Source organism: Acinetobacter sp. YH12208 (assembly GCF_013418055.1).
Classification (GTDB): domain Bacteria; phylum Pseudomonadota; class Gammaproteobacteria; order Pseudomonadales; family Moraxellaceae; genus Acinetobacter; species Acinetobacter pseudolwoffii.
The window spans coordinates 57,672-115,342 of the sequence record NZ_VPCT01000009.1; the positions used below are offsets into that span (position 1 = coordinate 57,672).

Below are 57,671 nucleotides of genomic sequence, written 5' to 3' on the forward strand. Positions count from 1 at the left end.
AAGTGTCCAGAATCACTTTAGGCAAATGCCAGAGTTCTGTGCTGATCTTCGTCATCTGTTCTGTAGAAATGCTATTTTTGACCGAACCAATTTTCAATACCAACAGCATTAAAGCAGCAAGCTGGGTGGTAAAGGCTTTGGTAGATGCCACACCAATTTCAGGGCCTGCCAGTGTCAACAGACTATGCTGGGTCTCACGCACCATCGATGATGTAGCGACATTACAGATGGTCATCGTAGTGATGTCCAGCCCTTTGGCCGCCGCACGTTTCTGTGTATCACGTAATGCAGCCAAGGTATCGGCAGTCTCACCGGATTGGGAAATACACACATAGAGTGTGTGATTCACAATGACTGGCGTACGATAACGGAATTCGCTGGCAATCTCGACCTGACACGGCAGATCAATCAGCTGTTCAAACCAGTATTTCGCAATCATGCCGGCATGATAACTGGTACCACAGGCAATAATCTGGATTTGCTGGATTTTTGCGAAGTCCTGTTCTGCACTGGCAAGGAAGTCTTCGCGCAAGTCATTGCCATTTAAGGCTTGAGAAATGGTCTGTTTGATCGCTTCAGGCTGCTCATAAATTTCTTTGAGCATATAGTGCTTGTATTCACCTTTAGACGCATTGCTGACCGCAGCATCCAGTTCCTTGACCGGACGATCTACCAGCTGACCATCGACAAAGACTTCAATGGTGGTGCGGGTCAAACGGGCAATATCACCTTCTTCCAGGTAGATAAAACGGTTAGTAATTGGAAGTAAGGCTAATTGATCTGAACTAATGAAGTTTTCACCAATCCCGACACCAATCACCAGTGGAGAACCTTCACGCACGGTAATCAGTTCATCCGGGTGGTCAGTATGTACGATGCCCAGTGCATAGGCACCTTTCAATTGCGGAACCACTTGGCGTACAGCTTCTAACAGGCTCGGGGTAGATTTCAGTGCATCATTGATCAGATGGGCAACCACTTCAGTATCAGTCTGTGAAGTAAAGACATAACCCAAAGCTTCAAGATCATCTTTGAGTTCCTGATAGTTTTCGATAATTCCGTTATGCACCACTGCCACATTTTCAGAAATATGCGGATGGGCATTTTCTTCAGTCGGTTTGCCATGGGTCGCCCAGCGTGTATGCGCAATGCCGAGTGAACCGCTAATCTGGGATTCATTCACCGCCTGTTCAAGGTTTGCGACCTTACCGACACGGCGTTCACGCAGGACCTGGCTATTATTAATCAGTGCCAAACCTGCTGAATCATAACCCCGGTATTCCAGGCGTTTTAAGCCTTCGATCAAAATATTGGTAATGCTACGTTCTGCAATGCCACCAACGATACCACACATATTTGTTCCCCTTATTTCTTGATTTTTTGCGGACGTGGATAGTTTTCTTTGGCAAATTGCTTAGAGCGCTCTACTGCCAAACAGTTGTCTTCCACATTACGGGTAATCGTTGAGCCTGCACCTACAGTGGCGCCATTGCCAATTTTCACAGGTGCCACCAATGAACTGTTCGAGCCAATAAAGGCCTGATCACCAATAATCGTTTTAAATTTATTTGCACCATCATAATTACAGGTAATGGTTCCTGCACCGATGTTTGCACCACTGCCAACTTCTGCATCACCCAGGTAGGTAAAGTGGTTGGCTTTAGAGCCTTGACCAATCGTGGTATTTTTAACTTCAACGAAGTTACCGATATGTACCTCAGCTGCGAGTTTTGCACCCGGACGGAGTCGTGCAAAAGGGCCAATCTGGGTATCTTCACCGACGATAGCATTGTCAAAAATGCTATAAGGTTGCACTTTAGTCCCAGCTGCAATTTTGGTATTTTTGATGATACAGCCAGCACCAATTTCAACATGGTCGCCCAGCTCGCAATCACCTTCGATGATGACATTGATATCAATCTGTACATCTTGACCGACAGTTAAATTACCACGCAAATCAAAACGGCTCGGATCAATCAGATGCACACCTTGCTGCATCAGCTGTTTGGCCTGACATGCCTGAAACTGACGTTCTAATGCTGCCAGTTGCACACGGTCATTTACGCCTTCAACCTCAAAGGCCATTTCCGGTTCTACCGAAGCAACCTGCATACCATCGGCCAGAGCCATCGCCACAATATCGGTCAGGTAGTATTCACCCTGAACATTCTCATTGCTTAAATTTGGCAGCCATTGATGCAACTTGGCATTGCTGACCGCATAAATGCCAGTATTAATTTCTTGGATCTGACGTTGCTCGTTCGTTGCATCTTTATGTTCAACAATGGCCTGAATCTGACCATTTTTACGCACGATGCGACCATAACCATTGGCATCTGGCAAGGTGAGCGTGACCAGACCAATGCCAGTTTCTGCAGTGGCATCGAGTAATTTTTGCAAGGTGAACGGGTTAATACAGGGTACATCACCAGAAAGAATCAACGATACGCCGTCTTGGGGCAGGACAGGTAAAGTCATTTGTACGGCATGACCGGTCCCCAGCTGTTCGCTCTGTTCAACCCATTTAATTTTTTGCGCTGTAAAAGCAGCTTGAACCTGCTCGCCACCGTGCCCGTAAATGGTAATAATATTATCTGCGTTTAATTTTTTTGCTGTGTCAATGACATGACCCAGTAAAGGATGTCCTGCAAGCGGTTGTAATACTTTCGGTAAGCTTGAACGCATGCGCGTGCCTTTACCTGCAGCAAGAATAATAACAGTCGTTGACATGTTCTAATCCTAAATATGGCTTATGCCACGGTGAAGTAAAAATAAATCAAAATACAAAGAGCCGCCCACAGGCCAGCAATGATGTCATCCAGCATGATGCCAAAACCACCATCGACCTGACGGTCAATGACCCGAATCGGCCACGGTTTCCAGATATCAAATAATCTGAATAGCGCAAAACCGACCAGCAGCCAGAGAAAGTTCATCTGGCCGATATAGATCAGGGGTAAAAATGTGATGGATTGTCCTGCGAATTCATCCCAGACAATGCGGCCATCATCATGAACGCCCATGACCTTGGCAGTATGCCCGCAGATATATATGCCAATCAGGGACATGATGGCAATGGCAAAAAGACTGTTTAGAAAATCAAGATGCAGCCAAATCGGGATAAATAAAAGTGCAAAGGCCGAACCAAAGGTCCCCGGTGCTTTAGGCATCAGTCCTGAGCCGAAGCCAACGCCAATAAACACAATCAGTCGGTCGGTCCATGACATGGCTTTAAAATTGATCGCAGGTTTATGCAAAATGTTGATACCCATTAAATTGAAGCAAATGATCTACGCCATCTTTTTCAAAAGTTAAGCCGTGCTGCTGCTGAATTGTGCCGACTATACTAATCGAAACATCAAGTTGTTTTTGCAATAATTTTTCGTAATTTTGCGGGCTTATTGTAAAACATAATTCATAATCGTCGCCACCGGCCAGTGCATATTGCCATTTTTGTGCTTCACTTAAGGCCTGCAGGGCAGGATTGATCGGTAAGTGTTCCAGTTGTAGCTTGGCACCGACTTGCGAGGCTTTGAGAATATGTCCAAGATCTTGGGCTAAACCATCCGAGACATCAATCATGCTATGCGCCAGACCTTTTAAGGCGGCACCGAGCTGACAGCGTGGCGTCGGATAGTCCAGACGTTTCTGTAGCGGATGACCTAAATGATTTAAGGCAAAAGCAGCATCGCCGACAGTTCCACTGACGCAGATCAGATCACCTGGTTTTGCACCTGAGCGTGGCACCGCTTGGCCGATATCGACCCAGCCTAAGGCTGTCACAGATAAAGTGAGATGCGGACTTTGGGTGGTATCACCCCCGATTAAACTCACGCCAAATTGATCGCAGCAATCATACAAACCCTGACTAAAGGCTTTGAGCCAGTCATGATCAATTTGGGGTAGGCTCAATGCCAGAAGAATACTATGCGGTTTTGCACCCATCGCGGCAATATCGGAAAGATTAACAGCAACCGATTTCCAGCCAATGGCATGCGGATTTGTATCGAGAGGAAAGTGTCGTCCAGCAACCAGTGTATCGGCACAGATGACCAGTTGTTGCTGAGGCGGAGGGGTGAGCAAGGCTGAATCGTCACCGACGCCTAAATCGACAGAATGGGTATTCTTGCGATTGAAATAGGTGTCGATAATCGAAAATTCAGCCATACAACAATTCGACTTTAATTAGTTGGCTTGTTGCTTTTCTGCTGCACGTAAAGTTGTCGCTAAACGATCCAATACACCGTTGATGTATTTGTGGCTGTCGGCACCGCCAAAATGTTTAGCCAACTCGATCGCTTCGTCTAGAACCACACGATATGGAATCTCAAGATGTTCTTTGAGTTCATATGCACCAAGACGAAGGGTCGCAAGTTCAACACCATCCAGTGCTGAAAGTTCACGATCGAGTACCGGAATTAAGAGCGCATCCAATGCTTCATGATTGGCAACCACTTGAGTCAACAATTCATGATAATAGCTCAGATCCACTTTATGCATGGCATTTTCCACACGCGTACGTGCTTCAATCTCATGCACCGGATTGTGGCTCATTTGCCATTCATAAATTCCTTGTACAGCAAAGCGACGTGCTTTACGTTTTGCTGCATAAGTTGCTTGAAGTGTTTGCGACATAGCGTTAAATAGCCTTTAACAAGTTAACCATTTCAATCGCAGTCAGGGCAGCTTCGCTACCTTTATTGCCTGCTTTTGTTCCAGAGCGTTCAATCGCTTGTTCAATACTGTCCGTAGTGAGTACACCGTTAATGACAGGTAAGCCAGTGTCCAGGCCAACCACGCCTAAACCTTTGGCACATTCGCCTGCAACGAAATCGAAGTGAGGCGTGCTACCACGAATCACGGCGCCAAGCGCGATGATGGCATCGAAACGATCTGAAGCTGCCAGTTTTTTCGCAACTACAGGAAGTTCCCAGGCACCAGGGGCATGAACAACAGTGATATTATCCTCTGATACACCATGACGTTTCAATGTATCAATGGCACCTTCTAACAGATGTTCAACCACAAAGCTGTTAAAACGACCAACTAAAATCGCATAACGGTCTTCGTTCGCGAGATGTAACATACCTTCAATACGGCGAACTGCCATAGCAACCTCGATGATTTCTTAAGATGTTTGTTGTGCGGTGATGTATTCCACCACTTCTAAGTTAAAGCCTGATAGTGCATTGAAGCGCAATGGAGAGCTGAGCAGCTTCATTTTTTCAACGCCTAGATCACGCAAAATTTGTGCACCGACACCAATGGTCTGATACTGCTGAGACAGTGCAGAATTTGATTTTACATTTTTTGGTGCGTTTAAGGTATCTAAAGCCGGACCCAAATCCTGTAAATGACGTTGCCCAATCCAGACCAGTACACCACGATCACTATTGGAAATTTCTTTTAGCGCACGGTCTAAATTCCAGGCCGGTTCGCCGTCCTGTTTTTTCAGTTTGAGCAAGTCACGGGTCGGATTAAAACCATGTACACGAACGGTGGTCACGCCTTGTTTAGGCTCGCCTTTGACCAGGGCCAAATGAATATCCGGGTTGCCCAGTTCACGATAACGATATAAATCAAATGTGCCGTATTCGGTGTCGAGTTTTTGATGATCGAGACGCTCAACAGTTTGCTCATTGGTCATGCGGTAATGAATCAGGTCGGCAATGGTGCCAATTTTCAAACCATGCTTTTCAGCAAAAACTTCAAGATCCGGACGGCGCGCCATCGTGCCATCTTCATTGATGATTTCACAAATCACCGAAGCCGGTTCCAGTCCTGCTAAACGAGAAAGATCACAACCTGCCTCGGTATGCCCGGCACGGTGCAATACGCCACCCGGCTGCGCCATCAGCGGGAAGATGTGCCCTGGCTGTACAATATCTGCCGGTTTGGCATGGGCAGCCACCGCAGTTTGAATCGTGTGCGCACGTTCAGCCGGTGAGATCCCGGTAGAAATACCTTTGGCTGCTTCAATTGACAGGGTAAAATTGGTTCCATGCTGGGCACCGTTTGCATCGACCATCAAAGGCAGATTCAACTGCTGGCAACGCTCTTTGCTTAAAGTCAGGCAGACCAGACCACGTGCATGGGTGATCATGAAGTTGATGTCTTCAGGACGTACGTGCGTGGCAGCAATCACTAAGTCGCCTTCATTTTCACGATCTTCATCATCCATCAGGATGACCATTTTTCCTGCACGGATATCTGCTACAAGCTCTTCAACAGTATTGAGCGGCATCAACCTTCACCTTCTTTTTTGATCTTGATCAGACCGAATCATGACATTATTGGGTACATAGTCTAACGCTTTTTAAGCAATTTTGCCTATGCTTATTAGTTTCCCTATAGTGGTTCAATGTTATACACAGTCTTGGGAATCATGAAAAGCCGACTTTAAATGAAAGCCAGGGCTTTATGCAGGTTTTTTGAACAATTAAAATGCATAAAAAATGAAAACCTTAGGCGAAGTCCTTCTAAGTTAAAGTATTCATTTGTTTTTTATACAGTTTTATTCCTGTTTTTGTGATTTTCAGACTTTTATTTTGCTGGTCAACGATCAAGAGCAGAAAAATTTACCAGATATTAAAAAACTTGAATAAAACAAAAAAGCGAACCGCAGTTCGCTTTTGAGAAAATTCATACTTAGAAGAAACCAGCCGGTTTGGTTGAATAACTTACCAGCAGGTTTTTGGTCTGTTGATAATGATCCAGCATCATTCTGTGATTCTCACGGCCAATCCCTGATTTTTTATAGCCACCGAAAGCCGCATGTGCAGGATAAATATGATAACAGTTGGTCCAGACCCGACCCGCTTGAATCGCGCGTCCTGCACGGTAAGAGGTGTGTGCTGAACGTGACCACACACCTGCTCCTAAACCATAAATGGTGTCATTGGCGATTTTAATGGCATCATCAAAGTCCTTAAATGTCGCCACCGCCAGCACCGGCCCGAAGATTTCATCCTGAAAGGTTTTCATGTCATTGGTGCCTTTGAAAATGGTCGGTTCAATATAAAAACCTTGTCCCACTTCCTGACGTGCTTCACCGCCGGTCAGAATCTGCGCACCTTCTTCACGGCCAGTGGCAATACAGCCCAGAATCTTGTCCTGCTGTTCCTGTGAGGCTTGCGCACCAATCATGGTGTCGGTGTCGAGCGGATGACCGGTTTTAATGCGTTGCACCCGTTCTACCGCACGCGCCAGAAACTCATCGGCAATACTTTCCTGCACCAAGGCACGAGAAGGACAGGTACAGATTTCACCCTGATTCAGGGCAAACATGGCAAAGCCTTCCAGTGCCTTGTCCAGATAATCGTCTTCCTGATCCATAATGTCGGCAAAGAACAGATTCGGTGACTTTCCGCCAAGTTCCAGTGTTACCGGAATAATATTCTCGGTGGCGTATTGCATGATTTGCTGACCGACTGCAGTTGAACCGGTAAAGGCAATCTTGGCAATGCGCGGATTGGTCGCGAGTGGACGACCGACTTCGATACCATAACCATTGACAATATTCAGTACACCCGGCGGCAAAATATCCTGAATCAGTTCAGCTAAAACTAAAATGCTGACCGGGGTCTGTTCCGCAGGTTTCAGCACGATACAGTTGCCTGCTGCCAAGGCAGGTGCGAGTTTCCAGGCCGCCATCAGGATCGGGAAGTTCCACGGAATGATTTGACCCACCACACCCAACGGTTCATGGAAATGGTAGGCAATGGTATCTTCATCAATCTCGGAAATGCCGCCTTCCTGAGCGCGGATACAGCCGGCAAAATAACGGAAATGATCAATACATAGCGGAATATCGGCCGCTAAGGTTTCACGGATCGGCTTGCCGTTGTCCCAGGTTTCTGCCACCGCCAGCAGTTCCAGATTTTGTTCCAGACGATCTGCAATTTTTAGCAGGATATTGGAACGGGTGGTGGGCGAGGACTTATTCCACTGTGCTTTGGCCTTGTGCGCTGCATCCAGGGCCAATTCGATGTCTTCTACAGAAGAGCGCGGCACTTTGGTAAAGACTTTGCCATCTACCGGAGAGATATTGTCAAAGTATTCGCCTTTGACTGGAGCGACCCATTCGCCGCCAATGAAGTTGTCGTATTGGGCTTTAAATTGAATTTTTGCACCGTCAGTATTGGGGTCTGCATAACGCATAATCTATTCCTTTATATGATTGTTATTGGTACATGCTGACCCTATTTTCTCAATTGAAAATGCTACAGTTTCAGCAGTCAGCTCTACTATAAAGAGGGAAAAAGACAGGTGGTGCTTTGATTACACGCTTGCTACAAAAGACAACATTTGGAATATGAAGTATAGGAATTAAATTTTATATTTAATCGAAGCTTATCCTAAGAAATAAGCATTTAACTGGCGCTTAAAAAATCGAAGGATTCATGTATTTCTGATGGTTGCGGATTACATTCAAGAGGGCCATTTTATTCAATCAAAACACTTAACAGAAAACAGGAGCCTAAAATCATCTTTCCTGTTTGCCGGCATTATAGTCCTTTGCTGTTGAGCCATTGAAACAGCTGCTGATAAACCTGTTCACGTACAGATTTGTCTGAAAGCACCAGATCGTGTAAACCATTCTGAATGCTTTGAACCGTGACATCAGCTTTAATTTTTTTGGCATATTTCTGAATGTCTTTAACTCCCAAAATCACATCACTAGTTTGCGCTGCCTTGCCCCATTTTTTTGGATATAAAGTCTGATGCGAATGCATGACCAGAACCGGAATATCGAGTTCGATGCCGCGATGAATTTCTTTTTGTGCTTCATAGATGGCACGAATAAAACTGATCCGTACCCTTGGGTAGCGGGTCTTTTTCCAGTCCAGACTGAAGTCCCATTCCCCTTTTAAATCCTTGTGCAGACTGGTGGCATACCATTTATTTAACTCACTCGGAAATCTAAGGTCGGGAAAAATTTTCGCCAGTTTGCTTAACTGCGGGATGCCGAGCGCACGTTTTATCGGATTCATATTAAAGTTATAAAATGGACTGTTGACCCAGAGTGCTTTGATTAACCGATGATTAGGGTGATGTGCCGCGAACAATGTGGTGATGAGGCCGCCGGTAGAATGACCACAGAGCAGGGCAGCATCATGGCCCTCGCTTGCGATAATATCCAGTGCCTGGCTAATTTCTGCATCATATTCAGACAGCTCATGCACATTATAATAGTTCTGATGCGGCAGAATCGAACGGCCATATTTTCTTAAATCCAGCGCATAAAAATCAAAACCTTGCTGATTAAAGCGTTCCGCCATTTCAGTCTGGAAGAAATAATCAATAAATCCGTGAATATACAAAACTGCTTTAGGAGTAGGCTGCGCTGCTTTTTTACGTATCAGGGTTGCTACAACTTTGCCCTCATAGTCATCTGGAAAGCTCAAGGTGGCTTGCTCATAGCCGATGCCTAAAATATCAGCTTGATAAAGGGGCTGGAATTCACTCATTTTTATACTCATTTATATTATTGAATTTATCCTTTATCCTTGATGAGCTTTGACTTTTTGTCAAATCAATCTTCTGCCTTAGCAGTATGAAAAAGATCAACACTATTTAAATAGGCCATAACCCATTTTAAATCAGTGAGATTTTAAAATAGAACAAGCATTTTTGATGGATAAAAGAAATTTATTACAAAATTAACCAAAATCTCTCCTATCACGCTACGTTATCAGATTATAAAATCCTGCTAAAAGTATTATCAATTTACTAAATACCCCAAAAGGCTAAAATCAGGATAGGCTATATAAAATAACGATAGTGATGTCATTGTTTTCGGCGAAGTGCCGAGGATTGATTAGAAGAGTTAAATAATGCCCAGAGAAAATTTGAACAGTAAACGCCCTTTATATATTCCTTATGCCGGAAATACCTTATTAGAACTCCCGTTACTCAATAAAGGTTCTGCATTTACTGAAGAAGAGCGTAGAAGCTTTAATTTGCATGGTTTAATTCCTCATGTGACCGAGACCATCGAGGAACAGAGTCAGCGCTCTTATCAGCAATATTGTGCTTTTAATAGTGATATCAACAAGCATATTTATTTGCGTAATATCCAGGATACCAATGAAACCCTGTTTTATCACCTGATTGAAAATCACCTTAGCGAGATGATGCCGATTATTTATACCCCCACTGTGGGGGAGGCATGTCAGCGCTTTTCTGATATTTATCGCCGTCATCGCGGGATCTTTATTTCCTATCCTGATCGCGATCAGATCGATCAGATTATTCACAATATTAATAAAAAGAACGTGAAAGTGATTGTGATTACCGATGGCGAACGCATTTTGGGTTTAGGCGATCAGGGGATTGGCGGAATGGGGATTCCGATTGGTAAATTGGCGCTCTATACTGCCTGTGGGGGAATCAGCCCGGCGTATACCTTGCCGATCACTCTCGATGTCGGCACCAATAATCAGCAATTGCTGAATGATCCGATTTATATGGGTTGGCGTGAACCGCGGATCAGCGGCGATGAATACTATGCTTTTGTCGAAATGGTAATTCAGGCCATTCAGCAGCGCTGGCCGGATGCATTGATTCAGTTTGAAGACTTTGCGCAGAAAAATGCCATGCCTTTGCTGGAAAAATACCGTGATCGCATTTGCTGTTTTAATGATGATATTCAGGGAACCGCTGCGGTTTCGGTCGGAAGTTTAATTGCCGCTTCACGTGCAGCAGGTAAGCAGTTGAAAGATCAGGTGGTGGCATTTCTGGGGGCTGGTTCAGCTGGTTGCGGGATTGCGGAACAGATCATTAAACAAATGATTGCGGAAGGCTTGAGCGATAGCGAAGCACGTGCACGAATCTTTATGGTCGACCGCTTTGGTCTGATCACTGAAAATCAGCCGAATTTACTAAATTTTCAGCGTAAATTGGCACAGCCTGCTGAACATGTAGAAAGCTGGGCAGATGCTGAAGCCATGATTTCATTAACAGATGTCGTGAAGCATGCTAAGCCAACAGTACTGATTGGGGTTTCGGGGCAACCGGGATTATTCACACAGGAAGTGGTTGAAGCTATGGCTGAGAATAGCGTGCAGCCAATTATTTTCCCTTTATCCAATCCGACTTCACAGGTAGAAGCAGTACCGGCAGATATTTTGCAATGGACCAAGGGTAGAGCGCTGATTGCCACAGGTAGCCCCTTTGCACCGGTGAATTATCAGGAAAAAATTCATCATATTTCACAGTGCAATAATTCTTATATTTTCCCCGGAATTGGGTTGGGGGTGATTGCTTCGGGTGCGAAGCGTGTTACAGATAATATGCTGATGGCTTCTAGTAATGCTTTGGCGGATTGTTCGCCTAAGTTGCAAGACCCACAAGCGGATTTATTGCCAAGTCTCGATCATTTGCAGTCTATTTCAAAGCAGATTGCGTTGAAAGTCGCCCTTGCAGCCATTGAGGATGGGGTGGCGCCTAAAGTAAGTATTGAGGACTTGCAGTTAGCGATTGAGCATAATTTCTGGACACCGCAATATCGTGATTATCAGCGGGTCACTTTCTAATTTTAAATGAAGACAAACTCTGACTAAGCACTCGTTTTGGGCTGGTCAGCGTTTATTGGTTAAAATAGACAATGCATAAAAAAAGCCCCGATCTTTCGATCAGGGCTTTTTTGAATCTGGAGCGGGAAAGGAGACTCGAGCTCTCTGATTCCAATCTCGATAAAGTCGCTGAGATTTATTTTATTAAATGATATTAATTTTAAATATATGATTTAATGTAAAATATTTTACTGACTGGTATAATTTGATGATGAGAGAGGGGCCTGGGTCTACGGTTTCTGTTTTGCCTTTTGGCGTAAGACGTACAAATATAAGCTTTCTACTTTTTCACGTGCCCATGGTGTGGTACGCAAGAATCGTAATGATGATTTAACACTTGGGTCTATGCAAAAACATCTAATTTCAATTTTACGACTTAAACCTTCAAAGCCACCGTAGTAATCCAATAATTCATCCAAAATGTCAGCAAGTTTTTTGCCGTGTAAAGGGTCATTGGGGGTGTTCATAATAGATCAATCGTATTTTGGGTGGCCATTATTATAACCTGAGCTAATTGGAAAACTAGAGCGTTTGAATGTAGGTAATGATGGACTGAATAGCCACCAAAATTCTGGAGCACGCCTAGCAATCGGATGAGGCATCATATATATGACTTGGTAATCCCATGTGCTATGTAGGAAAGTTTTTTCTTAATGGGTCACCTTTTAATGGGGGTAGGTACGAGGAGAGTTCTAAACCTTTACGGATCGCTTCAGCACTGTATTCAAAGGCAATTAATGGTCGACCTGTGATTGCTGTTGAGGAGACCAGTGTACCCCAAAGCCAATATTCACCCCATCAATTATAGTAAGCATTAAGTTTTTTGAGCGTGGATTTATTTCCAGATAAAGTCGTTCTTTACGAAGCCTCTCACATAAAACGCAACAACTTCTTCAGGTTTTTCTGAATCTTAAATCCATAATATTGGGTCTTATGTTCAGATATGGCTATTAAGCCACAAAATAATGGAGTTATAAAATGTGTCGGTTGATCGGTGAAAAGGTGCTTTATTGGGTGATTAGATCCTATTAGATTAAAGAAGTCTAATTAGACATTTACAATCTAATGAAATCTAATACAATCTATAGCAATAAAGAATCATTGTTGAGTAATTAAAATGAGTAGCATCTCCAATGACCCTTGGCATTTTCCACGTACAGAACTAGCTAAACAAATTTTAGGCATGTTTGAGACTGGACTAGCTAGTTCTCTGACTTTTTTTGCCCCACGCCGGATGGGAAAAACTGAATTTTTACGAAAAGATATTACGCCCTTAGCAGAACAGCTTGGATGGCGCGTTTTTTATTTCAGTTTTTTAGATGCAGGCCTGCATAGTGAAGGACAGTTTGTAAAAGCTCTTGATGAGTTTTCACAGCAAAATGGCTTGATTGGTAAAGCCAATCATTGGATTAAAAATATTGGCTCTTTAAGTACAGAGGTGGCAGGTGTAAAAGCCGAAGTGACTCTTGCACAAGGGCAAGTGAATTCCAGTATTTTATCTAGTATTACAAAACTGGCTCAGCAGGGTAAACCTATTTTATTGCTACTTGATGAGATTCAGGCTTTAGCTAGTTCAAAATATAAAACAACTATTGCCAGTTTGCGTACTGCTTTAGATATGCATAAAGAAACGATAAAGGTAATTTTTACTGGTTCAAGTCGAGAGGGCTTGAGACAAATGTTTTCTGTGAGTAGTGCTCCATTTTTTCATTATGGGCAGAATTTACCTTTTCCAAATCTAACAAAAGCATTTACAGATCATCTGACAGATGTATTTAATCAAACAACAGGACGTAGTTTGGATAAAGAAATTTTATGGTGTGCTTTTTTAGATATGAAGCAAAGTCCTCAACTGGTGAGGTCATTGGTTGAGCGTTTAGCATTAAACCCAATGCTGGCTATAGATTTTGCAAAGGAACAGCTTATAGCCGATACAATGGGGCACCGTGACTTTTCAGGATTATGGGGAGAGTTTAAGTTATTAGAACAGCTGCTCTTAAAAGCCATAGCTGAATCACAAGTTGAACTTTACAGTATTCAATTTAGACAGCATCTTGCTGACTCCATCGGTGTAGACAGCATTGCAGTATCAAGTATTCAATCTGCCCTACGTTCTTTATCAAAAAAACAAATTATTTTTAAACCAGAAAATGGTACTTATGAAATCGAGGATGCTCTTTTTAAAGAATGGATTATGGATGAAGCATAAATTTTTTAATAATGGTCAGTACCCGGTAAAATACCTCGTTAAGAGGATTCATGATTCCTCATCTCCGAGAAGACCCTTCCATGGGTTGGTCATTAAGTCATCCTGATCTTCGATCGTGATTTTAATTTCATCATTCAATAATTGTCTGATTAAATGAACTTTATCATCTGGAATGAGCATCAGTTGAGCATTTAATCCTGCCGCGATAATTTCTAAGGTCTCTAATCGTGGATTACCCTGACTTTCCAGTTTTTGGTACTGCTGTCTTGAAATGCCTGTACGGGATTGCATATTAACTTGCTTTAAGCCCAATAGGGTTCGTCTTTTTTTGATTTGCTGAAGTAAAGATTCATTTATTGTAGACACATTTATTTCTTTTAGGTTCTATAAGAAATATATTAGTTTCTTTTTTAAAGCAATTTATCATTTCGATCTGTAAAACAGCCCTAGCTACGTAGTGATCTGAAATCACTCTGAAAATACGCGGTTCAATTTAACTTATCTCCTTACGGAATTGGCAGAAAGATTGTCGATGCCGGATCTGAACTGTCGACAACTCTCTGGCAAAAATTCCTGGCAGCCCTGCATTTAACTGCCTAGCACAATCCGATAATAAATAATAACAAACCCGCCGCGCAGTTGGCATACAGTAAGTAAAGAAGTGGTGGACTGTGATCATAAAAATAACATCTCAAGCCGGAGGTAAACTAGATGGCCAAGTATAGTGATATCAATAGTTTTAATACCTTAGAAACATTGACCGTCGGTTCAGAACACTATCAGATTTTCAACCTGTCCAAATTGCAAGCGCAATTGGGCGACCTGTCCCGGCTGCCAAAATCTTTAAAAGTCTTGCTGGAAAATTTACTACGTTTTGAAGATCAGCTCACGGTGAAAACCGAGCATATTCATGCGCTGGCAGGGTGGTTAAACAACCAAACCTCAGAACAGGAAATCCAGTATCGTCCGGCACGGGTGCTGATGCAGGATTTTACCGGTGTTCCCGCAGTGGTTGATCTTGCCGCGATGCGTGCAGCAGTGGCCAAAGCCGGTGGTGACCCGGAAAAAATTAATCCGTTGTCACCGGTGGATTTGGTCATCGATCACTCGGTGATGGTCGATTACTTTGCCAGCCCGCAAGCTTTTGAGCAGAATGTCGCCATTGAGATGCAACGCAATGGCGAGCGCTACCAGTTTCTACGTTGGGGCAGGCTGCGCTCAATCAGTTTCGCGTGGTGCCGCCAGGAACCGGGATTTGCCATCAGGTTAATCTGGAACATCTGGCACAAGTAGTTTGGAGCAATGAGGTCGATGGGCAGCGCTTTGCCTTTCCTGATACCTTAGTCGGTACCGATTCACATACCACCATGATCAATGGCTTAGGCGTGTTAGGTTGGGGAGTGGGCGGCATCGAAGCGGAAGCGGCCATGCTGGGCCAACCGATCTCCATGCTGATTCCAGAAGTGATCGGCTTTAAGCTCATAGGTAAACTCAAAGAAGGTATTACAGCAACTGATCTGGTGCTGACCATTACCCAGATGCTGCGCCAAAAAGGCGTAGTTGGAAAATTTGTCGAATTTTATGGCGATGGTCTGGCCGATTTACCCTTGGCTGACCGTGCCACTATTGCCAATATGGCACCCGAATATGGCGCTACCTGTGGCTTTTTCCCGGTTGATGAGGTAACGCTTTCCTATTTACGTTTAACCGGACGTCAGCCGGAAAGAATTGCCTTGGTAGAGGCCTATAGCAAGTTGCAAGGATTATGGCGTAATCCGGGGGATGAACCCGTCTTTACCGACACTCTGGCTTTAGATATGTCGACAGTAGAAGCCAGTCTGGCGGGCCCGAAACGCCCGCAGGATCGTGTGCTATTGTCGCAAGTGCCAAAAATCTTTCATGCCTTCATGGATCTGACCTTGAAACCGGTCAAAGAAGAAAAAGAGCGTCTGGAAAATGAAGGAGGGGGAGGTACGGCTGTTGAAGCGAAACAGGCCAACCTGCCACATGAAAATGCTTTTTGTATGATTGATGGTGAAAAATATCCGTTGCAGCATGGTGATGTAGTGATTTCAGCCATTACCTCCTGTACCAATACCTCGAATCCCAGTGTCATGTTGGCAGCAGGCCTATTGGCCAAAAAAGCAATCGAAAAAGGTTTGCAGCGAAAACCTTGGGTGAAAAGTTCACTGGCTCCAGGTTCCAAAGTGGTCAGCGATTATCTTGATGCAGCAGGGTTGACGCCTTATTTGAATCAACTGGGTTATAACCTGGTGGGTTATGGTTGCACTACCTGTATTGGTAATTCGGGACCTTTACCTGAAGTGATTGAAGAAGCTGTGCAATGTTTTGATTTGAATGTAGCCTCAGTGCTTTCCGGAAACCGTAACTTTGAAGGACGGGTGCATCCTTTGGTGAAAACCAACTGGCTCGCCTCGCCACCCTTAGTAGTTGCCTATGGTCTGGTCGGGAATATCCGAACTGATCTCACTACTGAGCCGATAGGTGAAGGCTTTGATGGCCAAGCAGTTTATTTAAAAGATATCTGGCCGACACAAACGGAAATTGATGCCGCACTGCAGTATGTGAATACCAAGATGTTCCAGAAAGAATATGCGGAAGTGTTTGAAGGCGATGCCAAGTGGAAAGCGATCCAGATTCCACAAAGTCAAACCTATGCTTGGGATGAACAATCAACCTATATCCGGCATCCTCCCTTTTTTGCAGAAATTGATCAGCCGGTGCGACCAATTCAGCCGATCAAACAGGCACGGATTTTAGCTATATTAGGCGATTCAGTCACGACGGACCATATTTCCCCGGCGGGTAATATCAAAAAAGATAGTCCGGCCGGCCGATATTTGCAGCAACAGGGGGTTGATGTAAAAGACTTTAACTCTTATGGTTCCCGCCGTGGCAACCATGAAGTGATGATGCGAGGTACCTTTGCCAATATCCGCATCAAAAACGAAATGCTGGGTGGCGAGGAGGGTGGCAATACCCTGCATATTCCAAGTGCAGAAAAACTCTCGATTTATGATGCGGCAATGCGCTATCAGGCAGAACAAACCCCACTCGTAATGATTGCTGGGAAAGAATATGGTACCGGTTCTTCACGTGACTGGGCGGCCAAAGGCACCAACCTGTTGGGGGTGAAAGCGGTGATTGCTGAAAGTTTTGAGCGGATTCACCGTTCCAATCTGGTTGGCATGGGGGTGTTACCTTTACAGTTTGTAGAGGGTCAAAACCGGCAGATCTTGAACCTAACGGGCCATGAAACACTGTCAATTTTAGGCTTGTCTGATGATATTCATCCGCATCAAATGCTGAAAGTAGATGTGCAACATACCGATGGTACGTGTAGCCATTTTCAAGTGTTGTGTCGTATTGATACCTTGAATGAGGTGGAATACTTTAAGGCCGGTGGTATCTTGCACTATGTCTTGCGCAATTTGCTCGCTTCCTAAATTGAATTATGAAAGCCCGATACCTACCACAATGCCGGTCAGTTAAGAATTGAAAAACTAAAATTATGCTCAATTAAGACATAAATTTAGATCAATTTAAATTCAAATATAAGGAAATTTAGATTTTTTTTCATCCAAATTTCCTTAACTGACTGGTATTAATCTTTTGATGGGCCTCTTCATAATCTAATGGAGAGCGCTGACCAGTGGAACTATGCCTACATTATTAGGTGTAATATCAAATGTGAACATAAATCTAATCTAATTTATTCATCATATTCCGCAAATATTTCTTCAATTTCATCCCATTGGGGCAAGTTAAACTTTTTTTATTCACTTCGAATTGTAAACCCATGCCATCAAGCACACGTTCAAATATGTCAAATGAACCTGTAAAATGGCCATTCTCTATCTCTGAAATTGTTGTTTTATTCACTTTAGTCTTTTCTGAAAGACTTTTCTGTGTATAGCCTAATACTTTGCTTATCTTAAAGTTTAGCCCGAAGACCTTCCACCAATTGTAAAACAGAGGCCAATCCCTGAGGGTTCTGAATCTGTTCTATTGGAATGCCATTCATCAATTTATTGGGTGATTTCATAAAATGCTGCATCCAAGCTGTATCCCCACCTGTAAGAGCATCTAATGATGTGGTAATACGGATTAAAGTGAGGGCGATTTCTCCCTGTTTTGAAGTGGGATCTAATTCAATAGAAGTTAAAGTTTTCACCGAATCTATACTGAGTATTAAGGCTAGTTGATCCTGTGCAAGACCAAGTCGTTCAGCAGCAGCTAAAACTGCCTTAGCTAATATCATTTTCTGTTTTGCAGTTTTTTCTGATGTTGTACGCATGACCGATCCCTGTTTCAGACGCTGCTAATTCATAGAGTTTATACTATTTAATTATCGTTGATCAGACACTCAATTTTTACTAAATATATTAAATTTGGCTTTAGATAAGGAAGCAACGGTTAAATTATTTAACAGCATGTAGTTATTTTTAGACCTTCAGCTTTAAGTTCAAGAGATCGAGGTCTGCCAATACAGGCTAAATGTAAACAGAATTTAAATGCGGCCAGTGCTTTGGCATCTTTTGTTGAGTAAAGCTGGAGACGAACATAATCTTCTTGAGTGGTAGGATGCTCTGTTGTGCTCGATTTAGCCAGCTTCAGTAATAAAGGCTGTTTCTTTTTATCTAACAATTGTACCAAGTCTTGTCCAAGCAAATGCCAAAATTGATGGGGAAACAGGTCTTTTACCTTGAAATAAAATGATTCCAATTGATCGATTTTATTCCATCGATAATGAATGCCAGTATGCGAAACCGTAACACGACTTAAAAATGTCTCAAGCACCGCTTTTATTTGATCTGGCTTTTTTTCAAAGATATTTTGAATATTTTCAAAGGAATAATTCCTTGCTGTGCACTCTTCAATGGTATCAATCATGGCGGGTTTTAAAGGTTTATCAAGATGATTCGTGTTGTTGAGATCAAATAACCTTGGGTTGTTTTTTTGAGACTTGAGTTGGCCCAGTTGTTTGGCATTTTTATACCAGTACTCAACCAGTTCTATAGGTAAGCTCATTTCCTGTGAGACCTGATTTGGATCATGATGAATTTCTAGTAAATTTAGGCACTTAAAAAACCATGCAAATGAGATTTTGGATTCCTTTGTTCCTGCGAAATATTTAGAAAAATCATGAGGCTGTGAGTTAAATGAAACCTCATCCAGAATGTCTTCTATGTTACTTTTTAACCAGTCAGTTTGGTCGTTGAGTAACTGCTGACTTAAATGAATAGCATGCTTTTCAAAATTGAATGGAGCAGTATCTTTTACTGTGTTTAAAAATTTGAAAGAAGGTAGGTAGCCCATCATCTTCTTTACTAATTGAGTATCTATGTCTGGATGATATTGCAGTATTTTATGCCCAGCGATCAGGTAGCTCAGATGAATATAGCTTTTAAAGGTTTCTGTAGGGTCAATGTGACCCAGTAAATGGGCAAGCATAAACCAATGATTTTGACCATGCGTATTACGGAGTAACTCTGTCCGAATGGACTGATATTCTTCTTCGGTATAATCCGTCACATTCTTGACCAGTGGAGCGTAATTACAGTTCAGAACAACGGATAAGGTCGTGGGCACGCCATGGTCACATCTTGGTCACAAAATATAAATTACATTAAGAATATTTTTTATTAAATTGAATAACAAAGGAAGGGGGATTTTTAAAAATATAATAAAATCAACAATAAAAAAGCCCCCATCTTTCGATGAGGGCTTTTTGAATCTGGAGCGGGAAAGGAGACTCGAACTCCCGACCCCAACCTTGGCAAGGTTATGCTCTACCAACTGAGCTATTCCCGCGGAGTCTATAAAGTTTTTTAAATGAAAAAACTAAATGAAAAAATTTTGAGCGGGAAAGGAGACTCGAACTCCCGACCCCAACCTTGGCAAGGTTATGCTCTACCAACTGAGCTATTCCCGCATGCCGTGTATAATACAGCATGAAAAAATGTGGTCAACACCTTTGTTAAAAATCTTGTATCAATTGCATAAAATAAAAGCAAAATATTTTAGACCAGACAATAAATCACCAATATTCATGTGGGAATTCATGAAACTTCGCCACAATCAACAGATTGCGCTGTAACAGATTACCAAAATACTCAGCAGAACAAGGTATACTGACTTTATATTTTCAAAGATTGGAGTCAGGCCATGAGCTTAGAACAACAACTGAAAGATCGTTTAGCACAATTATCTCCGACCCATTTAGACGTGGTGAATGAATCTTCGGGTCATGGCGGTTATTTCCCTGGAAAAGAGTCTCATTTTAAAACTGTGATTGTCAGTCAGGCCTTTGCCGGTTTACGTCCAGTCCAGCGTCATCAGAAAGTCTATGCTGCTGCTGGTGATTTACTGGCCAAAGACAAGATTCATGCGCTGGCAATCCATGCATTTTTGCCTGAAGAATGGGCAGGGCAGGACACGACCAGTCCAGCTTGTGCACATGCACCAAAAAACTAAGAGGAAATGATGGAAACTCAACTTTTAGTCAAAATTATTCATATGTCAGCAGCAGGATTGGCGATTGTCGCCATTCTTGCCCGTGCCTTGACTTTGTTTATTGGTACACAAGGCAACCTACCGAATCCAAAGGCACGAATTGCACTGGTGGCTTTACAGCATCTGGCCATTACGGTGATCGCGTTTACAGGTATTGTGTCATTGGTGATCAAGGATTTTGATGTGCAACCCTGGTTTTATGCCAAGGTTATTTTATTTTTTGTGCTGGTATCCTCTTTAGCTAAAGCCTATAAAAAAGATGATTCAATCTTGCTGGCACAACGCCGGGCTGGCTTATTTATTGCGGTAGTTTCATTGGTTTCTATTTTGACCTTGGTGATGATCAAGCCGAATTTTGGCTAAAAGCAAGCAGGCTGTGACTTCAAGCGCAGTCTGCCTATGTGAATAATTAAAAATACAAGTGTGATAAAAGTAGTTAAAAATAACAGGAGGGGACATGCATACACGTGTGGTATTTAATCAAAAAGGTGGGGTGGGTAAGTCCAGTATTACCGTTAATCTGGCCGCGATCAGCGCACATCAGGGTTTAAAAACTTTACTCATTGATCTGGATCCACAAGCCAATTCCAGTCAATACGTATTAGGTGACGATGCGACCTATTCAAGTGACAAGCCGGCATTAGAACCGAATATTGAAAACTATTTTGAAAATGTGCTGGGCAATCAGCAAAGTAAAGGCTTGCTCGGCAATGCAATTGGCTCGATTTTGAAAAGCCGTAGCAAAGGTCTGGAAAGTTATGTGCATCAGTCTCCCTTTAAGTATCTGGATGTGATTCCAGCCAGCCCGACACTGGGCGCTTTGGCACATGCACTGGAGTCCAAGCATAAAATCTACAAACTGCGAGATGCTTTACAACAATTGTCCGGGCAATATGATCGGGTGTTTATTGATACCCCACCGGCGTTTAATTTCTTTACACTGTCAGCTTTGATTGCGGCAGACCGCGTGCTGATTCCATTTGACTGTGATGTGTTTTCTAAACGTGCCTTACAGACCCTGATTGAAAATGTCATTGAAACCCAAGATGACCATAATGAAAGACTGGAAATTGAAGGTATTGTGGTGAATCAGTTTCAGGCACAGGCCAGATTACCGCGTGAAGTGGTGCAGCAACTGAAAGATGAAGGATTGCCCGTACTCAATAGTATGTTACCGCCCTCCATCTTAATGAAAGAATCTCATCATAAAAATCAGCCCCTGATTCATTTGGCTACTGATCATAAATTGACTCAGGCCTATCAATCGTTGTTCAATGAGATAGAGCAGAACTAAGATCGAGTTAACTATGAAACTTGTGAAATTAAGCCTGAGTATTGCAGCATTTGCATTGCTGAGTGCTTGTGCAACAACGGTAAAACCCACCTATGTGTCCCCGACCCAGTATCAGACCTTGGGTTGTCAGCAGCTGCAAGGCGAATATAACCGTATTCAGCAATATATCGACAATGGCGTGGAAGCGCCAAAACGCACGGGTGTAGGTGTGGGCGTCGGTCTGGGTGGTGGCTGGGGTAGTCGCGGTGGTTGGGGAATTGGTCCGAGTGTTTCCGTCAATATGGGACAGTCATCCAATACCAAGCGCACCGAACTGGCACGGCTTTTAGGTGAACAGGAAGCGATTATTCAGGCCGCTCGTTACAAAAATTGTCCGATTGTGGTTCGTCAGAATATTGCTAAATAACGAATTCCTGATCTCTTCATAAATGCTGATCTTGGGTCAGCATTTTTTATGATTTTTTCAAAATAGCCGAGCTGATATTCCGCTTAATATCACTTGAAATGGCGCGTATCGTCTCAGCATCCTAGATTTATAGAGCTGTTCTGGCATGAGAATATTGATTAAGCTATAAGCTAGGCCCGGAATAGTTCATCACGATGATTGAAAATTGGTTATTTGTATTGGGGCTAATCGCCGTTCTGATGATTCCAGGGCCGGCGAATGCCTTGGTCGCCAGCTCTGCGTATCAGCAGGGTCAGGCCAAAACCAGCCTTTATATTCCTGCCATTCTGATGGGCTATTTTTATGCGATTAATGTCTGGGCTTTGTTAATTCATCTGGCTTTACCGATCTGGCCAAACTTCAAAAGCTTGCTGTATGTCCTGAGTACCATCTGTGTGGGCTGGATGACGCTGCATTTATATAAGGCCCAGCAGTTAGAACGCTATAGCAAAAATCATCCGCAGATTCGTCCCTGGCAAATGTTTACTGTCACCTTAAGCAATCCTAAAGCAGCATTGTTGGCCTCCGGGATTTTACCCATGGAAACCTGGCAAAGTCCGACCAACTTTGTTCTGGTGTTTGCTGCCTTTTGCTTGAGTACCGTTCCAGTAGGGATTTTCTGGATGGTCTTTGGTCAGGCAATTTTGAGCAGTCACTCTGAAAAAATAAAAGCCGGCCTTATTTATAAAGGCTCGGCTCTGTTTGTACTGCTTTGTCTGATCCCATTACTGATCAAGCTTTGGGATTAAATGCACAGGCTATAAAAAATCTTAAGCTGTTTTACTTTTTTTGAGTCTTTGTTGAATAAAGCCGATCACACCTGGCAAGACACTTAAAATAATAATACCGAAAATCAAATAGGTGAAGTTATCTTTGACGATCGGCATATTACCGAACATATAGCCCAGAATGACAAATGAGCTGATCCAGATAAATCCACCTACTACATTATAGCTCAGGAAATATTTGTAATTCATGCTGCCAGCACCAGCGACAAAAGGTGCAAAGGTACGAGCAAAAGGCACAAAACGCGCAAAAATAATGGTTTTACCACCATGTCTGGCAAAGAATTGCTGGGTCGCTAATAAATGTTTTTTATTGATAAAGCGCGATTCAATCTCGAAAACCCGCGGCCCGATATATTTGCCAATATGGTAATTCAGGGTATCGCCCAATACTGCCGCAATAAATAAAAGCGGAATCAGTACCCAGGGATCCATCACACCTGTAGACGCTGCCAAAGCACCTGCTGCAAATAGCAAGCTGTCGCCGGGCAAGAACGGCATCACCACCAAACCTGTTTCCACAAAGATAATCAGGAAAAGAATGGCATAAATCCAGATCCCGTAATTGGTGATAAATTCAAGCAAGTGATCATCAACATGCAAGATAAAATCAATCAGTTCCATGAGCCCAGTACAAGCAAAAGTGTGCTCAAATCCTAACAGCGATCACCTATAAAGTCAGTAATAAAAGTCGACTATTTTGCGGCTTATTTTTCTGCTGTCGGGCGAATCCCTTCACTTTTAAAGTGGATGTATCAGCGTATAAACATATTTTTATTGGGGCTTTTTGAGCAGATGACACAAGTTCATCATGGCGTTACACAACGTCTGCGGCATCTATTTCGGCTTTCTGTTTAGATCATGGAATCATCATAAAAATGGCAGGTCAAAACACATGAAAAAATATATTCTGGCGACACTGGTTCTGGCAGCTGCCAGTCCGGCACTTTGGGCTAAATCAGATCAGGCTATTCTGGAGGAAGCAAAACAGAATGTGGTCAGTATTGCTCAGGCACATAAAATGAAAGATGAAACTGGCGTGACCTTAAGGGGGCAGATCGTCAAACAGCGTGCAGCACAAAGTGACGAATTTGAATTAAGAGATAAAACCGGCAGCATCATGATTGATGTGGATGACGACCACTGGAAAAGATTAAAACTCAAAGCAGGCGATCGGGTAGAAGTCTGGGGCGAGGTCGATACGCACCGCAACAAACCCACCGATATTGAAGTGATTCAGATTGAACGCGTGAAATAAACCATTCATTTGGCTGGAACAGGAAAGCAGCGAAACTCTGCTCTCCTGTGAACCAGTCAAAAATGAGGGCATTATTTTCTGAAATTTCTTAACTGTTTAATATTTAAACCAATTGGAATAGTGTGCTTAAACACAAGAAAAATGCTAGAATACGGCGCTTATCTTTCGTTTGCCTTTCATAGTTGTTCGTCATGACTACCAATACTCAAATTACTGAAGATCGTATCCTGATTCTGGATTTCGGTTCTCAATATAGTCAGCTCATTGCACGCCGTGTCCGTGAAGCTGGTGTATATTCTGAAATGTATGCCTATGATATGTCTGAAGAAGACATTCGTGCATTTAATCCAAACGGTATCATCTTGTCTGGTGGACCTGAGAGCGTTCACCTTGAAGGCAGCCCGCGTGCGCCACAAGTGGTATTCGAGCTCGGTGTACCGGTATTGGGTATTTGTTATGGCCTGCAAACCATGTGCGAACAGCTTGGCGGTAAAGTCGAGCCAGGTACTGTGCATGAGTTCGGTTATGCAGAAGTTGATATCGTGGTACGTGACAAGCTGATCGGTAATTTACAGGACCGTGAAAACCAGTTGCATGTCTGGATGAGTCATGGTGACAAGGTTGCCCGTATTCCAGAAGGCTTCCAGATCACTGCACAAACTCCAAGCTGTCCAATTGCGATGGTGTCTGACGAAACTCGTGGTTTCTATGGTATTCAGTTCCATCCTGAAGTGACACATACCTCTAAAGGGGCAGAATTACTGTCGAACTTCGTTCATCAAATTTGTGGTTGCCGCGGTCTATGGACGCCAGAACACATTATTGATCTACGTGTAGAACAGCTTCGCCAACAGATCGGTGATGAAAAAGTATTACTTGGTCTTTCAGGTGGTGTGGATTCATCTGTCGTTGCAGCGCTGTTGCATAAAGCGATTGGTGATCAGCTGACATGTGTGTTTGTCGACAATGGTCTGCTTCGTTTGAACGAAGGTGATCAAGTGATGCAAATGTTTGCTGACAATATGGGGATTCGTGTTATCCGTGCTGCTGCAGAAGAGCGTTTCTTGACTGCACTTGCAGGCGAAGTTGATCCTGAAGCAAAACGTAAAATTATTGGCCGTGAGTTTATTGCAGTCTTTGCTGAAGAAGCACGTAAATTAGATGGGGTAAAATTCCTGGCTCAAGGTACGATTTATCCAGACGTGATTGAATCTGCTGCAAGCAAACAGGGCAAGGCACATGTGATTAAATCGCACCACAACGTGGGTGGTTTACCAGCAGACTTGGCTTTTGAACTGGTTGAACCATTACGTGACTTGTTTAAAGATGAAGTACGTAAATTGGGTACCACTTTGGGCTTGCCACACAGCATGATTTACCGTCATCCATTCCCAGGCCCAGGTCTAGGTGTGCGTATCTTGGGTGAAGTGAAAAAAGAATATGCAGACATTTTACGTCTTGCTGATGACATTTTCATGCAGGAACTTCGTGCCAGCGGTTGGTATGACAAGACTGCTCAAGCATTTGCGGTATTCCAGCCGGTGAAATCTGTCGGTGTTGTCGGTGATGGTCGCCGTTATGCATGGGTGATTGCACTGCGTGCAGTAGAAACTGTGGACTTTATGACTGCTCGTTTCGCGCATCTTCCTTATGATCTAGTCGATAAAATCTCGACTCGTATCATGAATGAAATTAAAGATGTGTCTCGTGTTGTGTATGACGTATCGTCTAAGCCACCTGCAACTATTGAATGGGAGTAAAATCGGGATTTCTAAAAGCGATAGCTTTTAGCCGATTTTACGCCAAGAGCTATGCTCGCGGCAGTGAGGGATTTTACGAAGCACGGCTTCTTGCCTGAATGATGCCAAGCGCTATGCTCGCGCCAATCAGGATTTCACGAAGCACGGCTTCTTGCCTGAATTACTGCCAAGGCTATGGCTGCGCCAGTCAGTGTTTCAAGGAGCACGGCTTCTTGCCTGAATGATGCCAAGCGCTATGCACGTAGTAAATATCTGGTTGATCGGAGATATCCCGATAAAAAAAGAGCGCTTCGGTGCTCTTTTTTATGAGTTTTTATGAGGATTTTTTCTTCGTGATAGAATATGCAACTTTTCCATGTAAAGTTTATAAAAATTTAAGTTTTCACTAATATTCCTGATTTCATTATTTAAAGGGCAGACCAGAATTGCTTGGTTTGATTGGCCTTTGAATGATCTTGCTGGGTCACGGGCTTAAAGGCATTCCAGGGATTGGCTGGAGCAGGTTTGGGCTTTTCCAGCATTTTGGAATGATAAACTTCAATCCGATTTCGGCCTGATTTTTTTGCCTGATATAAAGCGATATCGGCTTGCTTGATCAGCTCCTCCAGCTTTTGCGTAGGCGACTCCAGTTCTGCTATACCAATCGAAATGGTAAAACGAATGGGCTGGTTCGGTTTGGCATAAACAAATTGTTTCTGAATTGCACAACGAATTCGCTCTGCAATCACCAGACTGTCTGGCAGCTGGGTATCTTCCAAGAGAGCAATAAACTCTTCACCACCAAAACGTGCCAGTACATCGCTATGGCGCATTTCTTTACGGGTGACTTCAGCAATCAGTTGTAGTACGCGATCGCCGATGTCATGCCCATAGTTGTCATTGATCTTTTTAAAATGATCGACATCAAACATCAGCAGGCAGGTGCTGGCATGTTTGGGCCATTGATGAATAGAACGTTCAGCCATATCGACAAAATGGCGGCGGTTGTATAACTGGGTCAAATCATCCGTATGTGCCAGATTTTTTAAGGTTTGATAGTTCCATTCGTCCAGCAAAGAGCGCAGGAAAGAGCGCCGTACATTCAGAATATTATTCCAGTTAATATAAATGCTAAAAAACCAGAGTGGACTAAACACGACAGTAAAAATAAAGGCTTGAGATGCGCTCATTAACTGGGTCACTCCAATCATGATAAACAGGGCAATCAAGATGGAACAATAGACCGCAACTTTAAATTGGGTCTGTATACACAGATTGGCGATGAGAATAAAGATCGCAGAGGCATAAATATAGGTAGCAACATGGGGGCTGCTTGAAAGCACCAGCAGGCCAATCCATGCAGCTGCAGCCACAGTAGTGGCGATCGGCAGGATTCTATCTAGAATCTGAATATTTTTATATGTGTTAAACAAGTAATAACAGCAAAGCATAGCGCCTAGAACCAAGATGACGCGCATCAGACCAGAAATAAAAAACATGTCTGGAATAATCAGAATATCGGCAAAGAAATACAGCAAAAAGGCAATTTGTGCCAGATAGTTGATTTGACGTAAATTAGTATGACTATGCGTATAGACATAATCGTGAAAATATTGCTGAAACGGGGCAGGAATACGGGCATGAGAGTCTGTCAGCGCCTGTTCGATCAGCTGACGGTTTTGCAGATCACATTCAGATAATTTCAGTGATTTATCGGTCGTTGAGTTTTGAAAAGATATATTCGCCGTTGAATATATATTCTCATGCTGAGCAGACATGTCCTGGTCCAGTATTATTTTTATAGGTGCCTATTATGCCGTGATTGGATGAAAAATAACCTCCCTAAAATTGGGTATCTGACTTAAATTTGACTTTAAACGTAACAAAAATTATATTTTTTAGCTGCAAAAGTGATTGAAATCCATAAAAATAATTTTTAATTGCTTTAATTTTTAAATTAAAATCATTCGTTTCACGTGAAACATTGGGTAATTGGGCCAGCAATGTCGAAATGGCTTCTAGCGCAGGCTTGAGAGCACCCTAATCAGCATTGAGCCACTTCCACTCAGGCTGTTACACTGCGAAATTCAGGTTTGATCGCTTGAACAGGAGTTAGATCGATCAAGCGATGTTAAGGGTTTTATACGTATCTAAATATTTCCAAAGATAGATTTTGCAAATAGACCCTGTACATTGTCCTGAATAGGGAGACATCTTGCAGCAGTCCAAGGGAAGAATGTTTCACATAATTTAAGATTTAGAATGAAAATGCCGAGGTGAGCTCAGCCATGTCGAATAATAGTGATATTGAACTGTCCAATTCGGATGATTGTGAAAAATATGTCAATCAGTTTATTCAGGAATTCCCTTTACGCCGTGCCGAAATCGGACAGGGTACCGTAATCAAACGTGCCTTGCCCAGCCGACATAAACGCATGATTGGTGCCTGGTGTTTTCTGGATCATGCCGGTCCGGCCAGCTTTCCACAAGGCGATGGCCTAGATGTTGGGCCACATCCCCATATTGGTCTGCAGACCTTTACCTGGATGCTGCAAGGCACCATGATGCACAATGACAGTTTAGGTACTCAGCAGCTGATTCGTCCCAAACAGGTCAATCTGATGACCTCGGGCTATGGCATTTCACATACGGAAGTTTCTCCAGAAAGCGAAACGCATATGCATGCAGCGCAGTTATGGATTGCCTTACCGGATGACAAGATCAATATGGCACCGGCTTTTGAGCATTATCCTGAATTGCCGGTAGTGCATGATCAGGGCATCGAATTTACCGTCTTAGTCGGTGAATATTTAAAAACCGTTTCACCGGTAAAAGTGCATAGTGAACTGCTCGGGGTAGACCTGTATGCAGCAGAAAGTACCAGTGCGAGCTTAGCCCTGAATCCAAAATTTGAATATGGTTTTATGGTACTTGAGGGCACGGCCAGCATTAATGGGCATGAACTGACGGAAGATAACATGCTGATCCTTGAACCGGGATTAGAGCAGGTTAATGCTGATATTCATGCCGGGAGCCGTGTATTACTCATTGGTGGTGAACCATTTGAAAGCCCGATTTTACTGTGGTGGAATTTGGTCGGACGTACCACCGAGGAACTTAAAATTGCGCGGCAACAATGGATTGAAGGCCATGAACGCTTCGGTTCGATTCCGGCCTATGATGGACCACGTTTAGAAGCTCCCGCATTTCTAGACCGGATGCGTGCTTCCAGATAAACGATCAGAATTGCAGGGGTGGATGGAACCCTGTCGGATTTGAACTGAAAATGGCAAATCTGCAACATAGGGAACAGAGCATTACAGTCATCAAAAATTGCGCTACATTCCGCTGCTTTTTGCTATGCTCAGCAAGCAAGAACAATAAAATCATGAGTCTAATATGCGTGTTTTACATCATCTCGAACAATCACGATCGTTTCGTATTCTCTGGGCAATGGAAGAGTTAGGACTGGATTATGAAGTGCAATATTATCAGCGCCAGCCTAATCTTTCCGCGCCACCGGCCTTAAAACAGATTCATCCCTTGGGTAAGGCACCAATTCTGACCGATCAGGAGCAGGTACTGGCGGAATCTGCGGCGATCCTGGAGTATTTACAGGAAAGCTATGATGAACAGCAGCAGTTTCGCCCAGAAGATCCTGCCGACAAGGCCCAGTACCGTTACTGGATGCATTATGCAGAAGGTTCATTAATGCCGCTGCTGGTGATGCAACTGGTGATGACCACTGTACCGAAACATACCCCTTTGCTGATTCGACCAGTAGCCAAGAAAATTTGTGAGGGAGTGAAGAAACAGTTTGTACAAAGCCGCTTAAAAGATCATATCCAGTTTCTGGAACGCTATTTGAGCGAGCATGACTATTTTGCCGGACACTTCAGTTTTGCCGATATTCAGATGAGTTTTCCTTTGGAGGCCATGCAAAGCCGGACTGGCCAAAGTTATCCAGCGATTCAGGCTTATCTGAAACGGGTATCGCAACGTGCAGCCTATGCGCGTGCACTGGCCAAAGAAAAACAGATAGCATCCTGAAAAAAAAGCTGCCGATGGCAGCTTTTTTAATGGGGGATATCAGTCTGGAAAGCTGAGGCGCTCTTTGGGGAAAATCACCTTAAAAGTGGAACCCTGGTTTTCCTTGGACTCAATTTCGAGATGTGCCTGATGTTGCATCAGGACATGCTTGACAATTGCCAATCCTAAACCGGTGCCACCGGTGCGCCGGCTACGGTCTGAATCGATCCGGTAAAAACGTTCAGTCAGACGTGGCAAGTGTTTGGGATCAATTCCGATGCCGTTATCTTCCACTACAAAATAGGCAGATTCACCATCATCATGCCACCCCATGGTAATGATTCCACCTTTAGGCGTATATTTAATCGCATTGGTGATCAGGTTGCTAAAGGCGCTGGCCAGTTCCATATCTGAACCGATCAGATCGCAATGACTGTCAATGTCCAGATTCAGGGTATGCCCATAATCGATATTATAGGCCTGTGCATCATCAAATAGCTGATTCATCAGACTTGGCATTTCGATGATCTGGTTTTTGGCAATATTTTTGTCATTTTCCAGACGTGACAGCAGCAGCAGGTCATTCACCAGCGCGTTCATGCGTCGGGTCTGCGACTGCATCTGATCAAAGGCGCGTTTCCAGCGCGGATTGATATCTTCCTGGTCGGTAAAGGTTTCAATATAGCCACTGAGTACGGTTAAAGGCGTGCGCAGCTCATGCGAAATATTATCGACAAAATCTTTACGCATCTGTTCCAGATTGTGCATCCGGGTCACATCATAGGCGACCAGTACCCGGCTTTCACCGCCGAAACGGGTCATTTTGACCTGGACATAATGATCTTCGAACAGCGAAGATCGCATTTTCAGGCCATCTGGTGACTCATCAATATGATGATAATATTCAATAAAACTCGGTTGGCGCAGCAAAGTTAAAATATTACGGCGACGGTCATCACTGGAAATTCCGAGCAGACGTTCGGCGGCTGGATTCCACCATTCAATCTGCTGGTTTTCATCAATTAAAACCACTGCTTCTTGCAAGGCCACCAGTGAAGACTGCGCTCGATCGATCAGTTCCACCATTTCTGCCTGCACAATCCGTTCCTGCCGCTGAGCGCGATAAACATTGAATAACAGTGCGCCCCAAATCCCGCCGATATTCGGCGGAACATCATAAGGGCGATTAGAAATCCATTCATTGACCAGATATAAAGAGCGCATCTGGGTGCTAAAGAACGCCACAAAGGCAATGACGATACAAATCCAGAAATACCCAATCCCAAAACCGATAAGGCTGGCGATGATCAGGAAAAAAGCCAGTAAGCGTAAATCCTGTTTGGCAAAATCCCATAAACTGCTGTAACGGATTCTTTTGTGCTCACGTGCCAGTTCGGGGACAGGGTAGGGTTCATACATAAAACAAGATTTACCTTAAAAGACGTTAACCTAAAGCCACATCTGCACGGGTTGAAAAACGGTAACCGGTTCCACGTACGGTTTGTACATAGCGGTTTGCGCCATAAGGTTCCAGCACTTTGCGCAAACGGCGTATATGGACGTCAATAGTGCGGTCTTCAATATAGACGTTGCCGCCCCAAACCTGATCCAGCAATTGCGCACGGGTATAGGCACGTTCCGGATGGGTCATAAAGAACGCCAATAGACGGTATTCAGTTGGCCCCATTTCCAGAATTTTATCGCCAAAATTAACCCGCTGACTGACCGGATCCAGAATCAGGCCATTGGCATCAATGGTTTTTTCACCGCTGAGTGCATTGGCACGGCGCAGGACAGCTTTAATGCGTGACACCAGTTCCCGGGTCGAGAACGGCTTGGTCATGTAATCATCGGCACCGGCATCCAGACCTTGTACTTTGTGGTCTTCTTCACCGCGTGCGGTCAGCATGATCACCGGAATTTCTGACAGGCTTTCATCACGTTTCAGACGACGACATAGATCTACACCGCTGATCCCGCCCGGCATCATCCAGTCCAGCAAAATCAGTGCCGGACGCTGATCCACAATCATCTGATGCGCCTGCTTGGCATCTTCGGCCTGTAAGCATTGAAAACCGGCCATATCCAGAGAGGTATGGATCATTTCCCGAATCGGGAGTTCGTCATCGACGATTAATATGTAGTCATCTTTCACAACGCAATACCCTATTTCATGTAAACGGTGAACCGTTTTATATTTATGACAGGCTTATTACAAAGACTAATTATGACAGTATCATTGCAGAAAGGGAAAAACTGCTGAAATTCGCAAAGATTTGTGACAATTTTAGTAAAGAAACTTGTTAAAAAATCATAAATTAATTTTACTTTTATCGATGCTTCAGCAGAAACCTGCAATCTGTTTTAGAATGCAGAAAATCTGATTAAGCCTTTGATTTAACAGTTATTTTTGTCTGAAAATGACTCCAATAATGCCAAAAATACCACACTGCACGATGATAAAACTTCCTCAAGTGACTGCTTGAATCCACTCATGACCCAGCGAATGGCAATTTGGGTGACATAGCCATTTAAACCGGTCGACACCAGTGAAATTTCCTGCTCACTACGATTTAACTGCGGCATCATTAACATGACAAAGGCATGAATCATGCGGTCGAAGCGCGACATGGTTTCATGAATGGTGGCCTGATTATGCAACTCCTGCACCAGCATGGCATCAATATAAATGATCCGTGCCATACGCGGATTGTCACGCAAGGTGCTAAGCAAGGCGGTTAGCCCCGCTTCAATCATTTTTTTCGGATCAGTGGATGCCTGCATCATGGCCTGCATGACATTCTGTTGCAGTTCATCAATCAGTTTTAAAAAGATGGTCTGAAACAGGTGCTCACTTTTTTTAAAAGATTCATAAAAATAACGTTCAGTCAGTTTGGCTTCATTGCAGATATCTTTCACGGTTACTGAAAAAAAGCCATGGCTGCCATAAGCTTCAATACCGGCTTCAATCAGCTTTTCACGACGTACCTGCTGTCGCTCAGCCATCGACAGGCCTTTAAACTGACGTTCCTTGCTTTTGGGTGGTCGTGATGGTGTTGCTGCATTGATTGAATCGGTCATAAAGCCTGGCTACTCATCTGCATGAAGATTTTGAATATCTTAGCAATAAATCACGCTTTGACCTATGTCGAAATTCAGCAGAGGAATTTGGCCGCTAAGGACATCGGATAATTATTGACAATATATATTGTCAAAATTATATTGAGGGTCTGTGCTAACTCCTGAAACAACAGAACAAGATCCTGCTGTCATGGAAGAGCAGTTATTTACATAAGGAAATTCAATGAAAAATTTTAAGAATAAAGTCGCTGCCATTACCGGTGCCGGTTCAGGGATCGGTCAGCAGCTGGCAGTTTTGCTGGCACAGCAAGGCTGTCATCTGGCACTAAGTGATATTAATGAACAAGGACTGGCACAAACGGTTGAATTGTTGCAGGGCAGTGATGTTCGGGTGACGATTCAAAAAGTTAACGTGGCCAAGCTACAAGAGGTACGCAGCTGGGCAGCACAGGTGGAGCAGGATCATGGCAGTGTCAATATGATCTTTAACAATGCCGGCGTGGCACTTGGCTGCACCGTAGAAGGTGCGAGCTATGAAGATCTGGAATGGATCGTCGACATTAATTTCTGGGGCGTGGTGTATGGCACCAAAGAATTTCTGCCTTTAATCAAGAAAACCGGCGATGGTCATGTGATTAATATTTCCAGTCTGTTTGGTTTAACCGCGCAGCCGACCCAGTCGGCGTATAACGCGACCAAGTTTGCAGTGCGTGGTTTTACCGAATCCTTGCGTCAGGAACTGGATTTGCAAAATTGTGGCGTGAGCGCACTTTGTGTACATCCGGGGGGAATCCGTACCAATATTGCCAATGCTGCGAAAATGAATGACAGTATGCTGACCCTGGGCATGAATCCGGAAAAAGCCGCCCGTAATTTTAATAAACTGCTGCGTTGCCCGCCAGTAGAAGCCGCTCGTCAGATTCTGGAGGCGGTACAGAAAGACAAACGCCGTTTATTAATTGGTAACGATGCCAAAGCTGTTGATTTGATTCAACGGATCTTACCAAGCGGCTATCAGCATGTCACTGCACTGGCAAGCCAATTCGGCAAAAAGAAGAAAAAATCTGCTTAAATCATTGGATATTAAACCCGCAAAAGCGGGTTTTTAATCTTTTATTGTAGATCAGGAGTGAGTTGCTGTAAGGCTGTAGGCATGTAAAATAATGAAGCTAAACCAATATTTTAATGGTTTTTTTCTTCCAGACCAACTGATAATACAGTCCCTGCAAAATACACATGCTGACAAAGGCCAATGCATAGGCATACCAGATCCCTTCCAGCCCCCACCACCGGCTAAACAGATAAGCGGCAGGAACTTCAATACAGAGAATTGCAAAAATATTGATCAGCATCGGTGCAGTTACCGTACCACTTGAACGCATAATTGACGCAAAAATGGCGCTGGCACCAAAGAATAAAATAGACCAAAGCACAATGAATAAAAGTTGCTGACCCAGCACCACGACTTGAGGATCAGTAATAAACAGTGCCATTAAATATTTTGAGAACAGATAGGCCAAAACCACCAAACCGCCAGTAAACAGAATATTCATACTGAGTGCAGTCCGTGTGACTTTATTCAGCAAATCGGATTTTCCTGCACCAATCGCTTGTGCACCAAATACAGAAGCTGCAATCGCAATCGACAGAGCAGGAAACTGGATATAATTTAACACCTGGTTGACCGCACCATAGGCAGCCGTTGCTTCTGCGCCATAGCGGTTGACCAAGCCGACAATCACCAGACCGGCGACAGAAGTCGTGATCATCTGTATTCCAGTCGGAACGCCCAGACTTAAAATAATTTTGCTTAATTTAGGCTGATGGCGGATATGTTTTAATAATGCCCAGTCGAGCCTGAGCGGATGTTGTTTATAATTTAAATACAGGACTAGAAACAACAATACGGCCAGATTACCCAAAATGGTGGCAATTGCCGGCGAGATAATGCCCATTTGGGGAAAGCCAAAATATCCGGCAATTAATATCGGGGTGACTACCAAGCCCACGCCAATGGTGAGTGCGGAAGCAAACAGCGGTGTGGTGCTGTCGCCTACACCGCGCAAGATAGAGGTATAAATAATATAAATAAAAATTAGGGGACTACCTGCCAGCATCCATTGCACATAGGGCAAGGATAAATGCATCACCTCCGGATCTGTACCGAGCGCCAAGAGGATATTTTCGGCAAAAATCACACCAAACAGCGCGATCAAGCTTCCGCCAATCAAGGTCATAAATAAAGTTGAACCGACCACACAGCGCACTTTTTCGATATTTTTTGCGCCCCAGGCCTGTCCAATAAGTACAGTAGAACCGGCAGATAAGCCAATGACAAAAGCCATCAAACAAAACAGGATCGGGAAAAATACCGCAACCGCAGCAATGGCATTGACTCCCAGCATTTGCCCGACAAAAACCGTATTAATCGTGCCTGAAAGGCTTTGCAGGATGTTGGTTGCAATTAATGGCAACAGAAATACCAGAAAGGCCTTCCATAAATTCTGTTGTTGGATCAGTGATTGCTGTGCCATGCCCTATCCTGTTATTGATTTTTCATCTATTTAATTATGTCGCTATTATTGAATAAAGCAGAAATAAAGGCCTTAGCTTTTAAGTAACTAAGGCATTTATTTTATAAGAATTTTAGTTAAAATTTGAATTAAACCTTTGAAAGAATTTGACCTGCCTGAATCAGGGTCTGTTCTTTTTTTGCAAAACAGAACCTGAGCAGGCGTAAATCGGCAGGCGCTTGCTGGTAGAACACAGAGACTGGAATTGCCACGATCCCGTGTTGCTCTGCCAGAAAATGACACATCTCTACATCATTTAAATCAGGCCGGATAGCCGAATAATCGAGATTCTGGAAATAAGTTCCTTGAGAGGGCGTCCATTTAAAACGTGATGTTTCTATTGATGAATTAAATAGATCACGTTTGTTTTGATAGAACCGGGAAAGTTCGCGTATATGTTCAGGATGCTGTTGCATGTATTCCGCCAAAGCCACCTGAATCGGAGTCACGCCACAGAAGCTGGCAAACTGATAAATCTGTCTGAACATTTTCATGAGTGGCGGTGCCGCAATACAAAAACCGGTTTTCCAGCCGGTGACATGAAAGGTTTTACCAAAAGAACCAATCACGAAGCTACGCTCGCGCAGTTCAGGAAATGACCAGGCTGAATGGTGCTGAACGCCGTCAAAAACCAGATGTTCATAGACTTCATCGGATAACACCACAATATTGCGCTCACGGATCAGCTCAATCAGATGCTGCCAGTCTGCTCTTGACCAGACACTACCGCTGGGATTATGTGGGGTATTGACCACTATCATGCGGGTATGGTCATTGATGGCATCTTTCACCTGATTCCAGTCCACAGAAAACTCTGGATGCTGTAATGCAATATGTACAGGCGTTGCACCAGCCAGCTGTACTGCAGGTGCATAACTGTCATAGCTCGGATCGAAAATAATCACTTCATCACCCGCACGAACTGTGGCCTGAATCGCACAAAAAATCGCAATTGTGGCGCCGGAAGTAATCGTGATCTCTTCTAGCGGGTCAATGCTCAGCTGATCGCGCTGTCGATACAGATCGGCCACCAGCCCACGCAATATCGGCAAGCCATCTCCAGGTGCATACTGGTTAAATCCGTTATGACTGGCCCGGCTCAAAGCCTCAATCAATGCCGGTGGCGCAGGAAAGTCTGGAAATCCCTGTGAAAGGTTCAATGCGCCGAGTTTTTGTGCCAGGGCCGACATGGTGCTAAAAATCGTGATGCCTAGATCAGGCAGTTTAGAGGGGAATTTCAGCATGTCCTTGGCCTTGAAAATAAGATTGAATCCAGTGTAGCAGCAAGTTCTACTCTGGATAATCAGAAAATTCTGAAATATTTGGCATTATTTTTACCTCTATTTTTCAGAGATTTATTGAATAGGTGCAATTGAATTACTGAAAATCAAATGCCTAATTATGTGAAATGCACACCGAGCTGGACGAAATGGACAACTTTTCCTAGAATTTGCTCCACAATAATAATGCTTAAAACTATAACTATAAAATGCCAAAACATATTCATCTGCTGCTGGAGCAACTTGGGCTGAACCGGCAGCATCGTGCGCTGCATCTGCAGTTTTCACATCTGCCCTTAAATCATCAGGTCCTGATTCAGCGGGTTGATGGCCAGCATCAGATTAATCAGGGTCTGCAGGCAGAACTGATCTGCCTTTCTACGCAGGCCAATCTTGCTTTAAAGCAATTTATAGGCTGTCAGGTGGCAGTAGATCAGGTAACAGATCGTGGCGAACTTTTTCGAACCAGTGGCATTATTACCGCAGCGAGTCAGGGACACAGCGACGGTGCCTTGAGCTTGTATAAATTAACTATGCAGGATGCTACTGCACTCTGGCACAAACGCCGTAATAGTCGGGTGTTTATGAATAAGAGCGTGCGCGAAATCAGTGAAATATTATTTAGTGAATGGCAAAGCAGAAGTGCATTATTTGCAGCCAGTCTTAGTCTGGACTTGACCGGATTAAATCGGGATTACGATGTACGCCCTTTTGTGATGCAGTCCAATGAGTCGGATTATGATTTTTTAACACGTTTATGGCGTAGTGAAGGAATAAACTGGCTGATTGATGAAAAGCACTCCATTGTTCCGGTGTCTGCTACTGAGATTCAGCCGCAGAACCTGCGTTTAATCGATCATTCTCAAGCCTTTTCAGCTTTAAAACGCCGTTCAATCCGCTTCCATCGCAGTCATGCCACCGAGCAGTTTGATACGCTGACCAGTCTGATTGTCGTACGTCAGCTTAATTCCAACAGTACCCATACCCAGCGCTGGCAAGCGCAGCACCTTGCGCAGGATCAAAGCCAGTCCTTATTAAATACTCATCAGCAAAGTAGCGTGCAGGATACGGCCAGTCTGAATCTTGAAGATGCCTGGAACATTAGTCCGGCCTGGACAGGTGATTTGAATGCCGAGGATCAGGTGACGGCATCTGGTACGGCACAACTGGAACGACTGAATCAGCAGCTCAATCATTATCATGCGCTGCAATCCAAATATTTTAAAGCCAGCAGCAGTGTACGTGATGCTCAGGTCGGGTATTGGTTTGAATTAAAACAGCATGCTGAAATTGATCAGCATCCCGTGCATGAGCGTGAATTTTTGATTTTGGGTAAACGCTTCTATAACCAGAATAATTTACCTAAAGATATTTTATTGCAGCTAGACAGCTTGCTCGGCCAAAGTGATTGGCAAATTTCGGAGGAAGAACGGCAGGCCAATGAGTTGTATATCGTCCGCCGTGACATTCCGGTCGTACCTGAATATCAGCCTTTTGTGCATCGCCCCGTTGCATATCCGCAGCGAGCTCGAGTGGTCGGGCCTGAAGGTGAAACAATCCATGTCGATGCTTGGGGAAGAGTGAAAGTTCGTTTTCTATTTACCCGAAGTGATGACCATCAACATGATGCCGGTGCAGGCAGCAATGACAATGATAGCGATTCGGCCTGGATTGATGTATTAACCCCTTGGGCTGGTGAAGGTTATGGAGTCAGATTGCATCCACGAGTTGGTGAAATGGTGGTGATTGATTTTTTTGAAGGCGATATCGATCGGCCCTTTGTTATGGGACGGATTCACGAAGCAGAACGACATCCAGTGATGTTTGATGCGAAGGGACAATTACCAGCCACCAGAAAACTCAGTGGGATCCGTTCCCAAGAAGTGGATGGCGAGGGTTTCAACCAGCTGCGTTTTGATGATACGACGGATCAGATTAGTGCGCAGTTACACAGTAGTCATGGTGCTAGCCAATTGAATTTAGGAAATCTCAGTCATCCTAAAGAAACCGAATCGAGTGAAGGTCGTGGGGAAGGGTTTGAACTAAGGACAGATCAGTGGGGGGTGGTACGAGCAGGGCAAGGCTTACTGATTTCGACCTATTCGCAAGATACAGCAGCAGGTAATCACCTGGATGCTAAGCCTGCCAAGAACCAGATGGAATCAAATCTGAATAACACCAAAGTTCTGAGTGACATGGCAGAAGCTCAGCAAACTGATCCGCTTGAGCTTTTTAATAGCTTAAAACAATTTCTGAATCAACTTGAAACTGAAGATGCGAACAAAGCCACTGCATTTAAACAGGCTGTTATGGTATTAACGGCACCACATTCGATTGTGCTGAGTACAAATGAAAATATTCATTTATCTGCAGACCAGCAGATAAATTACAGTGCAGGGGAAAATATCCATCTATCGACTCAACAGTCTCTGATTGCACATGCGCAGCACAAGATCAGCCTATTTGCTGCCCAGAACGGAGCACGCTTATACGCAGGCAAAGGTAAAATTGAAATACAGGCCCAAGATGATGCCATCGAAGCAATTGCACGGAAGGTGATTAAGCTGATTTCAACTGAAGACAAGATTGAGATCACCAGTCCGAAAGAGATCCTGCTAACCGCGGGAGGGTCTCAAATAAAGATTAATAGCAGTGGAGTATGTATCACAACTGGTGGGAAGTTTGAATGTAAGGCGGGGCAGCATTTGTTTGAAGGTGGAGCAAGGGTAAACTCTCAGCTTCCAAAAATGCCGAAGAATGGTACATTTAGTAGAAGATTTGATTTTAGTGATATCTTTAATCTAGAAAATTTAAAAGATCAGATTAAGTTTAAAATAATAAATAAAACAAAGAATTTTGAATATATTGGAGTATTAGATGAAATGGCTAGAACGCCAAGAATATTTAGTGATTCATCAGATAATATAGAAATTCAATTTATTGGTAATATTGATGATAAAAGTATTATGTCTATCAAGGAGTTAAACGAGGATATTTACAATTATGACACGGGTGACTCAGTGGATGATGGAATCAATATTCATAGTGAAGAAAAGTCGGATGATGAATATAAGGATAATTTAAAAGATGATTTTAATAAGTTTGGAGCTTAGAAAGTATGAAGAAAGATATTGCTTTACTTTTACTTGTGTTTATTTCAGTGCAAGCCTTTGCTAAAGAAAATGTTTGTGAAAAAATATGGAATAATCGGCAGGATAATATAGAAGTTATAAAAATAGAAAAAAATAATATCCCATGTACTCAAATTTGGGAAGATGTGAATAAGTTGAAAATTTTAAAATTGATTGGTTTAAATCCTAAAGATAATCAATGGATGTCAACAGGTGAATGTCAGGTTATAGAAGTTGATAAAAATAAATATCAAGTTTATTATGCTTATTTAAAAAATGATCACAGTGATATAAGAATCATCAATGATATTAAGGGTAATTATTTTTCATATTTTAGAAATTTAGGTCATTATGATGTATTTGAAGATAAATTTTTCCCAACAGAAAAAGAAAATAAAAATGGTGTAGAGTTGAGTTGCCCGGGTTTAGGTGATTTTGAAAAGTTAAAATCTATTTTAAATTCATATATAAGTAGTAAAAAAATTGATATTAATAAATTTAGTTTTGAGGACTTAAATAAATGAGGAGTGGTAAGTTAATAAATAGAAAAAGTTATCCATTAACACGATATGGATTTATATGTGCTGTTTCAAGAAAAGAATCTTCGTCAGATTTAAGTTTATCTTTAAATGAACCTTTAAATATTAATGCAAGTAAAATAAAAAACTCTCTAGGCTATATTGGTCTTTTCCAGTTTGGTGAAGCCGCACTTATTGATCTTGGATATTATAAGCATTGGAATGCTAATTCTGATAAAACTAAAGCAAATGATTGGACAGGGAACTGGGTTGGAAAGAATGGTATAAATTCTCTATCAGATTTTTTGAAATCTCCCTCTAAACAAATTCAAATTATTGGACAATGGATAGACTTTCTTTGTGAAAGATTAAGGAACAGAAATTTTAATGAATATTATGGAAAAATAATTAACGGTATTGAAATTACTGAATCTGGTGCTATTGCAGGTGCTCATTTAGTTGGGGATGGTGGATTAGGTTCTTTTTTAGGTGTGCCAGGTTTTAAAGGGAATTATAAAGAGTCAGATGGAAATAATGTTCATATTAGTAAATATATTGATCTGTTTAACTATTACGATCTAGAAAGTTGTTGTGATAGGAAAATATATATATTATTAAGAAATCAAATAGGACAGATAGTAAAAAATAAAAAACTAACTATTCAATCTGAATATAATGGTAAGTTCGAACAATCTAAATTCACTGTAGATACAGAATCGGATGATCAAGGATTATTACCTGTAATTATTAGGCATCCAAATAGTAAAATTATAATTAAGGCAGATGGTAAACAATCAGAAGTTATCATGCAAGCTGCCAATAAAAAACAATCTATTGAGTTAAGTATAAGTGAAGATATTAAAATTCAGGCTGTCTTACAAGAATCTTCAAAACCAGAACCAAAAAAAGAAAAGGTTGTTATTGAGCAAAAAGTATATGATTCTAAAAATGATACAACAGAACTCCAAGTTTGTAAAAATATAACGTTTGATATCTCAATAGTAGAAGGTGACACTAATAGAAAAATAACAAATATGAGGTTTTTTATAAAATATAAAGGCAAGCTCAAAGAACATACTTCGGATGGGGCAGGAATAAAAAAAAGTATCATCGCTGAAGAGGGTGAAATTTTAGATATATTAGTGAGTGGGATAAAAGGCTATCAAAAAATAAAGACAATATCTGTAAATAAAACAATTGAAAATAGTTGTGTATATGTCCCGTTAGGGCTAGTAAACGTAAAGCTTAAGGTAAGTGATAGTCATGATAAAATTTTAAAAAAAAATAAATTCTTTGTAGCATATAGAGGAAGAGAAATAGAAAAAATAACAGACAATAATGGTTATATTGAGCTAAAAATGCTAAATGCTTTTGTTTATAAACTTTTACTTTCAAATAGAAAAGCTGTTTTAACTTTAAGGAATGATCCAAGTGTTTCATTGATTAGGGTGATTTTAAATCCTGCTGCTACAACAATACAAATGCTTGATATAGTATCAAATAGTCCAAGAGTAGAAGCACCAACAAAAGGAATTCCAGCTAAAAATGAAGAAAGCTTTGTTGATTATTTAATGGACTTTTTTCCGTCACTCGGTAAGATCGATAATGTCTATACAGAGAAAAATGGTAATCCGCTAACAAAGCAATACGGTAGTGATGTTTCATTTACGATAAAAACAATTAATAAAAAAACACGTAAAGAGGAAAATCTTCCTTACTCAATCAAGTACGATGGAGCTAAAAAGAATCACTATTCTGGGAAAGATGGAATTGGATTAAAAAAACATAAAGGACAACAAGGTAAAAAAATAGAAATTAGTGTAAATGTTAAAGGGCAAGATCAAGTTTTACATACTACGATACTTGAAAATCCTATGCCCCTTATTGAAATAATAATAGATAAGCCAAATGATGATGGATCATATTTATTTCCACTTAAAACAAAAACAAGGTCTTATAAAAATGGTTTTGCTCGATTTGGTTCTAATAGAAGTGGAGGAAAACGAAAGCATGCGGGATGTGATCTCTACGCGCCGGCAGGTACAGAGGTTAGGGCTATGGCAGATGGTATAGTAAGAAATATTTATTATTTTTATGATAATACTGATGCTATTGAGATTACTCATCAAAAACATATAATTCGTTATGGCGAAGTTAGGAAAGATAAATCTTTGGTAAAAGCTGGTGATAAAGTTGTGAGGGGTCAAGTTATTGGTTATGTTGGAAGTTTAACAACTAAAGGTATCCCAAGTATGATGTTACATTTGGAGATGTTTTCTAATACTGATAATACGGGCACTCTGAATGGTAATAGTATTTATAAGCGTCGTTCAGATTTAGTTGATCCTACTCCATTTTTGGATAATGCATTATTATGAGAAAATTTTAATGAAAAATATTTATATTTTAAGTTTTATAATTGCTTTGACAGGTTGTAGTGATAAAAGCCAAGATAAAGTACAAAACAGTTCAACCAATGAACTGCATATAATAAATTCAGAAGAAAATGGGAAACAAACTATTGAAAGTAAAAATGATGGTTTAATAGAGAAAGAAATACAGGAAAGCGAAGATACTGCAGCTATAGTAGAAAAAACAAATAATGTAAATCATATTTCATGTTCAAATAAAAATATTACAAAATGGTATGGTTTTGATGAGGCTTCAGCTGAACCAGCTTGTGACGTTGTAAGTAATCTTAAGCTACAATCCTATAAATGTAATATCTCTAAAAATGCTTTTGGTGAGAATAAAGATGCAATTTTGTTAGAAAATGAAGATCACAGAATATTTGTTTATTTTGACTTAAAGGATTGTAATAACATATTAGATATACGAAATTCTAATGCACCTTAAAATTGAAAACTTTTTTAATGTGTAAATTTCTATACAGTTAAAAACTAAAATTGGTACTCGCTCTATCATTTTTTAACGGTATTCACTTGATATCCCTCTAAATTAAATTCGAAAAATATTTGAAAGAAGCCGACTTCCGTCGGCTTCTTAAATTACCCTTCCAAAACTTCTTCCAACAACTCTTCACTCGGTGCAAAGTAATATGCTCCATCTAGTGGAGTGACGAAGTGTAGCAAGCGATCATGGATCCCATCGCCAGACGTACCAAACATACGCTCTAACATTGCATCAATAATAGTTAAATCTTTGGTATAGGCAATGAAGAATAGACCTTGGTCACCACGGCCATCACCATAAGGCAAGGAATGACGGAGAATCTCCATTTCTTCGCCTTCTTCATCTTCCACTACAGTACGTGCAACGTGAGCATTTGCCGGTTTAACCTCATCCTCCAGTTCAATCGATTCCAGTTTGGTACGACCCATCACTTGCTCTTGAGTATCGACTTTCAGCTTTTTCCACTTTTCCAGATCATGCGCATAACGCTGGGCAAAAATAAATGAACCATCTTGGAAAATGCCCGTATCTTCACCAAGTAATGCCACCTCAGCACGATCATCTGGGAATTGCGGATTTTCAGTGCCATCAATAAAGCCTGTCACATCACGGCCATCAAAATAGCGGAAGCAGACACGTTCATCCAGAACTTCAACCTGATCCTGAATTCCTTCAAAAAAAGCCTGACTCAGCGCAAAACAGATATCCGCCCGTGCACTGGCAATATGAATCAGAATATCTGCCGGTACAACCGGCATTGCAAATGAACCCTGAATCGGTTCAAGCTGTTTGAAACCTGCAGGGCTTTGTGAATAAAGTCTTGACCAAAGCTCAGGACCAAAAGCGACCGCTGTTTTAATTTGTGCTTGAGGATGTTGCGTAATCAGACGATCACGAGAAGTAAAAAGATGTTCTAATTTTTCTTTGAGTGCTTCAATATTTAAGTCTTTAAGACGCAATACAATAAAGCGAGCATGATCTGAGGGGAGGGGCAAGATTACCGATTGGGCTGTCATTCATGGCTCCTGTAATGATAAATCCTGTTTTTTAATGCACATATTGTGCCTGAAGCTCTGCAGAGTGAACAGTGCAGCGCCTTATATTTAAGCAATTTTTTAGCCTGAATCTATTGGATAAGTCCTATAATATTGTGCAAGTTTTCCAGAGTTGAATGTTCATGTCCTACCAAATGTGGTTTGCCTATATGCTGGCCTGTTGGGTGATTAGTGTTTCACCCGGTGCAGGGGCAATTTCTTCGATGTCGAGTGGGCTGAATTATGGTTTTCGGCATGGCTACTGGAATGCATTGGGTCTGCAACTGGCATTACTGGTGCAGATTGCAGTGGTGGCAGCCGGAGTGGGGGTGCTGTTTGCGACCACGCCATGGGCATTTTTGGTGGTGAAATGGTTTGGTGTGGGCTATTTATTATATTTGGCTATTTTACAGTGGAAAGCGCCGGTACAATCCATCGAAATTAAACATGAATTGGCACGTAAGTCTTCGGGAAAACTGGTTTTATATGGTTTCTTGGTGAATATGAGTAACCCCAAAGCCATTGTGTTTTTACTGGCTGTATTGCCACAATTTCTGGATTTATCCAAACCACAATGGATTCAGTATGTGATTATGGCGCTGACCATGATCACGATTGATCTGATTGTGATGGCGGGCTACACGGGGCTTGCTGCAAAAGTTTTACGATTGCTCAAGTCACCAAAACAACAGAAAATTCTAAATCGTACATTTGCCGTATTATTCGGTTGTGCTGCTAGTTTGTTGAGTTTGGTACATCAATAACAGTATGGAATACATTTTTAAGTCTATTAATTGATTTTTAAGCGTATTTCATCTAGTTTGATCGCATGAAAACAACAATAGGCAAAGCAGCATGTCAACGCCATTATGGATTTTGATCTATGTCTTACACTGCATTTTAACCAAGTGGATTATTTCGTGGGGCGGGGCAGCATATATTAGAGGCTGGAAAACATGGTTTGTGTTTAACATATCTCAATCTGAAGAATGGACGAAAGATCAGGTAATTATGATGGCGTGGTTCTTTTGGATTGCATTCACGATTTTATTTTTGATTGGGCTGTTTAATCCTGAATTTCGCTTTTATAAATTAAAGAATAGTCTGTGATAATTGCGCCAAGAATTCATCTTCAGTCATCACAACAATGCTATGCTGTTTAAAGAGTGCAGCGGTAACACCATCACCCTGAATTTTATGTCCTGAAAATGATCCGTTATAAATCAAATCACTACCACAAGAGGGACTGTGGGCTTTAAGAATTGCATGTGTGGCGTGAAAGTCTTGCGCAACTTTTAAAGCGAGATATGCACCTTGTATAAAAGCTTTAGAAAGATCGTTTCCAAGTACATCGATAACCGATGCTTTTTGTAGCAGTACATCTGAACCTGAACCATTTTGAATTTCGGCAGGTGGACGTGGAATCGGTAGTCCACCTGAGATTTCAGGACACAGACTGATATATTGATTTGGAACTAAAGATTCGAGCACTTCTTTGACAAGGCAATCCTTGCCATCGTAACGAACTTTTTGACCGAGCAAACAGGCACTCACAAAGTAGCGTTTAGTCCCCATGTCCTAGCTCAGCTTTTTAAATTTCTGAAAGATAAACATCATTGCAAATAACACTGCCATGGTCAGCACAATGGTCAGCCCAGTTGAAGTATTAAGGCCTGCGCTCGACCAGAGGCCTACTGTCACGCCAATCTGTGCAATCACGAATGCCCAGATCACCATTTGGCGTGGAGAGTTTGCCAAAAGGCGAGCAGTCAGAGCAGGAATAACCAACAATGCACCCATCAATAGGGAACCGACTGCACGTAAAGCCAGTACGGTAAACAGTGCCAATAGCAACATAAAGATCAGGCGTTGCCATTTGGCATTTACCCCTTCACTGACCGCCATATCCGGATCAATCGCGATCTGAATCTGGGCTTGCCAGCTTTTATATAAAACACCTAAGGCCAGAATGATCACAATGGCAAACGTGGGCAAGTCCGTCCAGGAAATGGTCAGTAGATCACCGAATAAATAGCTGAGCAGTTCAGGTCTTAAACTTGGTAAATGTTGAATAAACAATAAACCCGAGCAAAGTAAGGTCGCTGAACACAGTGCAAGCAGGGCATCATTGGGGAGGCGGGGATCATGTAGCACCCACAGAATGGCAACCAGCAATAATGCCAAGAAGGTCACGCCCATCCACAGCGGTAGACTTAAGGCGCCTGCAATCGCAACACCTAGTAAAGTACCATGTGCCATAGTATCAGCAAAAAATGACATACGACGCCACAGCATCAAGCAGCCTAGCGGTGCCGTCAGAAACACCAGTAGCGTGCCCATAATCCATGCAGGTAAAAGGAGTTGTAACCAATCCATCATGGTCTAAGCTTCCGGCTCGGGGTGAATATGAGGGCGCGTATCATGCTGACACGGCGTAGCAGAATCGCCATGCGCACAATGATCATGATGATGCTGATAAAACACCCGGTTGGTGCCAAAGATTGCCTGATATTCTGGATGCTGCTGTACGCTTTCCGGCAGACCGCTACAACAAATATGCTTATTTAGACACACCACCCGAGTCGTACCTTGCATCACCCATTGCAGGTCATGTGACACCATTAATACGGCACAGCCATATTTTTCCGGCAAGTTACGCACATATTCATACAGTTCAGCTTCGGATTGAATGTCCAGACCTTGCATCGGTTCATCCAGTACCAGAATATCGGGTTGGCGTAATAAGGCCCGTGCCAAGAGCACCCGCTGACGCTCACCGCCTGAGAGTTGCTGAACTTTGGAATCTTGCAGTTTACTAATACCGGTATCGCGAATAATTTCGGTTTTGATTTTGGATGGGCATTTTTCCAGCGCCAGTAAATCTTTGACCCGCAGCGGCAAGCTATGCGATGGATTGAATTTTTGCGGCACATAAGAGAATTTCAGTTTACGTGCAGTTTTGATCTCACCGGATTGCGGTTTCAAGATGCCGAGCATGACTTTAATTAAAGTCGACTTGCCTGCACCATTCGGGCCAATCAGCGTGACAATCTCTTTTTCTTGCAATGAAAAATCAATGGCTTTTAAAATATCACGCTCATCAATCTTGACCCAGATCTGGGAGAGCTGAATCAGTGGGGAGGCACTTAAGCTTTGTTGCGACACTGCTGACAGATTCCTGAAATTTCAATAATACTGTGATGTGCGCTAAAGTCATCCGAGCTTGCAAGTGCATCAAGTTGGTCAAGCAGACCTTGCGCTGATGCTTCTGTCACCGCTTTACATTCGGTACAGATTAAAAAAGCCGCCTGATGCCCTTCACGTGGATGGCAACAAGGAATATAGGCATTGATCGAGGTCAGGCGGTGAATCAGCCCTTTACCCAATAAAAAATCCAAGGTTCGGTATACCGTAGGTGGCGCCGCAGGACGATCACTGGCATTTTTCATTTGTGCCAGTAAATCATAAGCCCCCATCGGGCCAGTCGCATTTAAAATGAGTTCCAGCACTTCTTTACGCAAAGGGGTAAGGCGTGCGCCTGTTGCTGCACAAAGACTTTCCGCTTCAGCAAGACGTTGTGCGACATTGGGATGGTCGTGCACGCCGTGCAATGCGTTGTGGTGTTCGTGCGAACAAGAACCCATAGTTCACCTCAAGTGCGAAACTGAAAATTAATAGATTTCAAATCTTAACATGAAGCGTTCAGAGTTTCGATTGGGCATAGGTATTTTTGTATTTTTGTTATATTATAACACTCACTAATTTTCTCGTTTTTAAGTGATTTCTACTCATGTTCCGTCTCCTTGCAATGGGTCTTTTGGCTTTGTTCAGCACACTCAGTTGGTCACAAAGTCTGGTGGTCTCGACTCAGCCGATCTATCTGATTGCCAAGAAAATTACCCAGGGCGTGGAACAGCCGACTTTATTACTGGCCAATCAGAGCGGACATGATGTCAGTCTGACCCCGGCACATCGTAAAATCATTCAGGATGCCGGTCTGGTGATCTGGCTGGGTCAGGCGCATGAAGCACCGCTGGCCAAAGTGCTGAATGACAGTCATAAAGGTATCGCTATTTTGGAATCCGGTATTTTGACCACATTGCCGATGCGTAACCCGCGTGGTGAGGCCTTAAAAAATACGGTAGATACGCATGTCTGGCTCGATCCAAACAATGCCGTAAGGATTGGCTTCTTTATTGCGGCGCTGCGTTCGCAACAATTGCCGGAGAACCGTGAACTGTACTGGAAAAATGCACGCGACTTTGCGCAAAGCATGTTTGCGACGGCCCAGCGTTATAGTTCCAGCACTAAAGCCAAAGCTTACTGGTCGTATCATGATGCCTATCAATATCTGGAACGTCCCTTGAATCTGAAGTTCATGGGCGCACTGACCGATGATCCACATGTCTCGCCAACTGTGGCTCAAATCAAGTTCTTACAGGATCATCGTCCACAGCCTAAAATGTGCCTTCTGGCCGAAGGGCATGCCAGTGAAAATCAGTACCGAAAACTTAAACCGGTGGTGTTTCAGCATGTCGATGAAAGCATGAGCGGGGCAGGGGACTTTGTGCAAGCCTGGCAGCAATTAGCAGCAGAAACCCAGAAGTGCGTATTAAATGCACGCTAATGATTTAAAAAATAGACAGATTTTGATTAGTTTAACAGCATTGCCCCGATTTAAAAAAACACGACTAAGGTCGGGAAAAGATTGCATGTTCAGGGGTGTAACTCTATAATGCCTGCGATTAAAAATAATCACCTGTTAAACTTGTCAAGCATGATTGCTGTGAGTGAATAAATAATGAGCCGAACTAGTCGCTTGATTGACCGACGATTAGCGAAAGCTTTGGTCCTCCTGCAAGCCTGTATGATCCCTGTTTCAGCCTTGATCGGCTGGGTCGTGAAAGACTCAACCGCAGCCCTGAGTGCAGCATTAGGTGCGCTCGTTTGTTGGCTTGCGACTTGTTATTTTTCGTGGCAATCGTTTCGAGCAGCAGGAGCCCGCGCGTCTAAACAAGTTCTTTCGAACATGTATAAAGGCTTAATGGGAAAGTTTGCAATTGTGATTGTTGGTTTCATTTTAATTTTAAGCAATGTCGAACCGTTGTCAGCGGTGGCGTTGTTTTGTGGTTTTATACTTGTTCAAGCCATGTCGTGGGTCGCTCCGTTTTGGGCATCACGTCTACAAAAATGAGTATAGACACAACAAGAAATTGAAAAGTTTTTCAGGAGCAGGCGAGATATCAAGCAGCACGCGATATTCGTTTGTTCTATTAGTTTTTTGACATTGACCAGGTGTGATTTATGGCTGCTGAAGAACATGCCCTTACTTCGACCGAGTATATCAAGCATCACTTGACCAACATGACCTATGGCAAAATGCCAGATGGTACATGGAAATTGGCCGAGAGCGGTGCTGAAGCTCAACAGATGGGGTTCACTGCTATTCACTTGGATTCAATGGGTTGGTCTATCGGACTGGGTCTGATTTTCTGTTTGTTGTTCTGGTTGGTTGCGAAAGCGGCTAATGCTGGTGTTCCTACCAAGTTCCAGTCTGCAATTGAAATGATTATCGAGTTTGTAGATTCAAGTGTACGTGATACCTTCCACGGGAAGTCTCGATTAATTGCACCCTTAGCTTTAACCATTTTCGTGTGGATTTTCCTCATGAACTTGATGGATTTGATCCCTGTTGACTTTATTCCTTATGTAGCTCAACACGCGATTGCTTCTATGCTGGGTGTAGACCCTCATCAGGTTTACTTTAAAATTGTTCCGACTACAGATCCAAACGTTACCCTCGGTATGTCTATTTCTGTATTCTTCTTGATCATTTTCTATAGTATTCGTGAGAAAGGTGTTGGCGGCTTCGTTGGTGAGTTAGCACTTAACCCATTTAACCCAAGTAACCCAGTTGCTAAAGTGCTTTTGATTCCATTCAACTTATTGTTGGAATTGACCACTTTCTTGGCGCGACCAGTTTCATTGGCTCTACGACTGTTCGGTAACATGTATGCGGGTGAGTTAATCTTCATTCTTATCGCGTTATTACCGTTCTGGATCCAGTGGGCGTTGTCTGTGCCTTGGGCGATTTTCCACATTTTGATTATTACGCTACAAGCATTCATTTTCATGATGTTGACTATCGTGTACATGAGTATGGCAAGCGAAAAGCATTAATGGTATTGCCTAACTGTCAACGGATGGTTGGGCACACAATTTTTTAACTTAATTTGGTATAAAACCTAACCTCTGAGGAATTATCATGGAACTCACTTTAGGTCTAGTTGCAATTGCATCTGCTATCTTGATCGCTTTCGGTGCTTTAGGTACTGCGATTGGTTTTGGTCTTCTAGGCGGCCGTTTCCTTGAAGCTGTTGCTCGTCAACCAGAATTGGCTCCGCAACTTCAAACTCGTATGTTCTTAATCGCAGGTCTTCTTGATGCTGTGCCTATGATCGGTGTTGGTATTGGCTTGTTCTTCATCTTCGCTAATCCATTTGTAGGTTAATCAGCTTAATTCCGAAATTCACTATTTGAGGAATTTGCAATGAATATCAACCTCACATTGTTTGGCCAAGCGATTGCGTTTGCGATTTTTGTCGCGTTCTGCATGAAGTTTGTATGGCCACCACTAATCAATGCGATTAGTGAACGTCAGCGTCGTATCGCTGATGGCTTAAATGCTGCTGAAAAAGCGAAAGCTGACCTTGCAGATGCGCAAGCACAAGTGAAAGCTGAACTGGACACGGCAAAAGCACAAGCGGCTCAATTGATCGAACAAGCGAACCGTCGTGCAGCACAGTTGGTAGAAGAAGCGCGTACTCAAGCATCTGCTGAAGGTGAGCGTATTCGTCAACAAGCGAAAGAAGCTGTTGATACCGAAATCAATTCTGCTCGCGAAGAATTGCGTCAACAAGTGGCTGCTCTTGCAGTGACTGGTGCTGAGAAAATTCTTAGCCAGCAAGTTGATGCAGAAGCTCACAATGCCATGCTGACTCAGCTGGCTGCTAAACTTTAAGAGAGGCAGATTATGGCTGAACTCTTGACGTTAGCACGCCCTTATGCAAAAGCAGCATTTGCTTACGCTTCTGAGCAGGGTGCAACTGACTCTTGGTCAACTGCACTTGAATTGCTCAGTGCTGCGGTGCAAGACGAAGCATTTTCAGCTTATCTAAATCGCCCGGAGCTTACACCTGCTGAGCAGGTGTCTCTTTTTGCCAAAGTTTTAGGTGAAGACCAAACTGCAGCAGTGTCTAACTTCCTGACATTGCTTGCTGAAAACAACCGTTTGACGCTTCTTCCTGAAATTGCTGCAGAATATGAACAGCTCAAATCACAGAATAACAATACTGTGGATGTTGTGATTGAATCAGCATTCCCATTAACTTCTGTTCAGGAACAATTACTGACGCATGCATTAGAGAAGAAATTCGAAGCTGCAGTAAGTGTTTCTGTAGAAGTGAAACCAGAGCTTATTGCTGGTGTAGTTATTCGTGCAGGCGACCAAGTGATAGATGATTCTGCGCTTAACAAGCTTGAGAAAATGCGTACTCGTCTTCTTGCTTAAGAAATAAGAAGACTGAACTTTAAAAAGATTGAGGTATAGCGCAATGCAACAACTGAATCCATCCGAGATCAGTGCGCTCATTAAACAGCGTATCGGCGATCTGGACACCAGCGCAACCGCTAAGAACGAAGGGACCATTGTTATGGTTTCCGACGGTATTGTGCGTATTCACGGCCTTGCTGATGCAATGTACGGTGAAATGATCGAATTCGACGGCGGCCTTTATGGTATGGCACTGAACCTAGAACAGGATTCAGTGGGCGTCGTTGTTTTAGGTAACTACTTAAGCCTTCAAGAAGGTCAAAAAGCGCGTTGCACAGGTCGTGTATTAGAAGTTCCGGTTGGTCCAGAACTTTTAGGCCGTGTAGTCGATGCTTTGGGTAACCCGATTGATGGTAAAGGCCCGATCGATGCTAAATTAACTGATGCTGTTGAAAAAGTAGCACCAGGCGTAATTTGGCGTCAGTCAGTGGATCAACCTGTACAAACTGGTTATAAATCAGTAGATACAATGATCCCTGTAGGCCGTGGTCAGCGTGAGTTGATCATTGGTGACCGTCAAACTGGTAAAACAGCAATGGCGATCGACGCGATCATCGCTCAGAAAAACTCTGGCATTAAATGTGTATACGTAGCAATTGGTCAAAAACAATCGACTATCGCTAACGTAGTACGCAAGCTGGAAGAAACTGGCGCTATGGCGTACACCACTGTTGTCGCAGCAGGTGCATCTGATCCAGCAGCAATGCTGTATTTGGCTCCGTACTCTGGCTGTACAATGGGTGAATACTACCGTGACCGTGGTGAAGATGCGTTAATCATTTATGATGACTTGTCTAAGCAAGCTGTTGCGTATCGTCAAATTTCATTGCTTTTACGCCGTCCACCAGGTCGTGAAGCTTATCCAGGTGACGTGTTCTATCTACACTCGCGTCTACTTGAACGTGCTTCTCGTGTATCTGCTGACTACGTTGAGAAATTCACTAACGGTGAAGTTAAAGGCCAAACTGGTTCTCTAACTGCATTGCCGATTATTGAAACTCAAGCGGGTGACGTATCTGCATTCGTACCAACCAACGTAATTTCGATTACTGATGGTCAGATCTTCCTTGAAACATCATTATTCAACGCAGGTATTCGTCCTGCTGTGAACGCGGGTATCTCTGTATCTCGTGTTGGTGGTTCAGCGCAAACCAAGATCATCAAGAAATTGTCTGGTGGTATCCGTACTGCTTTGGCGCAATACCGTGAATTGGCAGCATTTGCTCAGTTCGCTTCTGATCTTGACGAAGCAACTCGTAAGCAACTTGAACATGGTCAACGTGTAACTGAATTAATGAAGCAAAAACAATATGCTCCATATTCAATTGCTGACCAGGCTGTTTCAATTTATGCATCTAACGAAGGTTATATGACTGACGTTGAAGTGAAGAAAATCGTAGACTTTGATGCTGCGTTGATTTCTTACTTCCGTTCAGAACATGCTGCGTTAATGCAACAAATCGATGCCTCTGGTGATTACAACAAAGACATCGAAGCTGCAATCAAAGCAGGTATTGAAAGCTTTAAAGCGACTCAAACTTACTAAGTTCAACCTTAGTTGAATTTAGTGTTGGTTTGGTTCACGGAATCAACCTTCGGAAGCTCGCAAGGGCTTTCGAATACTAGGTTAAGCGTATGGCAAATTTAAAAGAAATTCGCGCCAAAGTAGCTAGTATCAAGAGCACGCAGAAGATTACTCGAGCGATGCAAATGGTAGCAGCTTCTAAGATGCGTCGTGCGCAAGAGCGCATGGCTCAAGGCCGTCCGTATGCCGAAAATATGCACCGTGTAATTGCTCATTTGGTCCAAGCGAATCCTGAATACAAACACCGTTATATGGTTGAACGCCCGGTTAAGCGCGTTGGCTATATCATTGTGTCTTCAGATCGTGGCCTTGCTGGTGGTTTGAACATTAACCTGTTCAAAAAAGTGGTTAAACACGTACAGCAGCAACAAGAGCAGTCAATTGAAGTTCAATTTGCTTTAATTGGTCAAAAAGCGGTTTCGTTTTTTAAAAACTACGGCGGTAAAGTGCTTGGTGCGACCACTCAAGTGGGCGACACTCCAAGTCTTGAGCAGTTATCTGGTTCTGTACAGGTGATGTTGGACGCTTATGATAAAGGCGAGTTAGATCGTATTTATCTGGTGTCAAACGGCTTTGTCAATGCCATGACTCAAAATCAAAAGATCGAACAACTTGTTCCTTTGGCAGCTGCTGAAGAAGACAAGAATCTTAACCGTCAATACGGTTGGGATTATATCTACGAGCCTGAAGCTGAAGAGCTTTTAAATGGCTTGTTGGTTCGCTATATCGAGTCTGTGGTATATCAAGGTGTGATTGAAAACATCGCATGTGAGCAGTCTGCACGTATGGTCGCTATGAAAGCAGCGACAGACAACGCAGGCGAGATCATTAAGAGCCTGCAACTTATTTATAACAAGCTGCGTCAAGCCGCGATTACTCAGGAAATTTCTGAGATCGTTGGTGGTGCCGCTGCCGTTTAACATTATTTTGAATTGAGGAGACAGCAATGAATAGCGGTCGTATCATTCAGATCATCGGCGCGGTTATCGACGTCGAGTTTGAACGCAACAGCGTTCCTAAGATCTATGACGCTCTCCAAGTAGATGGTACTGAAACTACTTTAGAAGTTCAGCAACAGCTTGGTGATGGCGTAGTTCGTACTATTGCAATGGGTTCTACTGAAGGCCTTAAGCGTGGTTTGAACGTAGTTAACACTGGCGCGCCGATTTCTGTACCAGTAGGTACAGCGACTCTAGGCCGTATCATGGACGTTCTTGGTCGCCCGATCGACGAAGCTGGTCCTGTTGCGACTGAAGCGCGTTTACCAATTCACCGCTCTGCACCTTCTTATGCAGAACAAGCAGCTTCTACTGACCTTTTAGAAACTGGTATTAAAGTCATCGACTTGCTATGCCCGTTCGCGAAAGGTGGTAAAGTTGGTTTGTTCGGTGGTGCCGGTGTTGGTAAAACTGTAAATATGATGGAATTGATCAACAACATCGCGAAAGCTCACTCAGGTTTATCTGTGTTTGCTGGTGTTGGTGAGCGTACTCGTGAAGGTAATGACTTCTATCACGAAATGAAAGATTCTAACGTTCTAGACAAAGTAGCAATGGTCTACGGTCAGATGAACGAGCCACCAGGTAACCGTTTACGCGTAGCGTTGACTGGTCTTACTATGGCTGAATATTTCCGTGACGAGAAAGACGAAAACGGTAAAGGCCGTGACGTACTATTGTTCGTAGATAACATTTATCGTTATACACTAGCGGGTACTGAAGTATCAGCACTTCTAGGTCGTATGCCATCTGCAGTAGGTTACCAGCCTACACTTGCAGAAGAGATGGGTGTTCTTCAAGAACGTATTACATCGACTAAGTCTGGTTCTATTACGTCAATCCAAGCGGTATACGTACCTGCCGATGACTTGACAGATCCATCGCCTGCTACAACGTTTGCTCACTTAGACGCAACTGTTGTATTGAGCCGTGACATCGCATCTTCTGGTATTTACCCAGCGATCGATCCACTAGACTCAACTTCACGTCAATTAGATCCGTTAGTTGTTGGTCAAGAGCATTATGAAATTGCACGTTCTGTACAGAACGTATTGCAACGTTATAAAGAGCTTAAAGACATCATCGCGATTCTTGGTATGGACGAGCTTGCTGAAGAAGATAAACTGGTTGTTTACCGTGCGCGTAAAATCCAGCGTTTCTTCTCTCAACCGTTCCACGTAGCTGAAGTATTTACTGGTGCTCCTGGTAAATTAGTATCTCTTAAAGAAACGATTCGTGGCTTTAAAGGTCTTCTAGCTGGTGAATACGATCACATCCCAGAACAAGCGTTCTATATGGTTGGTGGTATTGACGAAGTTATTGCTAAAGCCGAGAAACTTTAATTAGCTACTCTAATTTAGGAGATTCTCATGGCGACTATGCAATGTGATGTTGTAAGTGTTCAGGAGTCTTTGTACTCAGGCACTATAACTATGCTAATTGCAAAAGGTGCTGGCGGTGAGTTGGGTATTATGCCTGGCCATGCTCCGTTGGTAACTTTGCTCCAACCTGGCGCGATCCGCGTTATTTTGGAAAACGGTACAGAAGAGTTGATCTATGTATCTGGTGGTATTCTAGAAGTTCAACCGCATGTTGTTACGGTTCTTGCAGATACTGCAGTCCGTGCAGAAAACTTAGATGAAGCAGCTATTGTTGAAGCGCGTAAACACGCTGAACAATTGCTTGCCAATCAAAAGAGCGATTTGGATTCTGCTGCTGCATTGGCTGCTCTTGCAGAAACTGCTGCACAGCTGGAAACGATCCGCAAAATCAAAAACCGCGCTCAATAAGAGACGGTTTGAGATTGAAGAAACCACCCGAAAGGGTGGTTTTTTTATGACCAATTTTTTTGGAAATTTGCACCTTCAGAGTTTGGCTTTATCGTTGGTTTTTTAATATTAATTGTTAGGGGAATAGGAAAATCATTTCCAATGATGACAGCTTCGCCAGGTTGTAAGCTTGGAAGGAAGTCAGAAGCTGCTTTATCAATTTCACCACATGCTCTTTCTACAATCTCACGATCTCGATCGTTTGTGAGACGATGAACAATTAAAGTTCCAAGTTGGCTAAGAACACCTTCCGTAATATCTCGAGGTCTTTGAGTTGCTAAGCAGATATTTAAACCAAATTTTCGACCTTCTTTTGCAATAAGCTCAAAAGCATCAAGTTTTGCTAAGGTATCTTCATTACCAATTGTTTTTCCTATGAAGTTATGTGCTTCATCTAGGAAAATAACTAGTGGTTTCTCTATAAAAGATAATTCTCGTACTTTATTTAATAGTAATCGACCAATGACATTAGAAATAACTTCTCGAGCCTTAAATTCGAAACCAATTGCACTCATATCTATTCGTAAAAGTTTTTTACTAGAGTCGCTATAGAAAATATTCAATTCATCTAAAAGAGATGAATTTTGGTTTTGTTCGAAAACAAATCTAAAAGTATGTGAATTAATTAGACCGTTAATTCGAGTTAGTAATGATAAGCAGTGATTAAAATTGAAATCGTCTGCTATATAATTTGTACCTCTTAAGGTTACATACTCTTCTTTGATTTGTGCACATAATTTTGTGGGGTCAAAAGGGGTATGGGGTATTTCTAACAAGTACCGATCGCGAATTGATCTTATGGCAATCTTATAATTTTCTTCAGGTTGTCCAATTTTTATGAAAACTCCATTTTGAATCATTTCAGAATGCAGAGAATTCTGTTCAAGAAGCTTAACGAGCCTTAGACTTCTAATAGCTTCTCTAAACTTTGGACCTTGGGATTTTCCTGCTGGTTCGAACAAAGCTATAAAATCACTTTCTTCAAAGCAATCAGGTGGTATTTTTATGGCAGTAGAGCTTTCGGCAGGATTAGTTGGACTACCTAAGTGAACATTAGTTACTGAATTATCCTCAAATTTACTATATTCACCAGTTGGGTCTAATAAGATGATTTTGGAGTTAAATCTTAAACATTCTTCTAAGATTCGAGCTGTCGTATAGCTTTTTCCTCCGCCCGTTGCACCTAAAATACCTAAATGACGTCCAAATAGTTTTTCCGGTGTTATAGAAATTCCACAACTGTCA

53 protein-coding genes, 2 tRNA genes and 4 pseudogenes (2 of these 59 cut by a window edge) are annotated in these 57,671 nt (G+C 42.7%); 29 read left to right on the forward strand and 30 right to left on the reverse strand.

Annotated elements, in window-relative coordinates; translation table 11 throughout:
- From glmS to FTU95_RS10190, 9 genes are all read right to left on the reverse strand, one after another.
- Positions 1 to 1,354 carry the 5' portion of a glutamine--fructose-6-phosphate transaminase (isomerizing) gene (gene glmS / locus FTU95_RS10150; protein WP_180078404.1) on the reverse strand. 485 nt of this gene lie to the left of the window's left edge, so 1,354 of the gene's 1,839 nt are visible here — the first part of the coding sequence; the start codon lies at positions 1,352 to 1,354; the stop codon falls past the left edge of the window.
- A gap of 11 nt (positions 1,355 to 1,365) precedes the next feature.
- A complete protein-coding gene (gene glmU, locus FTU95_RS10155) occupies positions 1,366 to 2,730 on the reverse strand; it encodes a bifunctional UDP-N-acetylglucosamine diphosphorylase/glucosamine-1-phosphate N-acetyltransferase GlmU (RefSeq protein WP_180078406.1) in 1,365 nt (454 codons plus the stop codon).
- A gap of 20 nt (positions 2,731 to 2,750) precedes the next feature.
- Complete coding sequence (locus FTU95_RS10160) at positions 2,751 to 3,272, reverse strand: phosphatidylglycerophosphatase A (protein WP_180078408.1); 522 nt, start codon at positions 3,270 to 3,272, stop codon at positions 2,751 to 2,753.
- A complete protein-coding gene (gene thiL, locus FTU95_RS10165; protein ID WP_074383718.1) occupies positions 3,250 to 4,167 on the reverse strand; it encodes a thiamine-phosphate kinase in 918 nt (305 codons plus the stop codon). The genes FTU95_RS10160 and thiL overlap by 23 nt, the downstream gene beginning before the upstream one ends.
- Positions 4,168 to 4,185: 18 nt before the next feature.
- Positions 4,186 to 4,635 carry a transcription antitermination factor NusB gene (nusB, locus tag FTU95_RS10170; protein ID WP_004728813.1) on the reverse strand — a complete coding sequence of 150 codons (450 nt, stop codon included), beginning with the start codon at positions 4,633 to 4,635 and terminating at the stop codon, positions 4,186 to 4,188.
- Between the two features lie 4 nt (positions 4,636 to 4,639).
- Complete coding sequence (gene ribE, locus FTU95_RS10175) at positions 4,640 to 5,110, reverse strand: 6,7-dimethyl-8-ribityllumazine synthase (RefSeq protein WP_004280926.1); 471 nt, start codon at positions 5,108 to 5,110, stop codon at positions 4,640 to 4,642.
- An 18-nt stretch (positions 5,111 to 5,128) separates the two neighbouring features.
- The gene (gene ribBA / locus FTU95_RS10180; protein ID WP_100329687.1) at positions 5,129 to 6,244 is read right to left on the reverse strand and encodes a bifunctional 3,4-dihydroxy-2-butanone-4-phosphate synthase/GTP cyclohydrolase II; all 1,116 of its coding nucleotides are present in this window, start codon (positions 6,242 to 6,244) and stop codon (positions 5,129 to 5,131) included.
- 404 nt (positions 6,245 to 6,648) lie between these two features.
- Positions 6,649 to 8,160, reverse strand: coding sequence for an aldehyde dehydrogenase family protein (locus FTU95_RS10185; RefSeq protein WP_180050399.1), 1,512 nt, complete (start codon positions 8,158 to 8,160; stop codon positions 6,649 to 6,651).
- A 347-nt stretch (positions 8,161 to 8,507) separates the two neighbouring features.
- A complete protein-coding gene (locus FTU95_RS10190) occupies positions 8,508 to 9,470 on the reverse strand; it encodes an alpha/beta hydrolase (protein ID WP_159138732.1) in 963 nt (320 codons plus the stop codon).
- Between the two features lie 366 nt (positions 9,471 to 9,836).
- On the opposite strand from FTU95_RS10190, the gene FTU95_RS10195 reads away from it, so the two are divergent.
- Entirely contained in the window at positions 9,837 to 11,537 is a 1,701-nt protein-coding gene (locus FTU95_RS10195; RefSeq protein ID WP_159138731.1) for an NAD-dependent malic enzyme, read from the forward strand.
- A gap of 269 nt (positions 11,538 to 11,806) precedes the next feature.
- On the opposite strand, the gene FTU95_RS10200 is transcribed toward FTU95_RS10195, so the two are convergent.
- Positions 11,807 to 12,043 (reverse strand): VF530 family DNA-binding protein, encoded by a 237-nt coding sequence (locus FTU95_RS10200; RefSeq protein ID WP_005173763.1) that lies wholly within the window; start codon positions 12,041 to 12,043, stop codon positions 11,807 to 11,809.
- A 166-nt stretch (positions 12,044 to 12,209) separates the two neighbouring features.
- Positions 12,210 to 12,347 (reverse strand): annotated as a pseudogene (locus FTU95_RS15050) (type II toxin-antitoxin system HipA family toxin); the annotation flags it as partial.
- Positions 12,348 to 12,693: 346 nt separating this feature from the next.
- On the opposite strand from FTU95_RS15050, the gene FTU95_RS10205 reads away from it, so the two are divergent.
- Positions 12,694 to 13,785, forward strand: a complete 1,092-nt coding sequence (locus FTU95_RS10205) for an ATP-binding protein (protein ID WP_180078410.1) — start codon at positions 12,694 to 12,696, stop codon at positions 13,783 to 13,785.
- Between the two features lie 48 nt (positions 13,786 to 13,833).
- Here FTU95_RS10205 and FTU95_RS10210 read toward each other — a convergent pair whose 3' ends face one another.
- Positions 13,834 to 14,142 carry a helix-turn-helix transcriptional regulator gene (locus FTU95_RS10210; protein WP_005173768.1) on the reverse strand — a complete coding sequence of 103 codons (309 nt, stop codon included), beginning with the start codon at positions 14,140 to 14,142 and terminating at the stop codon, positions 13,834 to 13,836.
- A 354-nt stretch (positions 14,143 to 14,496) separates the two neighbouring features.
- Between FTU95_RS10210 and acnA the strand changes: the two are divergent.
- Positions 14,497 to 17,252: pseudogene (gene acnA / locus FTU95_RS10215) on the forward strand (aconitate hydratase AcnA).
- Positions 17,253 to 17,518: 266 nt separating this feature from the next.
- Here acnA and FTU95_RS10220 read toward each other — a convergent pair.
- From FTU95_RS10220 to FTU95_RS10240, 5 genes and pseudogenes are all read right to left on the reverse strand, one after another.
- Positions 17,519 to 17,781, reverse strand: a pseudogene (locus FTU95_RS10220) (helix-turn-helix domain-containing protein).
- Positions 17,741 to 18,103 (reverse strand): MbcA/ParS/Xre antitoxin family protein, encoded by a 363-nt coding sequence (locus FTU95_RS10225; RefSeq protein WP_180078412.1) that lies wholly within the window; start codon positions 18,101 to 18,103, stop codon positions 17,741 to 17,743. Before FTU95_RS10225 ends, FTU95_RS10220 begins: the two are co-directional and overlap by 41 nt.
- Before the next feature lie 128 nt (positions 18,104 to 18,231).
- Positions 18,232 to 19,389 (reverse strand): annotated as a pseudogene (locus tag FTU95_RS10230) (site-specific integrase); the annotation flags it as partial.
- Between the two features lie 155 nt (positions 19,390 to 19,544).
- A tRNA-Gly gene (locus tag FTU95_RS10235) sits at positions 19,545 to 19,620 on the reverse strand.
- A 48-nt stretch (positions 19,621 to 19,668) separates the two neighbouring features.
- Positions 19,669 to 19,741, reverse strand: a tRNA-Gly gene (locus FTU95_RS10240).
- Between the two features lie 233 nt (positions 19,742 to 19,974).
- On the opposite strand from FTU95_RS10240, the gene FTU95_RS10245 reads away from it, so the two are divergent.
- The 5 genes from FTU95_RS10245 to FTU95_RS10265 all read left to right on the forward strand — a co-directional run bounded on the left by FTU95_RS10245 (position 19,975) and on the right by FTU95_RS10265 (position 22,810).
- Complete coding sequence (locus tag FTU95_RS10245; protein WP_005094610.1) at positions 19,975 to 20,283, forward strand: BolA family transcriptional regulator; 309 nt, start codon at positions 19,975 to 19,977, stop codon at positions 20,281 to 20,283.
- 9 nt (positions 20,284 to 20,292) lie between these two features.
- The gene (locus FTU95_RS10250; RefSeq protein ID WP_100329694.1) at positions 20,293 to 20,685 is read left to right on the forward strand and encodes a SirB2 family protein; all 393 of its coding nucleotides are present in this window, start codon (positions 20,293 to 20,295) and stop codon (positions 20,683 to 20,685) included.
- A 94-nt stretch (positions 20,686 to 20,779) separates the two neighbouring features.
- Positions 20,780 to 21,616 carry a ParA family protein gene (locus FTU95_RS10255; protein WP_005094607.1) on the forward strand — a complete coding sequence of 279 codons (837 nt, stop codon included), beginning with the start codon at positions 20,780 to 20,782 and terminating at the stop codon, positions 21,614 to 21,616.
- Positions 21,617 to 21,629: 13 nt separating this feature from the next.
- Complete coding sequence (locus FTU95_RS10260) at positions 21,630 to 22,022, forward strand: hypothetical protein (RefSeq protein WP_180078414.1); 393 nt, start codon at positions 21,630 to 21,632, stop codon at positions 22,020 to 22,022.
- Positions 22,023 to 22,216: 194 nt separating this feature from the next.
- Positions 22,217 to 22,810 (forward strand): hypothetical protein, encoded by a 594-nt coding sequence (locus FTU95_RS10265; RefSeq protein ID WP_005094603.1) that lies wholly within the window; start codon positions 22,217 to 22,219, stop codon positions 22,808 to 22,810.
- Positions 22,811 to 22,831: 21 nt separating this feature from the next.
- Here the strand turns inward: FTU95_RS10265 and FTU95_RS10270 are convergent, their stop codons facing one another.
- Complete coding sequence (locus FTU95_RS10270; protein ID WP_005094600.1) at positions 22,832 to 23,470, reverse strand: DedA family protein; 639 nt, start codon at positions 23,468 to 23,470, stop codon at positions 22,832 to 22,834.
- Between the two features lie 271 nt (positions 23,471 to 23,741).
- On the opposite strand from FTU95_RS10270, the gene FTU95_RS10275 reads away from it, so the two are divergent.
- Together FTU95_RS10275 and guaA are read left to right on the forward strand one after the other, a co-directional pair.
- Positions 23,742 to 24,104, forward strand: coding sequence for a NirD/YgiW/YdeI family stress tolerance protein (locus tag FTU95_RS10275; RefSeq protein WP_005173783.1), 363 nt, complete (start codon positions 23,742 to 23,744; stop codon positions 24,102 to 24,104).
- A 191-nt stretch (positions 24,105 to 24,295) separates the two neighbouring features.
- Positions 24,296 to 25,864, forward strand: coding sequence for a glutamine-hydrolyzing GMP synthase (gene guaA, locus FTU95_RS10280; protein WP_005094597.1), 1,569 nt, complete (start codon positions 24,296 to 24,298; stop codon positions 25,862 to 25,864).
- Positions 25,865 to 26,271: 407 nt separating this feature from the next.
- Here guaA and FTU95_RS10285 read toward each other — a convergent pair whose 3' ends face one another.
- Entirely contained in the window at positions 26,272 to 27,621 is a 1,350-nt protein-coding gene (locus tag FTU95_RS10285) for a GGDEF domain-containing protein (protein WP_180078416.1), read from the reverse strand.
- Between the two features lie 510 nt (positions 27,622 to 28,131).
- Here FTU95_RS10285 and FTU95_RS10290 point away from each other — a divergent pair.
- Together FTU95_RS10290 and FTU95_RS10295 are read left to right on the forward strand one after the other, a co-directional pair.
- Entirely contained in the window at positions 28,132 to 29,079 is a 948-nt protein-coding gene (locus FTU95_RS10290; RefSeq protein WP_180078419.1) for a pirin family protein, read from the forward strand.
- Positions 29,080 to 29,242: 163 nt separating this feature from the next.
- Complete coding sequence (locus tag FTU95_RS10295; protein ID WP_005094592.1) at positions 29,243 to 29,893, forward strand: glutathione S-transferase family protein; 651 nt, start codon at positions 29,243 to 29,245, stop codon at positions 29,891 to 29,893.
- Between the two features lie 39 nt (positions 29,894 to 29,932).
- Here FTU95_RS10295 and phoR read toward each other — a convergent pair whose 3' ends face one another.
- The 3 genes from phoR to FTU95_RS10310 all read right to left on the reverse strand — a co-directional run bounded on the left by phoR (position 29,933) and on the right by FTU95_RS10310 (position 32,953).
- Positions 29,933 to 31,291: a phosphate regulon sensor histidine kinase PhoR gene (phoR, locus tag FTU95_RS10300; RefSeq protein ID WP_005094591.1), complete on the reverse strand. Its 1,359-nt coding sequence runs from the start codon at positions 31,289 to 31,291 to the stop codon at positions 29,933 to 29,935.
- 25 nt (positions 31,292 to 31,316) lie between these two features.
- Positions 31,317 to 32,027: a phosphate regulon transcriptional regulator PhoB gene (gene phoB / locus FTU95_RS10305; protein WP_005094589.1), complete on the reverse strand. Its 711-nt coding sequence runs from the start codon at positions 32,025 to 32,027 to the stop codon at positions 31,317 to 31,319.
- A 242-nt stretch (positions 32,028 to 32,269) separates the two neighbouring features.
- Entirely contained in the window at positions 32,270 to 32,953 is a 684-nt protein-coding gene (locus FTU95_RS10310) for a TetR/AcrR family transcriptional regulator (protein WP_180078421.1), read from the reverse strand.
- Between the two features lie 223 nt (positions 32,954 to 33,176).
- On the opposite strand from FTU95_RS10310, the gene FTU95_RS10315 reads away from it, so the two are divergent.
- Complete coding sequence (locus tag FTU95_RS10315) at positions 33,177 to 34,025, forward strand: SDR family oxidoreductase (RefSeq protein WP_074383703.1); 849 nt, start codon at positions 33,177 to 33,179, stop codon at positions 34,023 to 34,025.
- A gap of 97 nt (positions 34,026 to 34,122) precedes the next feature.
- On the opposite strand, the gene FTU95_RS10320 is transcribed toward FTU95_RS10315, so the two are convergent.
- Positions 34,123 to 35,487, reverse strand: a complete 1,365-nt coding sequence (locus FTU95_RS10320) for an MATE family efflux transporter (protein WP_159138889.1) — start codon at positions 35,485 to 35,487, stop codon at positions 34,123 to 34,125.
- A 128-nt stretch (positions 35,488 to 35,615) separates the two neighbouring features.
- Positions 35,616 to 36,770, reverse strand: coding sequence for a methionine aminotransferase (locus FTU95_RS10325; RefSeq protein ID WP_180078423.1), 1,155 nt, complete (start codon positions 36,768 to 36,770; stop codon positions 35,616 to 35,618).
- 245 nt (positions 36,771 to 37,015) lie between these two features.
- On the opposite strand from FTU95_RS10325, the gene FTU95_RS10330 reads away from it, so the two are divergent.
- Genes FTU95_RS10330 through FTU95_RS10345 form a run of 4 tightly spaced genes read left to right on the forward strand, consistent with a single transcriptional unit; the run spans position 37,016 to position 43,311 of the window.
- Positions 37,016 to 39,919, forward strand: coding sequence for a type VI secretion system Vgr family protein (locus tag FTU95_RS10330; protein WP_180078425.1), 2,904 nt, complete (start codon positions 37,016 to 37,018; stop codon positions 39,917 to 39,919).
- A gap of 5 nt (positions 39,920 to 39,924) precedes the next feature.
- Positions 39,925 to 40,461, forward strand: a complete 537-nt coding sequence (locus FTU95_RS10335; RefSeq protein ID WP_180078427.1) for a hypothetical protein — start codon at positions 39,925 to 39,927, stop codon at positions 40,459 to 40,461.
- Positions 40,458 to 42,833 (forward strand): M23 family metallopeptidase, encoded by a 2,376-nt coding sequence (locus tag FTU95_RS10340; protein ID WP_180078429.1) that lies wholly within the window; start codon positions 40,458 to 40,460, stop codon positions 42,831 to 42,833. Before FTU95_RS10335 ends, FTU95_RS10340 begins: the two co-directional genes overlap by 4 nt.
- A gap of 10 nt (positions 42,834 to 42,843) precedes the next feature.
- Positions 42,844 to 43,311, forward strand: coding sequence for a hypothetical protein (locus FTU95_RS10345; RefSeq protein WP_180078431.1), 468 nt, complete (start codon positions 42,844 to 42,846; stop codon positions 43,309 to 43,311).
- 152 nt (positions 43,312 to 43,463) lie between these two features.
- On the opposite strand, the gene FTU95_RS10350 is transcribed toward FTU95_RS10345, so the two are convergent.
- Positions 43,464 to 44,384 (reverse strand): Dyp-type peroxidase, encoded by a 921-nt coding sequence (locus FTU95_RS10350; protein ID WP_100329703.1) that lies wholly within the window; start codon positions 44,382 to 44,384, stop codon positions 43,464 to 43,466.
- A gap of 161 nt (positions 44,385 to 44,545) precedes the next feature.
- On the opposite strand from FTU95_RS10350, the gene FTU95_RS10355 reads away from it, so the two are divergent.
- Complete coding sequence (locus FTU95_RS10355; RefSeq protein WP_180078433.1) at positions 44,546 to 45,166, forward strand: LysE family transporter; 621 nt, start codon at positions 44,546 to 44,548, stop codon at positions 45,164 to 45,166.
- A gap of 91 nt (positions 45,167 to 45,257) precedes the next feature.
- On the forward strand, positions 45,258 to 45,512 hold the full coding sequence (locus FTU95_RS10360; protein WP_100535451.1) for a hypothetical protein: 255 nt from the start codon (positions 45,258 to 45,260) through the stop codon (positions 45,510 to 45,512).
- Here FTU95_RS10360 and FTU95_RS10365 read toward each other — a convergent pair.
- From FTU95_RS10365 to FTU95_RS10380, 4 genes are read right to left on the reverse strand one after another with little or no spacing between them, the layout of a single operon-like run.
- Positions 45,495 to 45,977 (reverse strand): DUF523 domain-containing protein, encoded by a 483-nt coding sequence (locus FTU95_RS10365; protein ID WP_180078435.1) that lies wholly within the window; start codon positions 45,975 to 45,977, stop codon positions 45,495 to 45,497. The two genes, FTU95_RS10360 and FTU95_RS10365, sit on opposite strands and share 18 nt — an antisense overlap.
- Positions 45,978 to 45,980: 3 nt before the next feature.
- Positions 45,981 to 46,781 carry a zinc ABC transporter permease subunit ZnuB gene (gene znuB, locus FTU95_RS10370; protein ID WP_100329705.1) on the reverse strand — a complete coding sequence of 267 codons (801 nt, stop codon included), beginning with the start codon at positions 46,779 to 46,781 and terminating at the stop codon, positions 45,981 to 45,983.
- A gap of 3 nt (positions 46,782 to 46,784) precedes the next feature.
- Positions 46,785 to 47,567 (reverse strand): zinc ABC transporter ATP-binding protein ZnuC, encoded by a 783-nt coding sequence (gene znuC, locus FTU95_RS10375; protein WP_005173813.1) that lies wholly within the window; start codon positions 47,565 to 47,567, stop codon positions 46,785 to 46,787.
- Positions 47,549 to 48,046 (reverse strand): transcriptional repressor, encoded by a 498-nt coding sequence (locus tag FTU95_RS10380; protein ID WP_005173814.1) that lies wholly within the window; start codon positions 48,044 to 48,046, stop codon positions 47,549 to 47,551. Before FTU95_RS10380 ends, znuC begins: the two co-directional genes overlap by 19 nt.
- A gap of 146 nt (positions 48,047 to 48,192) precedes the next feature.
- On the opposite strand from FTU95_RS10380, the gene FTU95_RS10385 reads away from it, so the two are divergent.
- The 10 genes from FTU95_RS10385 to FTU95_RS10430 all read left to right on the forward strand — a co-directional run bounded on the left by FTU95_RS10385 (position 48,193) and on the right by FTU95_RS10430 (position 56,387).
- Positions 48,193 to 49,029: a metal ABC transporter solute-binding protein, Zn/Mn family gene (locus FTU95_RS10385; RefSeq protein WP_100329707.1), complete on the forward strand. Its 837-nt coding sequence runs from the start codon at positions 48,193 to 48,195 to the stop codon at positions 49,027 to 49,029.
- Positions 49,030 to 49,203: 174 nt separating this feature from the next.
- A complete protein-coding gene (locus tag FTU95_RS10390) occupies positions 49,204 to 49,596 on the forward strand; it encodes an ATP synthase subunit I (protein ID WP_005173819.1) in 393 nt (130 codons plus the stop codon).
- Positions 49,597 to 49,706: 110 nt separating this feature from the next.
- Entirely contained in the window at positions 49,707 to 50,582 is an 876-nt protein-coding gene (gene atpB / locus FTU95_RS10395; protein ID WP_005094552.1) for a F0F1 ATP synthase subunit A, read from the forward strand.
- Between the two features lie 85 nt (positions 50,583 to 50,667).
- On the forward strand, positions 50,668 to 50,913 hold the full coding sequence (atpE, locus tag FTU95_RS10400; RefSeq protein ID WP_000424060.1) for a F0F1 ATP synthase subunit C: 246 nt from the start codon (positions 50,668 to 50,670) through the stop codon (positions 50,911 to 50,913).
- 39 nt (positions 50,914 to 50,952) lie between these two features.
- Positions 50,953 to 51,423: a F0F1 ATP synthase subunit B gene (locus FTU95_RS10405; protein ID WP_005173825.1), complete on the forward strand. Its 471-nt coding sequence runs from the start codon at positions 50,953 to 50,955 to the stop codon at positions 51,421 to 51,423.
- A 12-nt stretch (positions 51,424 to 51,435) separates the two neighbouring features.
- The gene (locus tag FTU95_RS10410; protein WP_005173826.1) at positions 51,436 to 51,972 is read left to right on the forward strand and encodes a F0F1 ATP synthase subunit delta; all 537 of its coding nucleotides are present in this window, start codon (positions 51,436 to 51,438) and stop codon (positions 51,970 to 51,972) included.
- A 43-nt stretch (positions 51,973 to 52,015) separates the two neighbouring features.
- Positions 52,016 to 53,560 (forward strand): F0F1 ATP synthase subunit alpha, encoded by a 1,545-nt coding sequence (atpA, locus tag FTU95_RS10415; RefSeq protein ID WP_100355398.1) that lies wholly within the window; start codon positions 52,016 to 52,018, stop codon positions 53,558 to 53,560.
- 89 nt (positions 53,561 to 53,649) lie between these two features.
- Entirely contained in the window at positions 53,650 to 54,519 is an 870-nt protein-coding gene (atpG, locus tag FTU95_RS10420) for a F0F1 ATP synthase subunit gamma (protein ID WP_005105137.1), read from the forward strand.
- A gap of 26 nt (positions 54,520 to 54,545) precedes the next feature.
- A complete protein-coding gene (gene atpD, locus FTU95_RS10425) occupies positions 54,546 to 55,940 on the forward strand; it encodes a F0F1 ATP synthase subunit beta (RefSeq protein WP_004280997.1) in 1,395 nt (464 codons plus the stop codon).
- Positions 55,941 to 55,967: 27 nt separating this feature from the next.
- Positions 55,968 to 56,387: a F0F1 ATP synthase subunit epsilon gene (locus tag FTU95_RS10430; protein ID WP_180078437.1), complete on the forward strand. Its 420-nt coding sequence runs from the start codon at positions 55,968 to 55,970 to the stop codon at positions 56,385 to 56,387.
- Between the two features lie 44 nt (positions 56,388 to 56,431).
- Here FTU95_RS10430 and FTU95_RS10435 read toward each other — a convergent pair whose 3' ends face one another.
- Positions 56,432 to 57,671, reverse strand: the 3' portion of a protein-coding gene (locus FTU95_RS10435) for an ATP-binding protein (RefSeq protein WP_180078439.1). Its footprint extends 422 nt past the window's final position; the window shows 1,240 of its 1,662 coding nt (coding positions 423-1,662); its start codon lies off the right edge, out of view; its stop codon occupies positions 56,432 to 56,434.

Coding starts and splice junctions, on each gene's coding strand:
- ribE (WP_004280926.1), bottom strand. CDS start 5,110: ATGGCAGTTCGCCGTATTGAAGGTATGTTACATCTCGCGAACGAAGAC.
- thiL (WP_074383718.1), bottom strand. CDS start 4,167: ATGGCTGAATTTTCGATTATCGACACCTATTTCAATCGCAAGAATACC.
- atpA (WP_100355398.1), top strand. CDS start 52,016: ATGCAACAACTGAATCCATCCGAGATCAGTGCGCTCATTAAACAGCGT.
- nusB (WP_004728813.1), bottom strand. CDS start 4,635: ATGTCGCAAACACTTCAAGCAACTTATGCAGCAAAACGTAAAGCACGT.
- FTU95_RS10345 (WP_180078431.1), top strand. CDS start 42,844: ATGAAAAATATTTATATTTTAAGTTTTATAATTGCTTTGACAGGTTGT.
- FTU95_RS10290 (WP_180078419.1), top strand. CDS start 28,132: ATGTCGAATAATAGTGATATTGAACTGTCCAATTCGGATGATTGTGAA.
- ribBA (WP_100329687.1), bottom strand. CDS start 6,244: ATGCCGCTCAATACTGTTGAAGAGCTTGTAGCAGATATCCGTGCAGGA.
- FTU95_RS10185 (WP_180050399.1), bottom strand. CDS start 8,160: ATGCGTTATGCAGACCCCAATACTGACGGTGCAAAAATTCAATTTAAA.
- FTU95_RS10265 (WP_005094603.1), top strand. CDS start 22,217: ATGATTGAAAATTGGTTATTTGTATTGGGGCTAATCGCCGTTCTGATG.
- FTU95_RS10380 (WP_005173814.1), bottom strand. CDS start 48,046: ATGGGTTCTTGTTCGCACGAACACCACAACGCATTGCACGGCGTGCAC.
- FTU95_RS10385 (WP_100329707.1), top strand. CDS start 48,193: ATGTTCCGTCTCCTTGCAATGGGTCTTTTGGCTTTGTTCAGCACACTC.
- FTU95_RS10200 (WP_005173763.1), bottom strand. CDS start 12,043: ATGAACACCCCCAATGACCCTTTACACGGCAAAAAACTTGCTGACATT.
- FTU95_RS10295 (WP_005094592.1), top strand. CDS start 29,243: ATGCGTGTTTTACATCATCTCGAACAATCACGATCGTTTCGTATTCTC.
- FTU95_RS10195 (WP_159138731.1), top strand. CDS start 9,837: ATGCCCAGAGAAAATTTGAACAGTAAACGCCCTTTATATATTCCTTAT.
- FTU95_RS10335 (WP_180078427.1), top strand. CDS start 39,925: ATGAAGAAAGATATTGCTTTACTTTTACTTGTGTTTATTTCAGTGCAA.
- FTU95_RS10190 (WP_159138732.1), bottom strand. CDS start 9,470: ATGAGTGAATTCCAGCCCCTTTATCAAGCTGATATTTTAGGCATCGGC.
- FTU95_RS10245 (WP_005094610.1), top strand. CDS start 19,975: ATGAGCTTAGAACAACAACTGAAAGATCGTTTAGCACAATTATCTCCG.
- atpD (WP_004280997.1), top strand. CDS start 54,546: ATGAATAGCGGTCGTATCATTCAGATCATCGGCGCGGTTATCGACGTC.
- FTU95_RS10315 (WP_074383703.1), top strand. CDS start 33,177: ATGAAAAATTTTAAGAATAAAGTCGCTGCCATTACCGGTGCCGGTTCA.
- FTU95_RS10430 (WP_180078437.1), top strand. CDS start 55,968: ATGGCGACTATGCAATGTGATGTTGTAAGTGTTCAGGAGTCTTTGTAC.
- atpE (WP_000424060.1), top strand. CDS start 50,668: ATGGAACTCACTTTAGGTCTAGTTGCAATTGCATCTGCTATCTTGATC.
- FTU95_RS10160 (WP_180078408.1), bottom strand. CDS start 3,272: ATGGGTATCAACATTTTGCATAAACCTGCGATCAATTTTAAAGCCATG.
- FTU95_RS10405 (WP_005173825.1), top strand. CDS start 50,953: ATGAATATCAACCTCACATTGTTTGGCCAAGCGATTGCGTTTGCGATT.
- FTU95_RS10270 (WP_005094600.1), bottom strand. CDS start 23,470: ATGGAACTGATTGATTTTATCTTGCATGTTGATGATCACTTGCTTGAA.
- FTU95_RS10260 (WP_180078414.1), top strand. CDS start 21,630: ATGAAACTTGTGAAATTAAGCCTGAGTATTGCAGCATTTGCATTGCTG.
- glmU (WP_180078406.1), bottom strand. CDS start 2,730: ATGTCAACGACTGTTATTATTCTTGCTGCAGGTAAAGGCACGCGCATG.
- FTU95_RS10325 (WP_180078423.1), bottom strand. CDS start 36,770: ATGCTGAAATTCCCCTCTAAACTGCCTGATCTAGGCATCACGATTTTT.
- guaA (WP_005094597.1), top strand. CDS start 24,296: ATGACTACCAATACTCAAATTACTGAAGATCGTATCCTGATTCTGGAT.
- FTU95_RS10310 (WP_180078421.1), bottom strand. CDS start 32,953: ATGACCGATTCAATCAATGCAGCAACACCATCACGACCACCCAAAAGC.
- FTU95_RS10350 (WP_100329703.1), bottom strand. CDS start 44,384: ATGACAGCCCAATCGGTAATCTTGCCCCTCCCCTCAGATCATGCTCGC.
- FTU95_RS10355 (WP_180078433.1), top strand. CDS start 44,546: ATGTCCTACCAAATGTGGTTTGCCTATATGCTGGCCTGTTGGGTGATT.
- atpG (WP_005105137.1), top strand. CDS start 53,650: ATGGCAAATTTAAAAGAAATTCGCGCCAAAGTAGCTAGTATCAAGAGC.
- FTU95_RS10285 (WP_180078416.1), bottom strand. CDS start 27,621: ATGTCTGCTCAGCATGAGAATATATATTCAACGGCGAATATATCTTTT.
- FTU95_RS10340 (WP_180078429.1), top strand. CDS start 40,458: ATGAGGAGTGGTAAGTTAATAAATAGAAAAAGTTATCCATTAACACGA.
- FTU95_RS10360 (WP_100535451.1), top strand. CDS start 45,258: ATGTCAACGCCATTATGGATTTTGATCTATGTCTTACACTGCATTTTA.
- FTU95_RS10205 (WP_180078410.1), top strand. CDS start 12,694: ATGAGTAGCATCTCCAATGACCCTTGGCATTTTCCACGTACAGAACTA.
- FTU95_RS10255 (WP_005094607.1), top strand. CDS start 20,780: ATGCATACACGTGTGGTATTTAATCAAAAAGGTGGGGTGGGTAAGTCC.
- znuB (WP_100329705.1), bottom strand. CDS start 46,781: ATGATGGATTGGTTACAACTCCTTTTACCTGCATGGATTATGGGCACG.
- FTU95_RS10365 (WP_180078435.1), bottom strand. CDS start 45,977: ATGGGGACTAAACGCTACTTTGTGAGTGCCTGTTTGCTCGGTCAAAAA.
- FTU95_RS10275 (WP_005173783.1), top strand. CDS start 23,742: ATGAAAAAATATATTCTGGCGACACTGGTTCTGGCAGCTGCCAGTCCG.
- FTU95_RS10390 (WP_005173819.1), top strand. CDS start 49,204: ATGAGCCGAACTAGTCGCTTGATTGACCGACGATTAGCGAAAGCTTTG.
- phoR (WP_005094591.1), bottom strand. CDS start 31,291: ATGTATGAACCCTACCCTGTCCCCGAACTGGCACGTGAGCACAAAAGA.
- atpB (WP_005094552.1), top strand. CDS start 49,707: ATGGCTGCTGAAGAACATGCCCTTACTTCGACCGAGTATATCAAGCAT.
- FTU95_RS10250 (WP_100329694.1), top strand. CDS start 20,293: ATGGAAACTCAACTTTTAGTCAAAATTATTCATATGTCAGCAGCAGGA.
- FTU95_RS10410 (WP_005173826.1), top strand. CDS start 51,436: ATGGCTGAACTCTTGACGTTAGCACGCCCTTATGCAAAAGCAGCATTT.
- FTU95_RS10320 (WP_159138889.1), bottom strand. CDS start 35,487: ATGGCACAGCAATCACTGATCCAACAACAGAATTTATGGAAGGCCTTT.
- FTU95_RS10330 (WP_180078425.1), top strand. CDS start 37,016: ATGCCAAAACATATTCATCTGCTGCTGGAGCAACTTGGGCTGAACCGG.
- FTU95_RS10225 (WP_180078412.1), bottom strand. CDS start 18,103: ATGCGTACAACATCAGAAAAAACTGCAAAACAGAAAATGATATTAGCT.